Origin of the sequence: Burkholderia sp. 9775_39, from assembly GCF_015712225.1 — a bacterium.
In the GTDB taxonomy this organism is placed as follows: Bacteria; Pseudomonadota; Gammaproteobacteria; order Burkholderiales; family Burkholderiaceae; genus Burkholderia; species Burkholderia cenocepacia.
Window position 1 is genome coordinate 1 of record NZ_JACCQC010000027.1, and the last position, 57671, is coordinate 57671.

General features: G+C 66.6%; 45 protein-coding genes and 1 pseudogene (1 of these 46 running past the window's edge). 27 read left to right on the top strand and 19 right to left on the bottom strand.

From position 1 onward, the window contains the following. The 4 genes from fliH to H0X90_RS28320 all read left to right on the top strand — a co-directional run. The coding region (gene fliH / locus H0X90_RS28305; protein ID WP_196438313.1) for a flagellar assembly protein FliH at window positions 1-592 on the top strand (592 nt) is incomplete at its 5' end. Next, window positions 586-2130: a flagellar protein export ATPase FliI gene (fliI, locus tag H0X90_RS28310; protein ID WP_077188745.1), complete on the top strand. Its 1545-nt coding sequence runs from the start codon at window positions 586-588 to the stop codon at window positions 2128-2130. The genes fliH and fliI, both read left to right, overlap by 7 nt. Before the next feature lie 5 nt (window positions 2131-2135). Next, window positions 2136-2594, top strand: a complete 459-nt coding sequence (gene fliJ, locus H0X90_RS28315) for a flagellar export protein FliJ (RefSeq protein ID WP_006489106.1) — start codon at window positions 2136-2138, stop codon at window positions 2592-2594. 31 nt (window positions 2595-2625) lie between these two features. Continuing rightward, window positions 2626-3993, top strand: a complete 1368-nt coding sequence (locus H0X90_RS28320) for a flagellar hook-length control protein FliK (protein ID WP_077188746.1) — start codon at window positions 2626-2628, stop codon at window positions 3991-3993. Between the two features lie 29 nt (window positions 3994-4022). On the opposite strand, the gene H0X90_RS28325 is transcribed toward H0X90_RS28320, so the two are convergent. Then, window positions 4023-5663, bottom strand: coding sequence for a GMC family oxidoreductase (locus H0X90_RS28325; protein WP_006485445.1), 1641 nt, complete (start codon window positions 5661-5663; stop codon window positions 4023-4025). A 223-nt stretch (window positions 5664-5886) separates the two neighbouring features. Here H0X90_RS28325 and H0X90_RS28330 point away from each other — a divergent pair, with 223 nt between their 5' ends. Together H0X90_RS28330 and H0X90_RS28335 are read left to right on the top strand one after the other, a co-directional pair. Beyond that, window positions 5887-6393: a hypothetical protein gene (locus tag H0X90_RS28330; RefSeq protein WP_153260054.1), complete on the top strand. Its 507-nt coding sequence runs from the start codon at window positions 5887-5889 to the stop codon at window positions 6391-6393. Beyond that, window positions 6390-7832: a coniferyl aldehyde dehydrogenase gene (locus tag H0X90_RS28335; RefSeq protein WP_058901898.1), complete on the top strand. Its 1443-nt coding sequence runs from the start codon at window positions 6390-6392 to the stop codon at window positions 7830-7832. The genes H0X90_RS28330 and H0X90_RS28335 overlap by 4 nt, the downstream gene beginning before the upstream one ends. A 66-nt stretch (window positions 7833-7898) precedes the next feature. Here the strand turns inward: H0X90_RS28335 and H0X90_RS28340 are convergent, their stop codons facing one another. Together H0X90_RS28340 and H0X90_RS28345 are read right to left on the bottom strand one after the other, a co-directional pair. Next, window positions 7899-8921, bottom strand: coding sequence for a serine/threonine protein kinase (locus H0X90_RS28340; protein ID WP_006485443.1), 1023 nt, complete (start codon window positions 8919-8921; stop codon window positions 7899-7901). A gap of 56 nt (window positions 8922-8977) precedes the next feature. Continuing rightward, window positions 8978-9190 (bottom strand): hypothetical protein, encoded by a 213-nt coding sequence (locus H0X90_RS28345; RefSeq protein ID WP_006477514.1) that lies wholly within the window; start codon window positions 9188-9190, stop codon window positions 8978-8980. Window positions 9191-9998: 808 nt separating this feature from the next. On the opposite strand from H0X90_RS28345, the gene H0X90_RS28350 reads away from it, so the two are divergent. Both H0X90_RS28350 and H0X90_RS28355 read left to right on the top strand, forming a co-directional pair. Beyond that, window positions 9999-10886: a DMT family transporter gene (locus tag H0X90_RS28350; protein ID WP_077188754.1), complete on the top strand. Its 888-nt coding sequence runs from the start codon at window positions 9999-10001 to the stop codon at window positions 10884-10886. A 353-nt stretch (window positions 10887-11239) separates the two neighbouring features. Further along, a complete protein-coding gene (locus tag H0X90_RS28355) occupies window positions 11240-11425 on the top strand; it encodes a hypothetical protein (RefSeq protein WP_006482800.1) in 186 nt (61 codons plus the stop codon). A gap of 106 nt (window positions 11426-11531) precedes the next feature. On the opposite strand, the gene mgrA is transcribed toward H0X90_RS28355, so the two are convergent. Further along, on the bottom strand, window positions 11532-12575 hold the full coding sequence (gene mgrA / locus H0X90_RS28360; protein ID WP_006495538.1) for an L-glyceraldehyde 3-phosphate reductase: 1044 nt from the start codon (window positions 12573-12575) through the stop codon (window positions 11532-11534). Window positions 12576-12768: 193 nt separating this feature from the next. Between mgrA and H0X90_RS28365 the strand changes: the two genes are divergently transcribed. Continuing rightward, window positions 12769-12975, top strand: coding sequence for a DUF3185 family protein (locus H0X90_RS28365; RefSeq protein WP_006482797.1), 207 nt, complete (start codon window positions 12769-12771; stop codon window positions 12973-12975). A 151-nt stretch (window positions 12976-13126) separates the two neighbouring features. Here the strand turns inward: H0X90_RS28365 and H0X90_RS28370 are convergent, their stop codons facing one another. Continuing rightward, window positions 13127-13900 (bottom strand): phytanoyl-CoA dioxygenase family protein, encoded by a 774-nt coding sequence (locus tag H0X90_RS28370; protein WP_006482801.1) that lies wholly within the window; start codon window positions 13898-13900, stop codon window positions 13127-13129. A gap of 352 nt (window positions 13901-14252) precedes the next feature. Here H0X90_RS28370 and H0X90_RS28375 point away from each other — a divergent pair, with 352 nt between their 5' ends. Then, window positions 14253-14594 (top strand): hypothetical protein, encoded by a 342-nt coding sequence (locus H0X90_RS28375; RefSeq protein ID WP_006492161.1) that lies wholly within the window; start codon window positions 14253-14255, stop codon window positions 14592-14594. A gap of 111 nt (window positions 14595-14705) precedes the next feature. On the opposite strand, the gene metK is transcribed toward H0X90_RS28375, so the two are convergent. Continuing rightward, window positions 14706-15893 carry a methionine adenosyltransferase gene (gene metK / locus H0X90_RS28380; protein WP_006482984.1) on the bottom strand — a complete coding sequence of 396 codons (1188 nt, stop codon included), beginning with the start codon at window positions 15891-15893 and terminating at the stop codon, window positions 14706-14708. Window positions 15894-16158: 265 nt separating this feature from the next. Here metK and lpxL point away from each other — a divergent pair, with 265 nt between their 5' ends. The 9 genes from lpxL (at window position 16159) to hslU (ending at window position 25532) form a co-directional block, all read left to right on the top strand. Further along, the gene (gene lpxL / locus H0X90_RS28385; RefSeq protein ID WP_069353597.1) at window positions 16159-17043 is read left to right on the top strand and encodes a lauroyl acyltransferase LpxL; all 885 of its coding nucleotides are present in this window, start codon (window positions 16159-16161) and stop codon (window positions 17041-17043) included. Between the two features lie 322 nt (window positions 17044-17365). Beyond that, complete coding sequence (gene dapF, locus H0X90_RS28390) at window positions 17366-18235, top strand: diaminopimelate epimerase (RefSeq protein WP_006482985.1); 870 nt, start codon at window positions 17366-17368, stop codon at window positions 18233-18235. A 37-nt stretch (window positions 18236-18272) separates the two neighbouring features. After that, entirely contained in the window at window positions 18273-18998 is a 726-nt protein-coding gene (locus H0X90_RS28395; protein ID WP_006495540.1) for a DUF484 family protein, read from the top strand. A 13-nt stretch (window positions 18999-19011) separates the two neighbouring features. Beyond that, a complete protein-coding gene (gene xerC, locus H0X90_RS28400) occupies window positions 19012-19932 on the top strand; it encodes a tyrosine recombinase XerC (protein WP_062884257.1) in 921 nt (306 codons plus the stop codon). A 76-nt stretch (window positions 19933-20008) separates the two neighbouring features. Beyond that, window positions 20009-21223: a class I SAM-dependent rRNA methyltransferase gene (locus H0X90_RS28405; RefSeq protein ID WP_058901899.1), complete on the top strand. Its 1215-nt coding sequence runs from the start codon at window positions 20009-20011 to the stop codon at window positions 21221-21223. A 96-nt stretch (window positions 21224-21319) separates the two neighbouring features. Continuing rightward, window positions 21320-22495 carry a GTP-binding protein gene (locus H0X90_RS28410; RefSeq protein ID WP_171984119.1) on the top strand — a complete coding sequence of 392 codons (1176 nt, stop codon included), beginning with the start codon at window positions 21320-21322 and terminating at the stop codon, window positions 22493-22495. 494 nt (window positions 22496-22989) lie between these two features. After that, window positions 22990-23406: an RNA polymerase-binding protein DksA gene (dksA, locus tag H0X90_RS28415; RefSeq protein WP_006477498.1), complete on the top strand. Its 417-nt coding sequence runs from the start codon at window positions 22990-22992 to the stop codon at window positions 23404-23406. A gap of 236 nt (window positions 23407-23642) precedes the next feature. After that, window positions 23643-24179, top strand: a complete 537-nt coding sequence (gene hslV, locus H0X90_RS28420) for an ATP-dependent protease subunit HslV (RefSeq protein ID WP_006483683.1) — start codon at window positions 23643-23645, stop codon at window positions 24177-24179. 9 nt (window positions 24180-24188) lie between these two features. After that, window positions 24189-25532 (top strand): ATP-dependent protease ATPase subunit HslU, encoded by a 1344-nt coding sequence (hslU, locus tag H0X90_RS28425; RefSeq protein WP_006495542.1) that lies wholly within the window; start codon window positions 24189-24191, stop codon window positions 25530-25532. Between the two features lie 67 nt (window positions 25533-25599). On the opposite strand, the gene H0X90_RS28430 is transcribed toward hslU, so the two are convergent. From H0X90_RS28430 to H0X90_RS28440, 3 genes are all read right to left on the bottom strand, one after another. After that, entirely contained in the window at window positions 25600-26142 is a 543-nt protein-coding gene (locus H0X90_RS28430; protein WP_006483687.1) for a response regulator transcription factor, read from the bottom strand. A gap of 13 nt (window positions 26143-26155) precedes the next feature. Continuing rightward, the gene (locus tag H0X90_RS28435) at window positions 26156-27586 is read right to left on the bottom strand and encodes an ATP-binding protein (protein WP_006495543.1); all 1431 of its coding nucleotides are present in this window, start codon (window positions 27584-27586) and stop codon (window positions 26156-26158) included. 91 nt (window positions 27587-27677) lie between these two features. Then, window positions 27678-27902 carry a cysteine-rich CWC family protein gene (locus H0X90_RS28440; RefSeq protein ID WP_006495544.1) on the bottom strand — a complete coding sequence of 75 codons (225 nt, stop codon included), beginning with the start codon at window positions 27900-27902 and terminating at the stop codon, window positions 27678-27680. A 293-nt stretch (window positions 27903-28195) separates the two neighbouring features. Here H0X90_RS28440 and argB point away from each other — a divergent pair, with 293 nt between their 5' ends. Genes argB through slmA form a run of 3 tightly spaced genes read left to right on the top strand, consistent with a single transcriptional unit; the run spans window position 28196 to window position 30515 of the window. Next, window positions 28196-29095 (top strand): acetylglutamate kinase, encoded by a 900-nt coding sequence (gene argB, locus H0X90_RS28445; protein ID WP_006490510.1) that lies wholly within the window; start codon window positions 28196-28198, stop codon window positions 29093-29095. Beyond that, window positions 29092-29883 carry a pyrimidine 5'-nucleotidase gene (locus H0X90_RS28450; protein ID WP_077188749.1) on the top strand — a complete coding sequence of 264 codons (792 nt, stop codon included), beginning with the start codon at window positions 29092-29094 and terminating at the stop codon, window positions 29881-29883. The genes argB and H0X90_RS28450 overlap by 4 nt, the downstream gene beginning before the upstream one ends. Further along, entirely contained in the window at window positions 29850-30515 is a 666-nt protein-coding gene (gene slmA, locus H0X90_RS28455) for a nucleoid occlusion factor SlmA (RefSeq protein ID WP_012492337.1), read from the top strand. The genes H0X90_RS28450 and slmA overlap by 34 nt, the downstream gene beginning before the upstream one ends. A 66-nt stretch (window positions 30516-30581) precedes the next feature. On the opposite strand, the gene H0X90_RS28460 is transcribed toward slmA, so the two are convergent. The 8 genes and pseudogenes from H0X90_RS28460 to H0X90_RS36335 all read right to left on the bottom strand — a co-directional run. After that, window positions 30582-31418 carry a hypothetical protein gene (locus H0X90_RS28460; protein ID WP_125345960.1) on the bottom strand — a complete coding sequence of 279 codons (837 nt, stop codon included), beginning with the start codon at window positions 31416-31418 and terminating at the stop codon, window positions 30582-30584. A gap of 44 nt (window positions 31419-31462) precedes the next feature. After that, window positions 31463-32944 carry a TolC family protein gene (locus tag H0X90_RS28465; protein WP_077188750.1) on the bottom strand — a complete coding sequence of 494 codons (1482 nt, stop codon included), beginning with the start codon at window positions 32942-32944 and terminating at the stop codon, window positions 31463-31465. A gap of 2 nt (window positions 32945-32946) precedes the next feature. After that, the gene (locus tag H0X90_RS28470) at window positions 32947-34197 is read right to left on the bottom strand and encodes an HlyD family type I secretion periplasmic adaptor subunit (protein ID WP_077188751.1); all 1251 of its coding nucleotides are present in this window, start codon (window positions 34195-34197) and stop codon (window positions 32947-32949) included. Next, the gene (locus H0X90_RS28475; protein ID WP_077188752.1) at window positions 34194-36521 is read right to left on the bottom strand and encodes a type I secretion system permease/ATPase; all 2328 of its coding nucleotides are present in this window, start codon (window positions 36519-36521) and stop codon (window positions 34194-34196) included. Before H0X90_RS28475 ends, H0X90_RS28470 begins: the two co-directional genes overlap by 4 nt. Before the next feature lie 399 nt (window positions 36522-36920). After that, window positions 36921-39107 carry an Ig-like domain-containing protein gene (locus H0X90_RS28480; protein WP_171984117.1) on the bottom strand — a complete coding sequence of 729 codons (2187 nt, stop codon included), beginning with the start codon at window positions 39105-39107 and terminating at the stop codon, window positions 36921-36923. A gap of 104 nt (window positions 39108-39211) precedes the next feature. Next, entirely contained in the window at window positions 39212-39943 is a 732-nt protein-coding gene (locus tag H0X90_RS28485; RefSeq protein ID WP_077188753.1) for an OmpA family protein, read from the bottom strand. Between the two features lie 151 nt (window positions 39944-40094). Then, a complete protein-coding gene (locus H0X90_RS28490) occupies window positions 40095-49802 on the bottom strand; it encodes a YadA-like family protein (RefSeq protein ID WP_230463876.1) in 9708 nt (3235 codons plus the stop codon). A gap of 60 nt (window positions 49803-49862) precedes the next feature. Then, window positions 49863-50000 (bottom strand): annotated as a pseudogene (locus H0X90_RS36335) (ESPR-type extended signal peptide-containing protein); the annotation flags it as partial. Between the two features lie 652 nt (window positions 50001-50652). Here H0X90_RS36335 and H0X90_RS28495 point away from each other — a divergent pair. From H0X90_RS28495 to H0X90_RS28510, 4 genes are all read left to right on the top strand, one after another. Beyond that, entirely contained in the window at window positions 50653-51798 is a 1146-nt protein-coding gene (locus H0X90_RS28495) for a homoserine O-acetyltransferase (protein WP_006484643.1), read from the top strand. Next, window positions 51795-52403, top strand: coding sequence for a methionine biosynthesis protein MetW (gene metW, locus H0X90_RS28500; RefSeq protein WP_006484645.1), 609 nt, complete (start codon window positions 51795-51797; stop codon window positions 52401-52403). Before H0X90_RS28495 ends, metW begins: the two co-directional genes overlap by 4 nt. 116 nt (window positions 52404-52519) lie before the next feature. Next, entirely contained in the window at window positions 52520-53941 is a 1422-nt protein-coding gene (locus tag H0X90_RS28505) for an AmpG family muropeptide MFS transporter (protein WP_006484646.1), read from the top strand. Beyond that, entirely contained in the window at window positions 53931-54971 is a 1041-nt protein-coding gene (locus H0X90_RS28510; protein WP_034201229.1) for a M48 family metallopeptidase, read from the top strand. The genes H0X90_RS28505 and H0X90_RS28510 overlap by 11 nt, the downstream gene beginning before the upstream one ends. Window positions 54972-54993: 22 nt before the next feature. On the opposite strand, the gene H0X90_RS28515 is transcribed toward H0X90_RS28510, so the two are convergent. Then, a complete protein-coding gene (locus tag H0X90_RS28515; protein ID WP_077190234.1) occupies window positions 54994-55938 on the bottom strand; it encodes an AraC family transcriptional regulator in 945 nt (314 codons plus the stop codon). Between the two features lie 226 nt (window positions 55939-56164). On the opposite strand from H0X90_RS28515, the gene H0X90_RS28520 reads away from it, so the two are divergent. Further along, the gene (locus H0X90_RS28520) at window positions 56165-57217 is read left to right on the top strand and encodes an NAD(P)-dependent alcohol dehydrogenase (RefSeq protein WP_077055851.1); all 1053 of its coding nucleotides are present in this window, start codon (window positions 56165-56167) and stop codon (window positions 57215-57217) included. A 108-nt stretch (window positions 57218-57325) separates the two neighbouring features. Here H0X90_RS28520 and H0X90_RS28525 read toward each other — a convergent pair whose 3' ends face one another. Beyond that, window positions 57326-57671, bottom strand: partial view of an exodeoxyribonuclease III gene (locus H0X90_RS28525; protein ID WP_006494378.1) — the final stretch only. The gene runs 428 nt beyond the window's last position; the window shows 346 of its 774 coding nt (coding positions 429-774); the start codon falls outside the window, past its right edge — the gene reads right to left on this strand; it ends in the stop codon at window positions 57326-57328.

Consider the following 57671-nt stretch of genomic DNA (forward strand, 5'->3'; position numbering starts at 1 on the left):
GCCCACGCGCTGGCAGCGCGTCGCCGCCGCGCTCGCCGAGGAACTGCAGCGCGTGCGCGACGCCGCGCACGCCGAAGGCCATGCGGCCGGCCATGTCGAAGGCCAGGCGCTCGGCTACCAGGCCGGTTTCGAGCAGGGCCGCGAACAGGGTTTCGAGGCCGGCCAGGCCGACGCCCGCGAACAGGCCGCGCAGCTCGCGGCGCTCGCCGCGTCGTTCCGCGAAGCCGTGTCCGCCGTCGAACACGATCTCGCATCCGAGCTCGCGCAGCTCGCGCTCGACATCGCGCAGCAGGTCGTGCGCCAGCACGTGAAGCACGACCCGGCCGCGCTGGTCGCCGCCGTGCGCGACGTGCTCGCGGCCGAACCCGCGCTGTCCGGCGCGCCGCATCTCGCGGTGAATCCGGCCGACCTGCCCGTCGTCGAAGCGTATCTGCAGGACGATCTCGACACGCTCGGCTGGAACGTGCGCACCGACGCGTCGATCGAGCGCGGCGGCTGCCGCGCGCACGCCGCGACCGGCGAGGTCGACGCGACGCTGCCCACGCGCTGGCAGCGCGTCGCCGCCGCGATCGGCAAGGTGAGCACGTGGTGACGCGCTCGCCCAACGCGTTCGCGCACGACGGCATGACGCCGCTCGAACGCGAGCTCGCGCTCGCGTCGTTCGGGCCGGCGGCCGCGCACGATCCCGCGGACGACGCCACGCCGCACGCCGCATCCGCGGCTGCCGACGCCGCCCCGCGCGCGCCGCACAATCCGCATCTCGCGCACTGGCGCACGCACCTGAACGGGCTCGCCGCGCGCAGCCACCGCGCGCTGCCGCTGCGGCCGTGCGGACGCCTCACGCGCGCGGCCGGCCTCGTGCTCGAGGCGATCGGGCTGCGCCTGTCGGTCGGCGCCGAATGCACGATCGAACTGCCGCCCGGCAGCACGCTGCCGCACGCGGAAGCCGAAGTCGTCGGCTTCGCCGGCGACCGCCTGTTCCTGATGCCGACCACCGACGTCGCCGGCGTCCTGCCCGGCGCCCGCGTGTGGCCGCGCGAAAGCGCGCCCGTCGCCGATCCGCTCGCGGGCGCGAAGCGGCTGCCGGTCGGCTGGGAGATGCTCGGGCGCGTCGTCGACGCGTCGGGCCGCCCGCTCGACGGCCTCGGCCCGCTCGCGTCGAAAGTCGATGCGCCGCTGTCGGCGCCGTCGATCAACCCGCTCGATCGCGAGCCGATCCACCACGTACTCGACGTCGGCGTGCGCGCGATCAACGCGCTGCTCACCGTCGGCCGCGGCCAGCGAATGGGCCTGTTCGCCGGCTCCGGCGTCGGCAAGTCGGTGCTGCTCGGCACGATGGCGCGCTATACGAGCGCGGAAGTGATCGTGATCGGCCTGATCGGCGAACGCGGCCGCGAAGTGAAGGAATTCATCGAACAGATCCTCGGCGAGGACGGGCTCGCGCGCTCGGTCGTCGTCGCGGCGCCGGCCGACGTGTCGCCGCTGTTGCGGATGCAGGGCGCCGCGTACGCGACGTCGCTCGCCGAGTATTTCCGCGACCAGGGCAAGCACGTGCTGCTGCTGATGGATTCGCTGACGCGCTATGCGATGGCGCAGCGCGAGATCGCGCTGGCGATCGGCGAGCCGCCCGCGACGAAAGGCTATCCGCCGTCGGTGTTCGCGAAGCTGCCCGCGCTCGTCGAGCGCACCGGCAACGGCCCCGAAGGCGGCGGCTCGATCACCGCGTTCTACACGGTGCTGACCGAGGGCGACGACCAGCAGGACCCGATCGCCGATTCGGCGCGCGCGATCCTCGACGGCCACATCGTGCTGTCGCGTGCGCTCGCCGAGGCCGGCCACTATCCCGCGATCGACATCGAGGCGTCGATCAGCCGCGCGATGACCGCGCTGATCGACGAAACGCATCTCGACCACGTGCGGCAGTTCAAGCAGATGCTGTCGCGCTACCAGCGCAATCGCGACCTGATCGCGGTCGGCGCCTACGCGCCCGGCCGCGACGCGCAGCTCGACCGCGCGATCGCGCTCTACCCGCGCATCGAAGCGTTCCTGCAGCAGGGCTTTCGCGAATGCGCGCCGTTCGCATCGAGCCTCACTGCGCTCGATGCGCTGTTCGACGCTTACGGAGGCTGATCCCGATGGCCCACGGCTTTCCCCTTCAGCTGCTGCTCGACCGCGCGCAGGAAGACCTCGACTCGGCCGCGAAGCAGCTCGGCGCCGCGCAGCGCGACCGCACCGCGGCGGCCGAACAGCTCGACGCGCTGCTGCGCTATCGCGACGAATACCACGCACGCTTCGCGCAATCCGCGCAAAGCGGGATGCCGGCCGGCAACTGGCGCAATTTCCAGGCGTTCATCGACACGCTCGATGCCGCGATCGCGCAGCAGCGCAGCGTGCTCGCCGCGGCCGAAGTCCGCATCGACGAGGCGCGCCCGAACTGGCAGCAGAAGAAGCGTACCGTCGGCTCGTATGAAATCCTGCAGGCGCGCGGCGTCGCGCAGGAAGCGCAGCGCGACGCCCGGCGCGAACAGCGCGACGCCGACGAACACGCCGCGAAGATCCTGCGCATGCGGGCCGACGCGGCCCGCTCGTCGTAACCGACCACCGCCTTCGAACGAGAGAACCGTCATGCCTCCCCTGCCCCTGCTCGGCGCGCTGCTCGACACCGCCGGCGCCGCACTCAAGGTCGCCCGTGGCTCGGGTGCGTCCGCCGCCGGCGCCGATGCGGCCGCTGCCACGAGCGCCGTGCCGTTCGCGCAGACGCTCAAGCAAAGCGTCGCCACGCGCGGCGATACGGCCAACGCCGGTACGCCGGACGCGTCGACCAGACCGGCTTCGTCGAAGCCGGCCGCCGGCGCGAAACCGTCCGGCACCGACGACGACACGGCGACCGACGACACGCCCGCGAACGCCGCCACCGCGAACCCCGACGCCGCCGCCCTCGCGGCCGCCGCGGCCGTGCAGGCGCAACTGCAGGCGCGCCCGGACACCGCGACGCCGGCCGACGCGGCGACCGCCGCCGCGGCCGCCACCACGCAAAAGACGGCCGTGTCCGGCCAGCCGGACGCCACGGCGACGCTCGCCGATCATGCGGCCAAGGACGCGACCGCGCAGCCGACCGACCCGGCATCGAGCCGCGACGCGCTGCAAGCGGCGCTCGCCAAGCTGACGGGTGGCGCGGGCGCGATCACGATGCCGGCGACCGGCACGAGCGCCGCCGCCACGCCGACGACGCCGGCAGCGACCGCGTCGAACGCCGCCGCCCCGCTGACACCGAAAGTGCCGACGTTCGACCGCACGCTCGCCGACGCGAAAGGCGCGCTCGCCACCCAGCCCGCGCCGACCCAGGTCACGCCGCAAACGCTGCAGGCCGACGCGAACGCGCAGTCCGGCGCCCAGCACGCGCTCACGGCAGCCAGCAACGCGACGGACCCGGCCGCCAGCGCGACGCTCGCGGCGGGCGCCACGGCTGCCGCCGCCGCGCAGGCGAACCTGCAACTGTCGCCGGCCGCCGGCGCGATCGCCGCCGCCAACGCACACGCGCTCGCGCCGCACGTCGGCACGGCCGACTGGACGGATGCACTGAGCCAGAAAGTGGTGTTCCTGTCGAACGCGCACCAGCAGAGCGCCGAGCTGACGCTCAACCCGCCCGATCTCGGGCCGCTGCAGGTCGTGCTGCGCGTCGCGGACAACCATGCGCACGCGCTGTTCGTGTCGCAGCACGCGCAGGTGCGCGACGCGGTCGAAGCCGCGCTGCCGAAGCTGCGCGAAGCGATGGAAGCAGGCGGACTCGGGCTCGGCAGCGCAACCGTCAGCGACGGCGGCCTCGCGTCGCAGCAACAGCAGCCCAACCCGCAGCAGACTTTCGCCGGCGGCCAGTCGTCGCGACGCGGGAACGGCGGACCGTCAGCCGTCGATGCACCTGTCGACGCCGCGCAATCCGCACCGGTCGCCGCGCGCGCGAGCCGCGCCGGCCTCGTCGATACGTTTGCCTGAGCATGGCCGCTGCCGTGCGCGCGCCGCGCCTAGCGGCCGTGCACCGCGGTAGCCGCCTCGCCGCGCGGCACACCGCCGCGGCGCGCCGCGACGATGAAGTCCGCCGCGCGTTCGCCGATCATCACCGACGGCGCATTCGTATTCCCGCCCACCAGCGTCGGCATCACCGACGCATCCACCACGCGCAATCCGTCGACGCCGCGCACGCGCAGTTGCGGATCGACGACCGCGCGCGCATCGGAGCCCATCCGGCAGGTGCCGACCGGGTGATAGATCGTGTCCGCATGCGCGACGATCGTCGCGCGCAGCTCCGCTTCGCTCTGGTCCGGCCGCGTGTACAGCTCGCGCCCGCCCTGCGACGCGAGCGGCGCCTGCGACAGGATGCGGCGCATCGCCTGCGCGCCGCGCACCAGCAGGTCGAGATCGCGTGAATCGCTGAAGAAGCGCGGATCGATCAGCGGCGCGTCGCGCGCATCGCCGCTCGCGAGCGCGACCGTGCCGCGGCTGAACGGCCGCAGCGCGCACACGTGCAGCGAATAGCCGAAGCCCCAGTGCATCTTGCGGTTGTGGTCGTCGACGAGCGCCGTGCAGAAATGCAGTTGCAGGTCGGGACGCGCGAGCGACGGATCGCTCTTGATGAAACCGCCGGCCTCCGCGACGTTGCTCGTCATCATCCCGGTGCGGCTCGAGAAATAGCGCGCGAGCGCCGGCGTCATCTTCGCGATGCCGCGCACGCACACGCCGACCAGCTCCGACGAATTCACGCGCGTGTTGATGATGAAATCGATGTGGTCGATCAGGTTCGTGCCGACGTCCGGCGCATCCTGCACGACCGCGATCCCGTGGCGGCGCAGTTGCTCCGCCGGGCCGATTCCCGAACACATCAGCAGTTGCGGCGAATTGAACGCGCCGGCCGACAGGATCACTTCCGCGCGTGCGCCGAGCGTCTCGACCCGCCCGTTGCGCGACACCACGACGCCGACCGCGCGCTTGCCGTCGAAGCCGACGCGCAGCACCGTCGCATCCGTGAGCACGTGCAGGTTCGGCCGGTTGCGGCCGTAGATATACGCGCGCGCCACGCTGCAGCGCGAACCGTCGCGATGCGTGACCTGATAGAAGCCGACGCCTTCCTGCGTCGCGCCGTTGAAGTCGTCGTTCAGCGGATAGCCGGCGGCATGCGCGGCCTGAATGAATCGTTCGGAGAACGGATTGCGAAAGCGCAGATCGGAAACGGTCAACGGGCCGTCCGCGCCGTGCCACGCGTCGGCGCCGCGTTCGTTGCCTTCCGCGCGGCGGAAATACGGCAGCACGTCCTGCCAGCCCCAGCCCGTCGCGCCGAGCTGCGCCCACTCGTCGTAATCGCCTGGGTGGCCGCGCGTATAGATCATCGCGTTGATCGCGCTCGAGCCGCCCATCCCGCGCCCGCGCGGCTGGTAACCGCGCCGCCCGCCGAGGCCCGGCTGCGGCACCGTCTCGTAGCCGTAGTTGGTGCCGAGCTTGAACGGCACCAGCGCCGCGATGCCGACCGGCATGTTGACCAGCAGGTTGCGCTCCGTATGCGAGCCGGCCTCGATCAGTGCGATCGTCGCATCGGGGCAGGCATCGGCGAGACGGCCGGCCAGGCTCGAGCCACCCGAACCGCCGCCGACGATGATGTAGTCGTATTGCATGTCACGTCTCCGTCGTGTCATGGAAGGCGCGCCGGCACCGCCGCGCGACCGCGTCCCCTCTTGTGTTCGGGCATTGTAGGAATGGCCGTCCCGTGCGCGGCACGCGGATTCAAGAGCGATTCCTCTAAACGCCCGCGTGAACTAAATTTAAGATGTATCGAATCGCTTCGCGCGATGCACCGGCCACGAGAAGCCGACTCGTCGCGAAACGGGAGGAACGACGATGCAGCGCCAGATCCTGCAGGCCGCGTGTCGACCGGATGATCCGGAGGTCACGCGCGCGGCCCGCATTTCATTTCAAACGGCGGCCTGCGCGACGACGTACGGCGTCATGCGCGCAGTCGGTGGAAATCGAACGGCACGCGCCATCGCCGACCGTTTGGACGGTGTGTCGACGTCGCTGCACGATGAGCGGCGACGGGTCGTCGCGTACCCGTCGCGCGGCCCTGCTGCGGTGCACCGGCAGGCGTGCGCGCAACGGCATCGCGCACCCGCTCGTCACCGTATCGGATCGTGCGCGCCTGCCGTGCGGCGCACTTTTCGGACGGGGACACCGTCGCGCGGATACGACGCTTGCCGCATACCGCAACCGGTTTTCGAACACCCGTCGCATCCGGCCCCGTGCCGCGCGACCCGCATCACCCGATCCGCGTCGCCGCGCTCGCCGAGCGTGCGCGTGCGGCGTGACGGCCGGCCGATCAGCCAGGCCCAACTGGAGGAGACGACATGAAGAACGACCTGCCCGAACTGGCCCCGCAAGCACTGCCGTCGGTCGATGCGCTGACGTCGCTGCTGCACGACCAGCGCGCGGCGTACCTGCGCGCACCGTACCCGGCATGGGACACGCGTGCGCAGCACCTGCGCGCGCTGCGCACGATGCTGATCGATCACGCGGATGCGCTCGCCGACGCGATCAGCGCCGATTTCGGCCATCGCGCGAAGCAGGAAGTGCTGCTGTCGGAAATCTGGATGGCGAAGGAAGAGATCGACGACGCGCTGAAGCACGGCAAGCGCTGGATGAAGCCGATCCGCAAGCCGATGAACAAGTGGCTGCGCCCGGCGCGCGCGAAGGTGATTCCGCAGCCGCTCGGCGTGGTCGGCATCGTCGTGCCGTGGAACTATCCCGTGCTGCTCGCGGCGGGCCCGCTGATCTGCGCGCTCGCCGCCGGCAACCGCGCGATCATCAAGATGTCCGAACTGACGCCGCGCACGTCGGCGCTGTTCGAGCAGCTCATCGGCAAGACCTTCACGCGCGACCACGTCGCGGTCGTGAATGGCGACGCGGAGATCGGCGCCGCGTTCAGCGCGCTGCCGTTCGATCACCTGTTGTTCACCGGCTCGACGCAGGTCGGCCGCCACGTGATGCGCGCGGCCGCGGACAACCTCACGCCCGTCACGCTCGAGCTCGGCGGCAAGTCGCCGGCGATCGTCGGCCCGAATGCGCGCTTCGACGCGGCCGTCGATGCGATCGTCGCCGGCAAGACGCTGAACGCCGGCCAGACCTGCATCGCGCCCGACTACGTGCTGCTGCCGCGCGGGATGGAAGGCGCGTTCATCGAACGCGCGCGGACCCGCTTCGCGAAGCTGTATCCGGACCTGTCGGCCAACGGCGACTACACGACGATCGTGTCGCCGCGCCACTACGCCCGCCTGCAGCAACTCGCGAGCGGCGCGCAGGCGGCCGGCGCGCAGTTGCATCCGCTGTCCGATGCGCAGTCCGATCCCGCATCGCGCCGCTTCGTGCCGTGCGCGCTCACGCAGGTGCCCGCCACGTCGCAACTGATGCAGGAGGAAATCTTCGGGCCGCTGCTGCCGCTCGTGCCGTACGAGCGGCTCGACGAAGCGATCGCGTACGTCAATGCGCGCCCGCGTCCGCTCGCGCTGTACCTGTTCGACGAGGATGGCGGCACGATCGACCGCGTGATGCGCGAAACGATCTCGGGCGGCGTCTCGATCAACGAAACGCTGATGCACATCGCATGCGGCAGTTTGCCGTTCGGCGGGGTCGGGGCGAGCGGCATGGGTGCGTACCACGGCTACGATGGCTTCGTGACGTTCTCGAAGATGAAGCCGGTGCTCACGCAGGCGCGCCTGAACGCGCGCAACCTGCTCGCGCCGCCGTACGGCAAGCGCTTCGCCGCGCTGATCAAGCTGATGCTGAAGTTCTGAGCCGGACGGGCCGCGTCGCGGCCCTGTCCAACCTGCCGCGCGGCAGGGATGCCGCGCGCGCAACGGTCACACGGGCCAGAGCGGCCCTTCCTGCATCGCGCCGATCTGCTCGCGCAGTTCGAGCACGCGCGCTTCCCAGTAACGATGCGTGTTGAACCACGGGAACGCGGCCGGAAACGCCGGATCGTCCCAACGCCGCGCGAGCCACGCCGCGTAGTGGATCAGCCGCAGCGTGCGCAGCGCTTCGACGAGATACAGCTCGCGCGGCTCGAATTCGCAGAAATCCTCGTAGCCGGCGAGCAGGTCCGCCAGCGCGCGCGACGCGCCTTCGCGATCGCCCGGCAGCAGCAACCACAGATCCTGCACGGCCGGCGCCATCCGGCTATCGTCGAAGTCGACGAAATGCGGGCCGGCATCGGTCCACAGCACGTTGCTCGGATGACAGTCGCCATGCGTGCGCAGCAGGCGAATCTCGCCCGCGCGCTCGAACGCCGCCTCGACGCCTTCGAGCGCCAGCGCGACCGCGGTCTCGTACGCCGGTCTTACGTCATCCGGAATGAAATCGTGCGCGAGCAGGTAGTCGCGCGGCTCGTAGCCGAACGTGCCGATGTCGAGCACGGGACGCGCGACATACGGCTGCGTCGCACCGACCGCATGAATACGGCCGATGAAGCGGCCGAGCCATTCGAGCGTGTCGCTGCGGTCGAGATCGGGTGCGCGCCCGCCGCGCCGCTCGAAGATCGAGAAGCGGAAACCGTCGAACGCGTGCAGCGTGCGGCCGTCGAACGATCGCGCGGGCACCGCCGGAATCTCGCGCGCGGCGAGTTCGGCGACGAACGCATGCTCTTCGAGAATCGCGTCGTCCGACCAGCGCGCCGGGCGATAGAACTTCGCGACGACGGGCGGGCCGTCTTCGATACCGACCTGGTAGACGCGGTTTTCGTAGCTGTTCAGGGCAAGCAAGCGCCCGTCGGTGCGCAGGCCGGCCGGCATCAGCACGCTGTCGAGCGCGTCGAGCACGCATTCGGGCGTGAGGCCGGCGAACGGCGGGCTGGCGGGAGAAGCGGGAGCGGAGGTGGCGTCTGTCATGCCCCGCATTGTGCCGCCTGCCGGACCGAAAGACGAGCGTCCGGTGCGATGGGTGCTTAGTGAAGCGCCGCGCCGGCCGGCAGAACGGATTCGCCGGTGTCGATCAGGTCCTCGAGAAAGAACGGCTCGGTGTTGAGTTCTTTCGACTCACCCGGCACGCCCGCGTACCAGGTCACCATGGCCATGTCGCCCAGGATGCGCTGGACGATGCCGCGCGCGCCTTTCGGCACCGCGATATGGGTAGTGCAGACGATCGACCCGATATGCATGATGGTTCCCCACTCTTGAATCTTGAAACCCGGCCCGCTGGCGAGCCGGCAAATGCACGATCCGCGCCGCTCTCGGCGGAGCGTTGCGCGTGATCCCATTGTTCACGGTTTATCGAAGCGCGAAAAGAAGAAGAAGCAGGCGAAGTGCCGCGAATTCGTCGAATGTCTCCAATCAACCACTGCGTCGGGCACGTACTTGCCCGCCCGGTTACCCCCATCATACCCTGTCGAATGTGACTGACCACCGAAACCGCCCGGCGCCGCCGTACGCACATGATTGACGCAACGCGCGTGCCGCTTCGCTTCGCCGCTGCCGAATCATCGGAACACTGCACGCGACCGACCGGAATCACGTCGCGTGCGTCGCATGTCGATCGCTTTCCACCGTTCGTCGAACGCTTGCGTGCGTACCGGCATCGGCCTGCATCGACGCACGACGCCGCTCGCGATATGCAGCCGCCGACAAGAGTTGCGCTCGATGGCTGCGTTGCGGTACCTTAGGCTTTCATTCGCGTTCAACCGCACTCCGACACGATGTATCCGCTCACGTCCGCCCTCGCAAAATCCCGGCCGCAGTTCGACTCGCGGCCGCAGGCGTGCGTGCATCCGTCGGTCCTTCCTCCTCCTGTCGCACCGCCGCTCGTCTGCGCTGCGCCGCCCCCTCCGGCGGCACGCGCCGGCTGACTCGCCGGCTTTTCGTTTTCGTCTTCCCTTCGCGCCGTGGGCTGCAGGTGCGTGCGTCATGACGCACGGCACGTTGCCGCGCGCGCGGATGGAACGTTTCGATCCGTTCGACAGGTGGATTCACATGGTTTCGTTCAAACGCGCGCTGGCCGCGCATGGCGCGACGTCGCTCTTCGTACTGCTGTGGAGCAGCGGCGCGATCTTCGCTGAACTCGGTCTGCGTCACGCGTCCGCGTTCGCCTTTCTCACCGCCCGTTTCGCGCTCGCATCGCTCGTGCTGCTCGCGCTGGCGTTCATGCGCAAACGCTGGCTGCCGCCGCGCGGCGAGCGGCGCATGGCCGCGCTGACCGGCTTGCTGATGATGGGCGGCTATTCGATCTTCTATCTTCTCGCACTCGAGCGCGGCATCGCGCCCGGGGTGCTCGCGACGATCCTCGGCGTGCAGCCGATCCTCACGCTCGCGATCGTCGAGCGTCGCTGGCAACCGGTGCGCATCGCGGGGCTCGCGCTGTCGCTCACCGGCCTCGCGCTCGTCGTGGGCCGCGGCGTGAGCGGCGGGACGGGCGGCCTGTCGGCGGGCGGCATCGCGTGCGCGCTAACGGCGCTCGTCGCGCTGACCGTCGGCTCGCTGCTGCAAAAGCGCGTGCGCGCGGCGCCCGCCGACGTGCTGCCGCTGCAGAACGCGATCGGCCTCGCGCTGTGCGTCGCGATCGTGCCGTTCCGGCCGGTGTCGTTCGACATGAGCTGGGCGTTCGTCGTGCCGCTGCTGTGGCTCGGCATCGTGATTTCGGTGATCGCGCAACTGCTGTTCTACCGCTTGATGCAGCGCGGCGATCTCGTCAACGTGACGAGCCTGTTCTATCTCGTACCGGTCGTCACCACGCTGATGGACGCCGTGTGGCTCGGCAACCGGCCCGAGCCGCTCGCGCTCGCCGGCATGGGCGCGATCATCGCCGGGCTCGCGCTCGTGTTCCGCGCACCGGCCGCCCGCCCGCACCCCGACCGCGCCTGAGCGGCGGGCCGCCGCGCCCACGGGTGCGGCGGCCCGTATCGGACACATACGACGATTCCGCGAAAATCGAAAGGAACGGGAAAGATACGCGCAAGGCGTTCGTCTTGTTCGCACGAAAAACGCGTGATTCGCGGGGCTTTCTACTGATTTTTAATGGTTCGGATAGCGAAAAACGCCGCCGGTTGCCTATACTCGAATTGACCGGCCTGCTCGTAACGGGCCGGACCAACTAGAAACACCCGGCATGGGGCCGGGGTGAGCGCACGCGTGCCGTTTCAGGCCGATATCCCGCAGGGATGGAGCCGCCCAGGCAAGCACCGAAGCGCCCACTTCGGCCGACACTGGAGACACGCATGACGACCTATTTCACGATCGGCGACTTCATCCTGTTGATTCCGATGGCGCTGGCCGGAGCGCTATTTCTCGGCGCGGTACCGTGCGCCACCCAGTTCCGTCACAACCTGCTGCGCGTACTCGGCGTCATTCTCGGTGTCGGCGTCGCGGTATTGCTCGTTGAAGGCCTGCCTGCGCTGATCTAGCGCCTCGCCGTGCGCGACGCCCATCGCTGCACCGCAGCGATGGGCCGCATGGCGTGTGCGGCGGCGATACGGCACACGATATTTCGCATCCCGTATCGACTTCCGATCAGATCGCCTGATCGGTGGACGGCTTTTCCCACAGATTGATGCCGCCTTCCGTCGCGTAACGATCGATCTCCGCGAGTTCCTCCGCCGAGAATTCGAGGTTCTGCAACGCACCGACGTTCTCGCGCACCTGCTCGGCCCGGCTCGCGCCGATCAGCGCGGAGGTCACGCGGCCGTTACGCAGCACCCACGCCAGCGCCATCTGCGCAAGGCTCTGCCCGCGCCGTTCGGCGATCGTATTGAGCTTGCGCACGTGCTCGAGGTTGTCCGCACTCAGGTGCTCCTGCTTCAGCGAGCCGCCGCCCGGCTTGTTCACGCGCGCGTCGGCCGGCACGCCGTTCAGGTACTTCGACGTGAGCAAGCCCTGCGCGAGCGGCGTGAACGCGATGCTGCCCGCGCCGACGTCGTCGAGCGTGCCGAGCAGGTCGTTCTCGATCCAGCGGTTCAGCATGTTGTACGACGGCTGGTGAATCAGTAGCGGCACCTTGTATTGCGCGAGCAGCGCGGCCATCTCGCGCGTCTTCGCGGCCGAATACGACGAAATGCCGATGTAGAGCGCCTTGCCCTGCTGCACGGCCGACGCCAGCGCGCCCGCCGTTTCCTCGAGCGGCGTGTGCGCGTCGAAACGGTGCGAATAGAAGATGTCGACGTAGTCGAGCCCCATCCGCTGCAGGCTCTGGTCGAGGCTCGCGAGCACGTACTTGCGCGACCCGCCGCCGCTGCCGTACGGCCCCGGCCACATGTCCCAGCCGGCCTTCGTCGAAATCAGCAGCTCGTCGCGATACGGCCGGAAATCCTCCTTCAGCAGCCGGCCGAAGTTGGTTTCGGCGCTGCCGTACGGCGGCCCGTAGTTGTTCGCGAGGTCGAAGTGGTTGATGCCGAGGTCGAACGCGGTGCGCAGGATCTCGCGCTGCGTCGAGATCGGCGTCGAATCGCCGAAGTTGTGCCACAGGCCGAGCGACAGGGCGGGCAGTTTGAGCCCGGACTTGCCGCAGGTGCGGTATTGCATGCCGGCATAACGTTCGGAAGCTGCTTCGTAGGCCATGAGTCTGTTCCGTCAGGACATCGGGGAAAGGGACGCGCGCCGGCCACGCCAATGACGCGACGGCGGCGAAGGAGTCATACGACGACTATGGTAGCGAAAGCGGCCGGATCACGCACGGCGGCGCGACGATGGACGCGACCGCGGTCGTCGCCTACACTGCGGCGTCTCGAATCACCGTTTCAGCGAGGTTGGTATGTCCCGAGTCATCTCGGTTGCACTGCTCGTCGGCGGCGTCGTGCTGCTGTATTTCGGCGGCCAGTCGTTCCATTCGATCAACGACAACGTGTCGCGCTTCTTCACCGGCTCACCCGCGACGAAGACGATCCTGCTGATCGCCGGCGGCGCCGTGGCGTCGTTCGTCGGCCTGATCGGCCTCGCGATGCCGGGCGGCAAGCGCTGATCGCGCCGCAGCGCGACGCACGTACGACTCGCGTCACGCGCGCGGGCCGCATCAAACGAAACGGGCGGCCTGGCCGCCCGTTGCTTCATTCTCGTTCGCCCGCGATGCACCGCATCGCCTGCGCATCGCGACGGCGCCGCCGGAGCGGCGCCTAGAACTGCACTTCCGGCTTCGACGCCGAGCGCGTGCCGGGCACCGGCCGGTTGCTTGCGCCGTGGTACGTGTACACGAGCGAGAACTTCACCTGGTCGGAACGGTTCTGCCCGGCCGAATGCAGCGTGTTGCAGTGGAAGAACACGACGTCGCCCGTCTGCAGCGGCGGACAGGTGGCCGCTTCGATCATCCTGCGGTTCTCCGGCACATCACTGCGGAAGAATTTCGCGTCATCGAACGCTTCCGGCCCGAATTCGGCCGTATGCGAACCCGGCACGAGCCACAGCGCACCGTTCTCGTTGGTTTCGGGCCCGAGCGCGAGCCACACCGACACCATGTCCGGGCGCTCGAACGCCCAGTAGCGGAAATCGCGATGCCAGCCGGTCAGGCTGCCGTACGCCGGATGCTTCGTCATCATGCAGTTGTGATGCGCACGCGACAGCACCGGCTCCTCGCCGAAATACGCGCGCATCCACGCGCCGATTTCGGGCGCGATCGCGCGCTCGGCAAACGCCGGATCGCGCGAATACGCATCGAGCAGCCGCCGCACCGTATGCCCGCCCGGCGCGTGCTTCGATTCGGGCGCGCCCGGGTAGCGCAGGTCGGCCTCGAACTCGATCGGCTCGGCGGCCTCCCGCAACTGGCGCTCCGCGATCTGCCGGAGCGCCGCGCACTGCGCTTCGCCGACGAGGCCGCGCGCGACGACGAAGCCGCGCTCGCGCAATTCCGCGACTTGCGCGCGGATCGATTCCGACTGCAATGGAGACGACATGGGATGCCAGACGTTTATTGTGTGAATGTGACGATTGTAAATCGGCGCCGGATACCGCGAACAGCACCATTGTCGTGCGCAGGGGCATGCCAATCGCGGATTTGACCCAGCTCAAGGGAACTGTGCGGCGCGGCACCTGCCTGAGCGACAGGCGGTATGCGGCACACGCCTTGCGGCACAAGGGTTTATCGCGACTTTTGCCCGTCATGAATCCCCTGTAGCCTGACGCGGCCTGTCAATTCTGGCGGGCGCGGCGCGCAACGGGTTTCGGTAAGATCCGTTGTGCCATCCGAGGCCGTTCATACCAGTGCGCTCTCCAGGGCGCCACCCATACAAGCGAAGCATCGTTCACATGCCATTCCGTCTGACTTCCCGTTTCAACCGCGCTGCGAAGCGCGTCGTGCCGTCCGCTCCTGCCCGCTCGCTGCGCCATCACCGCGCACGCACGCAGGCGCTGGCCGAGCGTACGCACACGCACAGCCGGCTGGACGGCATCCGTGCGTGGTTCCACGCGTTTTTCTCGATGATGAGCGCGCAGGCGTTCGCCCGCCGCGCCGGCCTGCGCTCGCTGCTGCAGAAGCCGTCGTCGCTGCGCGCGCTCGCGCTGCGCCGCACGCTCGGCCCGCAGCGCCGCGTCAACCGCCCGCGCCGCCTTGCCGCGAGCAACGGCTGGTTCGGGTTCGGCGCGCGCTGAGCAAGTGTCTGGCGGGCACGGCCCGCCCCGATCGCCGCCATTGCTTCGACGATCGAAACCCATAAAAAAACCCCGGCTTGGCCGGGGTTTTTCATTTCGGGCGAACGACGCTTACGCGACGCGTGCCGTCGGCTCCACGCCGGCCGCTTCGGCCAGTGCGAGCGCCTTGTCGGTCGCTTCCCACGAGAATTCCGGCTCTTCGCGACCGAAGTGGCCGTAAGCTGCCGTCTTCTCGTAGATCGGACGCAGCAGGTCGAGCATCTTGATGATGCCCTTCGGACGCAGGTCGAAATGCTCGCGCACGAGCTTCGTGATCACCGCATCCGACACGCGGCCCGTGCCGAACGTGTTGACCATCACCGAGGTCGGCTCGGCCACGCCGATCGCGTACGACACCTGGATCAGCGCGCGCGACGCGAGGCCGGCGGCGACGATGTTCTTCGCGACGTAACGGCCGGCATACGCTGCCGAACGGTCGACCTTCGACGGATCCTTGCCCGAGAACGCGCCGCCGCCGTGCGGTGCGGCGCCGCCGTACGTGTCGACGATGATCTTGCGGCCGGTCAGGCCGCAATCGCCCTGCGGGCCGCCGATCACGAACCGGCCGGTCGGGTTCACGAGGAACTTGATGTCGCCCTTGATCAGGTCGGCCGGCAGCGTCGGCTTGATGATTTCCTCGATCACGGCTTCGCGCAGCGCGGGCAGCTCGATGTCCGGTGCGTGCTGCGTCGACAGCACGACGGTGTCGATCGAATCGGGCTTGCCGTCGACGTAGCGCACGGTGACCTGCGACTTCGCGTCCGGACGCAGCCATTGCAGGCGGCCGTCGCGGCGCAGGCTGGCCTGGCGCTCGACGAGGCGGTGCGACAGGTAGATCGGCAGCGGCATCAGTTCCGGCGTTTCGTCGCACGCATAGCCGAACATCAGGCCCTGGTCGCCCGCGCCTTGATCGAGGTTGTCGTCGTGTGCACGATCGACGCCCTGCGCGATGTCCGGCGATTGCTTGTCGTACGCGACGAGCACCGCGCAACCCTTGTAGTCGATGCCGTAGTCGGTGTTGTCGTAGCCGATGCGCTTGATCGTATCGCGCGCGATCTGGATGTAGTCGATGTTGGCCGTCGTGGTGATTTCACCGGCCAGCACGACGAGACCCGTGTTGCACAGCGTTTCCGCCGCAACGCGGGAATATTTGTCCTGCTCGAGGATGGCGTCGAGAATCGCGTCCGAGATTTGGTCCGCGACCTTGTCCGGATGGCCTTCGGAGACGGATTCGGACGTGAAGAGATAATCGTTTGCCACTTTTTCAGGCTCCTGTGTGGTTACGGTTGGTTTCACGTAGCCAGCTTCGTTGGGCCTGAAGCGGCGACGCTTTAGCGGATTACCAGGACCGGGCAGCGCGTGTCGCGCCAACCGGCTTCGCCCCGCAAGTTGTCAGTTAACTCGGCGAAGCCCGTATTATAGCGGCTTTCCTGAATTGTCACAGAGCGCCGCCCGTGCTGCATCTTCCGCTGTCTTACCACCCTGTTCGCAACGTGCCGGCCAGCCGGCCCTACGGAGATTCCGCATGCTAGGCCGCCTCGGCACGCACCTCGCCATCGGCTTGCTGAAGCTGCTCGCCCTGCTGCCGTACGGTCTGACCGCACGGTTCGGCGATGGCCTCGGCTGGCTGCTGTATCAGATCCCCAGCCGGCGAAAGCGCATCGTACATACGAATCTGAAACTCTGCTTCCCAGACTGGAGCGACGAGCGGCGCGAGGAAGTGGCGGGCCAGCATTTCCGTCATGCGATCCGCAGCTACGTCGAGCGCAGCGTGCAGTGGTTCGGCTCGGAGAAGAAGCTCGCGAAGCTGATCCAGGTGGACAGCGCGGTCGATCTCACCGATCCCGACCTGCCGCCGACGCTGTTCCTCGGCCTGCACTTCGTCGGCATCGAGGCCGGTTCGATCTGGCTCAACCGTTCGCTGCACCGCCGCTGCGGATCGCTGTACCAGCCGTTCTCGAACGCGGTGCTGGAGGAAGAGGCGAAGAAGGCGCGCGGGCGCTTCGACGCCGAGATGGTCGGCCGCGCGGACAGCGCGCGCGTCGTGCTGCGCTGGCTGCGCGACCGCAAGCCGGTGATGCTCGGCGCGGACATGGATTACGGGCTGCGCAACTCGACGTTCGTCCCGTTCTTCGGCGTGCCGGCCTGCACGCTGACGGCCGTCGGCCGGCTCGCGAAGACGGGCCGCGCGCAGGTCGTGCCGTTCATCGGCGAGGTGCTGCCGAACTACAAGGGCTATCGTCTGAAGGTATTCAAGCCGTGGGATCACTACCCGACCGGCGACGACGATCTCGACGCGCGGCGGATGAACGAATTCCTCGAAGAGCAGATTCCGCTGATGCCCGAGCAGTATTACTGGGTGCACAAGCGCTTCAAGACGCGCCCGCCCGGCGAGCCGAGCCTGTACTGACCCTGCCGCGAGACATGCGCGGGTGCGCCGTCATGTGCGTGCCTGCGCTCTCGCCGCCTTCGGCGCCCTTTGCGCGCGCCTGCCGCACCGCCCTCCTGCCGATCCGGCCGCTCGTCGTTCGCGCGGCCAGTCGGCCAATCGGCAGATTGCGCCCCTTCCATCTGCACGACGGACGCGCGGCCCCGCCCGCGCAGGACGCCCCTGTCGGCTGCATGTATCATTTGCGGTTGAGATCAGCACGACGAACGAGGCTGCCCCGGCATGGCCGCCGGCCGTCCGTGTCGTGCCGAACCGCCTCGTTCGCCATGGAATTCCGGACCCAGTGAAACTCTCGTTCACCAAGATGCACGGCGCGGGCAACGACTTCGTCGTGCTCGACGGCTATTCGCGCGCGCTGCCGCCGCTCACCGACGCGCAGGTGCGCGCACTCGCCAACCGCCATTTCGGCATCGGCGCCGACCAGTTGCTGCTGGTCGAGAAACCGACCGTCGACGGCGCGGATTTCAAGTACCGGATCTTCAATTGCGACGGCGGCGAGGTCGAGCACTGCGGCAACGGCGCGCGCTGTTTCGTGAAGTTCGTCAGCGACCGCGGCCTGACCGACAAGCGCAGCGTGCGCGTGCAGGTCATGAAGGGCCTGATCACGCTGACGCTGCAGGACAACGGCGAAGTCGTCGTCGACATGGGCGCGCCCGTGTTCGCGCCGGCGCAGGTGCCGTTCGACGCAGCGGGGCTCGACGGCCGCCAGGAAGGCCGCGACACGCTGTGGCCGCTCGACGTCGGCGGCGCGACGCGCTGGATCTCGACGGTGTCGATGGGCAATCCGCACGCCGTGCAGGTCGTCGACGATGCCGAAGCGTATCCGGTGCTGGAAGAAGGCCCGCTGATCGAGCGTCATGCGCGCTTCCCGCAGCGCGTGAACGCCGGCTTCATGCAGATCGTGTCGCGCCGCGAAGTGAAGCTGCGCGTGTACGAACGCGGCGCGGGCGAGACGCTCGCGTGCGGCACCGGCGCATGCGCGGCGGTCGCGGCCGGCATCCGGCGCGGCCTGCTCGATTCGCCCGTGACCGTGCACACGCACGGCGGCACGCTGACGATCGGCTGGGACGGCGCGCGCGACGAAGCCGCCGCGCTGATGATGGCCGGCCCCGCCACGACCGTGTTCGAAGGCGAGATCGACCTGAACGCCTGACCCTGCAACGTCCTTGATAACTGAACGCTCCAGCCACATGAACGATCGCGAAGTCGCCGACTACCTGCTCGCCAATCCCGAATTCTTCGCGCAGCACGCCGAGCTGCTCGCGACGATCCGTCTCGCGAACCCGCACGGCAAGGCCGCGATCTCGCTGCAGGAGCGGCAGATGGAGATGCTGCGCGACAAGAACAAGCACCTCGAGCGCCGGCTCGCCGAACTCGTGCGCTACGGCCACGAGAACGACAGCCTGTCCGCGAAATTCAGCCGCTGGACCGCGCGCGTGATCGCGGAGCGCGATCCGTACGCGCTGCCGCGCACGATCGCCGACGGCATCGCCGACGTGTTCGACGTGCCGCAGACGGCGCTGCGCGTGTGGGACGTCGCCGACACCTACGCGCAAGCCGACTTCGCGCGCCAGGTCGGCGAGGAAGTGCGCCTGTTCACGAACGGCCTGTCGACGCCGTACTGCGGTGCGAACACGGGCTTCGAAGCCGCCCAGTGGCTCGCGCCCGCGCTCGCCGCCCCGGCCGCGAGCGCCGCGGAAGGCACCGAAGCCGCGCCGGCCGGCGACGGCTCGGCCGCGTCGGTCGCACTGCTCGCGCTGCGCGCGCCGCTCGCCGGCAACGATGCGCCCGCGTTCGGCCTGCTGGTCCTCGGTTCGCCCGATCCGCGCCGCTTCCACGACGGGATGGCCACCGACTTCCTCGCACAGATCGCGACGCTCGCGAGCGCCGCGCTCACGCGCCTGCTGCCGCACTGATCCGCCGCACGCGATGACCGACGATCCGATCGCCGCCTACCTGTCGAACCTGAAGCACGTCAGGCAGCTGTCGGAACACACGCTGCGCGCGTACACGCACGAACTCGACGAACTGAAGAAGCTCGCGGCCGGCCGGCCGCTCGACGCGCTAACCGCCGCCGACATGCGCGGCGCGGTCGCCCGCGCGCATGCGGGCGGGCTGTCCGCGCGCTCGATCTCGCACCGGCTCTCCGCGTGGCGCGCGTTCTACCGCTGGCTCGCGCAACGCATCGAGATGCCCGCGAACCCGGTGGCCACGGTGCGCGCGCCGAAGCGCCCGAAAACGCTGCCGAAGGCGCTGTCGGTCGACGACGCATCCGCGCTGATGGACGCGCCGCTGGCCGGCACGACCGAAGGCATCCGCGATCACGCGATCCTCGAGCTGTTCTATTCGTCGGGGCTGCGCCTCGCCGAGCTGATCGGGCTGGACGTGACGTACACGCAGGCCGACGGCTACCGCTCGGCCGGCTGGCTCGATCTCGCCGAAGCCGAAGTCACCGTGCGCGGCAAGGGCAACAAGGAGCGCAAGGTGCCGGTCGGCCGCAAGGCGATCGACGCGCTGAACGCGTGGCTCGCGGTGCGCGGCGAATTCGTGAAGCACGATCCGCATCCGCTGTTCGTGTCGGTGCGCGGCAACCGGATGTCGCCGGGCGTCGTGCGCGAGCGCGTGAAGCGCGCGGCGCTCGCCGCCGGCATCCCCGCCAACGTCCACCCGCACGTGTTGCGCCACTCGTTCGCGACGCACGTGCTGCAGTCGAGCGGCGACCTGCGCGCGGTGCAGGAACTGCTCGGCCACGCGAGCGTCGCCGCGACGCAGGTCTATACGTCGCTCGACTTCCAGCATCTCGCGAAGATTTACGACAGCGCGCATCCGCGCGCGAAGAAGCGCGACTGACGCGCGTCCCGTGTTACCCGCCACGCGCGGCGGCCGGCATCGGCCGGCGCCGCGCCCGGCCCATTTCGATCTCATCATGCAAACCGTCACCCTCAAGCCGTCCAAGGAAAAATCGCTGCTGCGCCGCCATCCGTGGATCTACGCCAATGCGATCGACCGCGTCGACGGCAAGCCCGCGCCCGGCGCGACCGTGCTCGTGCGCGCGCACGACGGCCGCTTCCTCGCGCGCGGCGCGTACAGCCCGCAGTCGCAGATCCGCGTGCGGGTGTGGAGCTTCGACGAGCACGAGCCGATCGATCACGCGTTCTTCAAGCGCCGCGTGCAGCGCGCGGTCGCGCACCGCACGACGATGGTGTCGGGCACGGGCGCGGTGCGGCTCGTGTTCGGCGAAGCCGACGGGCTGCCGGGGCTGATCGTCGACTACTACGTCGCGGACACCGCCGAGGCCGGCGCCGCGCCGCGCGGCCAGCTCGTCTGCCAGTTCATGGCCGCGGGCGTCGAAGCGTGGAAGGACGCGATCGTCGCGGCGCTCACCGGCGCGACCGGCTGCCCGAACGTGTACGAGCGCTCGGACGTGTCGATCCGCGACAAGGAAGGGCTCGAACAGACGACCGGCGTGCTGGCCGGCGACGCGCCGCCCGCGACGCTGATCTCGAACGAAAACGGCGTGCGCTATCACGTCGACGTGCCGAACGGCCACAAGACGGGCTTCTACGTCGACCAGCGCGACAACCGCGCGCTCGTCGCGCAGTACGCGGCCGACCGCGACGTGCTGAACTGCTTCTGCTACACCGGCGGCTTCTCGCTCGCGGCGCTCAAGGGCGGCGCGAAACGCGTCGTGTCGATCGACTCGTCGGGCGATGCGCTCGCGCTCGCGCAGCAAAACGTCGTCGCCAACGGCTTCGACGCCGAACGCGCGACCTGGCTCGACGCCGATGCGTTCAAGACGCTGCGCCGCCTCGTCGACGAAGGCGAACGATTCGACCTGATCGTGCTCGATCCGCCGAAGTTCGCGCCGACCCGCGACAGCGTCGATCGCGCGGCGCGCGCGTACAAGGACATCAACCTGAGCGGTTTCAGGCTGCTGCGTCCGGGCGGCCTGCTGTTCACGTACTCGTGCTCGGGCGCGATCGACATGGACCTGTTCCAGAAGATCGTCGCGAGCGCGGCCGCCGACGCGAAGGTCGACGCACGGATCCTGAAGCGGCTCGGCGCGGGCGTCGATCATCCGCTGCTCGCCGCGTTCCCGGAAGGTGAATATCTGAAGGGCCTGCTGTTGCAAATCGTCTGATCGCCCCGATCTTGGCGGACACCCGGTCCGCCAGCTCCGCCTGTCGGGCCGCGCCTCGCCCCTGTCGTCCGGACGATGGGCGGGGGCTTGACAGGTATGTTTCAATGGATGGTTGTGCGCCCCGGCTCGCAGCGCGAGGGCGCGACGCACATCCTGGTTTTGACCCCGATTCACGAACCACAGGCGACCGACATGGCCACTCCCGTCACCATCCTTACCGGCTTCCTCGGCAGCGGCAAGACGACGCTGCTCAAGCGCATCCTGAACGAACAGCACGGCATGAAGATCGCCGTGATCGAGAACGAGTTCGGCGAAGAGAACATCGACAACGAAATCCTCGTGCAGGATTCGAACGAGCAGATCATCCAGATGAGCAACGGCTGCATCTGCTGCACGATCCGCGGCGACCTCGCCCGCGCGCTCGGCGATCTGGCCGCGAAGAAGCGCGAAGGCAAGCTCGACTTCGACCGCATCGTGATCGAGACGACCGGCCTCGCGAACCCGGGCCCCGTCGCACAAACGTTCTTCATCGACAGCGAAATCGCCGACGATTTCCTGCTCGACGCGGTCATCACGCTGGTCGACGCGAAGCACGCGAACGCGCAGCTCGACGAACACGAAGTGGTGCAGCGCCAGGTCGGTTTCGCCGACCGCCTGTTCATCACGAAGTCGGACCTCGTCGACGACCAGACCGTCGCGGGCCTCAAGCACCGCCTGATGCACATGAACCCGAAGGCCGCGATCAAGGTCGTGAATTTTGGCGAAGCGGACATCAAGGAAATCTTCGACCTGCGCGGCTTCAACCTGAACGCGAAGCTCGAGATCGATCCCGATTTCCTCGCCGAGGACGATCACGCGCACCACCACCACGATCACGACCATGATCACGATCACGCGAATTGCGACCACGATCACGGCCAATGCGCGCACGATCACGACCACGACCACCACAACCATCACCACGCGCACCACGACGACAAGATCAAGTCGTTCGTGTACCGCAACGACCGCCCGTTCGATCCGAACAAGCTGGAAGACTTCCTCGGCGGCATCCTGCAGATCTACGGCGAGCGCATGCTGCGCTACAAGGGCGTGCTGTACATGAAGGGCGTCGACCGCAAGGTCGTGTTCCAGGGCGTGCACCAGATGATGGGCAGCGACCTCGCGGCGAAGTGGCTGCCGGTCGAGAAGAAAACCAACAAGATGGTGTTCATCGGCGTCGACCTGCCGCAGGACCTGATCACCGACGGCCTCGACGCCTGCCTCGCCTGACCCGCGCGGGCGCCTGCCGCACCCCGCTGCCGGCCGCCTTCGCAGGCGGCTGCGGCAGCCGCGCGACGCCTTTTCCGGGCAGGGTTTCGCCGTCATCGCTTTTTCGCGATTTGCGCGTTATATTTTCTAGATATTGGCGCGGCCGACGGGGATCGACCCGATACGGCGGCCGCTTGCGATTCAGTTACAATACGTGCCCGCTGGAGTACGGCAACAAACAGGCCCGGTTCTTGCTGAACCAGTTTTCCGGGCATCGCAACCGCGCCGGATCGCCCATCCGCCTCCCGGCCGCGGCCGATGCGATCTGCCGCGCAGCACACCGGTTCGCAGCGCGCGCAAATCCGCGCCAGGCCTATCCTGGTATTTGAGAACCGGTTTTCCAGAGGCTTTCGGCCCCGCGGCGGCAAATCGCAAATGATTGCAAGCGCGGTTGCGGGTAATCCCAAAGTGCAGGCAATATCTCTTGATTTGCCGCACATTGAAGAAGCAAGCAGATGACGAAGAAACTCTTGACCGAAGCCGAAATCCTGAAGATGAGCGACAAGGATTACATGAATGAGGATCAGCTCGCCTTCTTCAAAAATCGGCTCGAACAGTTGCAGGCGGACATCCTCAAGAATGCAGGCCAGACGACCGAGAACCTGCGCGAGACGGTGATCGTTCCCGATCCCGCCGACCGCGCGACGATCGAGGAAGAGCACGCGCTCGAGCTGCGTACGCGCGATCGCGAACGCAAGCTCCTCAAGAAGGTTCAGCAGTCGCTCGCCCGCATCGATTCCGGCGATTACGGCTGGTGTGAGGAAACCGGCGAGCCGATCGGCATTCCGCGCCTGCTCGCGCGTCCGACCGCCACGCTGTCGCTCGAGGCGCAGGAGCGCCGCGAGCTGCGCCAGAAGCTGTTCGGCGACTGATCGAGCGGTATTCCGCTCAGACACGCTGCTTCCCGAAAGCGCGCGGCCTGCCGCGCGCTTTTTGTTTTCCGGCACCGGTTCCCGGCTGCCGGCCGATTTGCCTCCCCCTCTTGATATCCCGGCGCCCGCCCTAAAATGAAACGGACGCGCGCCGGGCCGCTCCCCGGCGCACTGCGGATTCACGCGGCGGCGCGTCGCGCCGCCCGACTCTTCCCCGTTTTTCTCAAGGAACGCAGATGGAGCAATTTCACGGCACGACCATCGTTTCGGTCCGGCGCGGCGACAAGGTCGCGCTCGGCGGCGACGGCCAGGTAACCCTCGGCAACATCGTCATGAAGGGTGGCGCGCGGAAAGTGCGGCGAATCTACAACAACCAGGTGCTGGTCGGATTCGCGGGCGGCACCGCCGATGCGTTCTCGCTGCTCGACCGCTTCGAGGCGAAGCTCGAGAAGCACCAGGGCAACCTGACCCGCGCGGCCGTCGAGCTCGCGAAGGACTGGCGCACCGACCGGATGCTGCGCCGCCTCGAGGCGATGCTGATCACGGCCGATGCCACCACCACGCTCGTGATCACCGGCAACGGCGACGTGCTCGACCCCGAAGGCGGCATCTGCGCGATCGGCTCGGGCGGCGCGTACGCGCAGGCCGCGGCCCGCGCGCTCGTCGAGAACACCGACCTGTCGCCGCGCGAAATCGTCGAGAAGTCGCTCGGGATCGCCGGCGACATGTGCATCTACACGAACCACAACCGCATCATCGAAACGATCGAGTAAGGACACCCCATGAGCACCATGACCCCTGCCGAGATCGTCTCGGAACTCGACAAGCACATCATCGGCCAGGCGAAGGCGAAGAAGGCCGTCGCCGTCGCGCTGCGCAATCGCTGGCGCCGCCAGCAGGTCGCCGAGCCGCTGCGCCAGGAAATCACGCCGAAGAACATCCTGATGATCGGGCCGACGGGCGTCGGCAAGACCGAAATCGCGCGCCGCCTCGCGAAGCTCGCCGACGCGCCGTTCATCAAGATCGAAGCGACCAAGTTCACCGAAGTCGGCTACGTCGGCCGCGACGTCGACAGCATCGTGCGCGACCTGATCGAGATCTCGGTCAAGCAGACGCGCGAAGCCGAAATGCGCAAGGTGCGCAGCAAGGCGACCGACCAGGCGGAAGACCGCATCCTCGACATCCTGCTGCCGCAACCGCGCGCGGTGGGCTTCGGCGGCAACGCCGAGCACGCGAACGACGACAACAACGCGACGCGCCAGACCTTCCGCAAGCGCCTGCGCGAAGGTCAGCTCGACGACAAGGAAGTCGAGCTCGACCTCGAGCAGCCGTCGGTCGGCATGGACATCATGGCGCCGCCGGGGATGGAAGAGATGACCGAGCAGATCCGCTCGATGTTCTCGAACCTCGGCAGCGGCAAGAAGCAGCGCCGCAAGGTGAAGATCAAGGAAGCGCTGAAGCTGCTGACCGACGAGGAAGCGGCGAAGATGCTGAACGAAGAGGAAGTGAAGACGAAGGCCGTGCAGAACGTCGAGCAGAACGGCATCGTGTTCCTCGACGAGATCGACAAGATCACGTCACGCAACAACGAAGGCAGCGGCGGCGAAGTGTCGCGCCAGGGCGTGCAGCGCGACCTGCTGCCGCTCGTCGAAGGCACGACGGTCAACACGAAGTACGGGATGGTGAAGACCGATCACATCCTGTTCATCGCCAGCGGCGCGTTCCACCTCGCGAAACCGAGCGACCTGATTCCCGAACTGCAGGGCCGCTTCCCGATCCGCGTCGAGCTCGATTCGCTGTCGGTGAACGACTTCGAGGCAATCCTCGTCGCGACCGACGCGAGCCTCGTCAAGCAGTACCAGGCGCTGCTCGCGACCGAAGACGTGCAGCTCGAATTCGCCGACGACGGCATCCGGCGCCTCGCCGAGATCGCGTTCGCGGTCAACGAGAAAACCGAGAACATCGGCGCGCGCCGGCTGTACACGGTGATCGAGAAGCTGCTCGAGGAAGTGTCGTTCTCGGCGGGCAACCACGCCGGCGAGCGCGTGACGATCGACGCGAAGTATGTCGACCGCGCGCTCGGCGAAGTGTCGCAGGACGAAGACCTGTCGCGCTACGTGCTGTAACGCGCGCGGCGCCGGATGAGAAGCGGGCGGCCCCGTCGGGGGTCGCCCGTTTTCGTTGGTGCGCCGCTTACTGCCGCACCGGCTTCTTCGCGAGCTTGCGCTGCAGCGTGCGGCGGTGCATGTTCAGCGCGCGCGCGGTCGCCGAGATGTTGTTGTTGTTCTCGGCCAGCACGCGCTGGATGTGCTCCCATTCGAGCCGGTCCACCGACAGCACGACCGGATTCTCGAGCGCTTCTTCGGCCTGCACTTCGGTCGCGTTGGTCTGCAGCGCGGCCAGGATCGACTCGACGTTCGCCGGCTTCGCGAGATAGTTGTCGGCGCCTTCCTTCACGGCCTGCACGGCGGTCGCGATGCTCGCGTAGCCGGTCAGCACGAGAATGCGCGCATCGGGCTGCAGGTCGCACAACGGCGCGATCAGGCTCAGCCCCGAATCCTCGCCGAGATGCAGGTCGACGGTGATGAACTGGAACTTGCCGCCCGCGGCGAGCCGGAGCGCCGCCTCCTTGTCGTGCGCCTGCTGGACCGCGTAACCGCGGCGCTCGAGGCCGCGCGCGAGCGTGCCCGCGAACACCTCGTTGTCGTCGATCACCAGGAAATTGTTCTCGCTCATGGGGTTTCTCCGTCTACGTGTTGGTTGAAGCCGCCGGCATCGCGACGCGCACGACCGGCAGGCGCAGCACGGCCCGCGTGCCGCGCCCGGCCGCGGCGCCGGCCGGGCGGCTGTCCGGCGTGCCGGCTGGCCGTTCGGCTGCCGGTGCACCCGTGCGTGATCCCGCGCGTTGTCCCGAGGCCGCCGCCGCGTGGCCATTTGCCGCACCGCCGGCCCGCCCGTTGCCGCCCGCCGCGCGCGGCGTGACATCGGACAGTTCGATCTCGCCGCCGAGCCGCGCGGCCGCACTGAACGCGAGATACAGGCCGACGCCGTGCCCGCCCTGCGTGCTGTCGACCGGCATCGCGCCGAGCGATTCGCGCAGCGCGGCCGGAATGCCCGGCCCATCGTCGCATACCTCGAATTCGATTTCGTCGGCCGCGCGATCGTGCGCGACCTTCGCGGCGAGCGTCACGCGCTGCGGGCTCGCGCGCGCGGCGTTGTCGAGCAGGATCGTCAGGATCTGGCCGGCCGCGACCGTATCGTCGAGCGCGACGCCGGCCGGGCGCGCGCCGAGCAGTTCGAACTGCACGTGCGGATGCCGCAGGCGCCAGTGCTCGACGAACGTGTCGAGCCAGTCGTCCACCGGCTGGCGGCTCGCCGGCGCGCTCGCGCGGCTGCGCAGGCGCGCGAGCGCCGACGTGCACAGCGTCATCTGTTCCTCGAGCACCTTCAGGTCGGCCTCGTAGCGCGCCAGCCCAGGATCGGCGCGCGCCGCGTCGCGCAACTCCTCGGCGAGCATCGCGATGGTCGACAGCGGCGTGCCCATTTCATGCGCGACGGTGGCGGCCTGCACGCCGAGCGCGACCGCCCGCTCGTCGCGCAGCAGATGCGCCTGCGCCTCGCCGAGCGCCGCGTCGCGCTGGCGCAGCGCATTCGACATGCGCGCGACGAACCACGCGATCAGCCCGACGCTGACCATGAAGTTCGCCCACATGCCGGTACGGTAGTAATCGAACAGGTTCGCCGGGTTGTCCATGTTGAGCGGCACCGAGTCGAAGCCGAGCGCCGCGTAGCAGGCGACCGCAAACGCCGCGAGCCAGATCATCAGGTGCCACGGCAGCACGGCCGCCGCGATCGCGAGCGACGGCAGGTACAGCGACACGAACGGGTTGGTCGTCCCGCCCGACAGGAACAGCAGCGCGGACAGCGCGCCGAGGTCGACCCACAGCTGGCCGAGCAGCTCGAAATTGGTCTCGGGCCGCGCACGCAGCACGCGCACCCAGGTCAGCGCGTTGAAAACGATTTCGAGCGCGATGACCATCAGCATCGCCGGCAACGGCAGATGCACGCCGAAATAGGTCTGCACGACGCCGATCGTCACGAGCTGGCCGATGATCGCGAGATTACGGAGCCAGAACAGGTGACTGAGGTTGACGCGCCCGGTGGTGGTGATTCGTTGCATCCGAGCAGTTTACCCGTTTAGCGCCCGGCGCCTCTAGCGGGGCCGGATCGGCGCACGCGAACGGGCGAGGCGCGTGCGTGGCGCGGCACCGTCAACCGGCCGCGCCGGCCATGCGCTGCGCGATCTCGTCGGCCAGGCACTCGGGGCACCGGCACCGCGCGCCGGCCGCGGGCGGCGTACCGCCGGGCGGCACCGGCATCGACGCGCACCAGCAGTCGAACGGCTGCGTGTGCGCGCCGCAGTCGAAGCCGCGCCCGCAGCGCGGGCAGCGCGCACGGCGCGGAGCGGAACGGGCGTCGGCGGCGGAATCGGTCATGGCGCAATCGCGGAAGCGGGCGGGACATCGCCCCACGCGACAAGCATAGCGCGGCGGCCGGATTTTGCACGTCGGCCGCCTGGCCAGGCTCCACCGCAAACACGCGCGCGCCAGCCCGCCGGTGCCGCCCGCGCGGCGCCGTCCGAATCGCGCCGCGCCATAGCCGGCGGGCCGCCGCGTGCGATGCCGCGGCGCGCCGCCGGTGTTCCGATCGGCCCAAAAACCCGATGCTGCGCTGCGCCACTCCTGTACAATTCGGCCTGTTTCAACCGTTCCCAGCCAGAGCCGCCGCCATGTCCGAGCCCATCGACCTCTCGCAGATCGCCCCCACGCTGAAAGCAGAAATCCTCGCGGAGGCGCTGCCGTACATCCGTCGTTACCACGGCAAGACCGTGGTCATCAAATACGGCGGCAACGCGATGACGGAAGAGCGGCTCAAGCAGGGCTTCGCGCGCGACGTGATCCTGCTGAAACTGGTCGGCATCAATCCGGTGATCGTCCACGGCGGCGGTCCGCAGATCGATCACGCGCTGAAGAAGATCGGCAAGGCCGGCACCTTCATCCAGGGCATGCGCGTCACCGACGAAGAGACGATGGAAGTCGTCGAATGGGTGCTGGGCGGCGAAGTGCAGCAGGACATCGTGATGCTGATCAACCACTTCGGCGGCCACGCGGTGGGCCTGACGGGCAAGGACGGCGGCCTGATCCACGCGCGCAAGCTGCTGATGCCGGACCGCGACAACCCGGGCCAGTACATCGACATCGGCCAGGTCGGCGAAGTCGAGGCGATCAACCCGGCGGTCGTGAAGGCGCTGCAGGACGACGCGTTCATCCCGGTGATCTCGCCGATCGGCTTCGGTGAAGACGGCCTGTCGTACAACATCAACGCGGATCTGGTCGCGGGCAAGCTCGCCACGGTGCTGAACGCCGAGAAACTGCTGATGATGACCAACATCCCGGGCGTGATGGACAAGGACGGCAACCTGCTGACCGATCTGTCCGCCCGCGAGATCGACGCGCTGTTCGAGGACGGCACGATCTCCGGCGGCATGCTGCCGAAGATCTCGTCGGCGCTCGACGCCGCGAAGAGCGGCGTGAAGTCGGTGCACATCGTCGACGGCCGGATCGAGCATTCGGTGCTGCTGGAAATCCTGACCGAGCAGCCGTTCGGCACGATGATCCGCTCGCATTGAGCGCGCGCCGCCCGCCTGCCCGCCCCGACCTGCCGGCCCCGCTGCGGCGCCGGCGCATCTCGCGCAGCCGGCCGCGCGCCGGCGCGCCGGTCTGGTTGTTCGATCTGGACAACACGCTGCACCACGCATCGCATGCGATCTTTCCCGAGATCAACCGTGCGATGACGCAATACATCATCGACGCGCTGCAGGTCGGGCGCGCCGAAGCCGACCGCCTGCGCACCGGCTACACCGAGCGCTACGGCGCCGCGCTGCTCGGTCTCACGCGCCATCACCCGATCGACCCGCACGATTTCCTGCGCGTGGTCCACACGTTTTCCGACCTGCCCGCGATGGTGCGGGCCGAGCGTGGCCTCGCGCGGATCGTCGCCGCGCTGCCGGGCCGCAAGCTGATCCTGACCAACGCGCCGGAAAACTATGCGCGCGCGGTGCTGCGCGAGCTGGGCATCGAGCGGCTGTTCGAGCGCGTGATCGCGATCGAGCACATGCGCGACCGCCGCACGTGGCGCGCGAAGCCCGATCACACGATGCTGCGCCGGACGCTGCGCGCCGCGCACGCACAGCTCGCCGACGCGATCCTCGTCGAGGATACGCGCGGCCACCTGAAGCGCTACAAGCGTCTGGGCATCGGCACGATATGGATCACCGGCCACTTGCCCGGCCATCTGCCGGCGACCGGACGTCCGCATTATGTCGACCAGCGCATTCGTTCGTTAAAATCGCTGCGACTGGGCACACGATCGGGGCGACAAAAATGCAGCCGACTTACCCGCAGGACCAAGCCGTAACGGAAGGCCAGGCCACACCCTCGCGCCCGCGCCCGAAGCCGGGCGAGCGCCGCGTCATGATCCTGCAGACGCTCGCGGCGATGCTCGAGGCCCCGAAACCCGAGAAAATCACGACCGCCGCGCTCGCGGCCCGGCTCGACGTGTCGGAGGCCGCGCTGTATCGGCACTTCACCAGCAAGGCGAAGATGTACGAAGGGTTGATCGAGTTCATCGAACAGGCGCTGTTCGGGCTCGTCAACCAGATCGTCGCGAAAGAGCCGAACGGCGTGCTGCAGGCCCGCACGATCGCGTTGACGATGCTCAATTTCGCCGCGAAGAACCCCGGCATGACGCGCGTGCTGACCGGCGAGGCGCTGGTCGGCGAGGACGAGCGGCTCACCGAGCGCGTGAACCAGCTGCTCGACCGGATCGAGGCGACCGTCAAGCAATGCCTGCGCGTCGCGCGTACCGAGGCGAATGCGCCGCAGGACGGCGCGACGCCGTTCGTGCTGCCCGCCGACTACGATCCCGGCGCCCGCGCGAGCCTGCTCGTCAGCTACGTGATCGGCCGGTGGCATCGGTTCGCGAAAGGCGGGTTCCAGAAGCCGCCGGGCGAGCAGGCCGATGCGCACCTGCGGCTGATCCTGCAGTGACCGCGTGACACGAATGCCGGCGCGGCACTGGCGACCGGGTAAGCAGCGGCCGTCAGCGCCCTCGAGTCACCACTCCGTTACGCGCCGGTGGTCAATCAAACGAACCGACGTCTGCATGGCGTGCTTTTCGACCACCGCCGGAAGCTGCTGACGCGCTTCCCAGCGCTTCAGCTCGGCCTGCAACGCGCGCAGGTCGTTGCCGCATGGCCAGTCGGCACCGCACCGGTCCGGCGGTCGCGTGACGGGAGGAGGTGCCGCCCCAGTTGGCCGAGGCTTCGCCGGCGCATGACGCAACGTGGCGGTCACGGATACGGGGCGCACGTCCCAAGGTTCGCGGGCACGCATCCGCTCCCCGGTGGACCGCCGGCGTGGCGCCTGTCGCAATGCCGGCACGGGGTGCTCGCTCGCTCCGCTTACCGGACGAGGCAACACCTCCGCATGGCTGGTCACCAACGCGGCGGACGGCGAAGCCGGCGTTGAATCCCAAAGGGGCGTTGGAGGCGGCGCGAGGACCGCCTCCGGGGCCGTCGCAACAACCACCTCAGACGCGCCATTCCCCGCCGGCGGGCTTCGCCGAGCCACATGACCGCGCTGCTCCGTCATCGCGCCGAACAACGCCATCAACACCACACCGAGCAGTGTGCCGCCGATCGCAGCCGATGTGAGACGACCGCGGCCGCGCACCGATGGCTTGCGGCTCCACGCCAGATTGTCGTGCCCGAAATCGGCCGCGCACGCGTGGGCAGTGACAGTCGAACGGCAGTTCGTCAAGTAGACCGCCCCCGGCGAAGGACGCGCGAAGCGATCGGTGACACCGCGCCGGACCCCATAGGGGGCCGGCAGGTACGAGGCCGCCCTTGGTGGCGGCAATGCAAACCAGTTCTCGATCGATCCAGGATTCATGATTGTCCTCGTTGCACGGTCGGCGCCGGATGCCGTGCGATACGTCATCCCTCACGAAGCCATTGCACGAGCATGCCCGCCGATGCATAGCCTCGCAGTGTCGCGGCGTAGCCGTCGAATCGGTATACCACCTCGTTGACGCGATTGTTGTAGTCGTCGTTCTCCGCGATCAACACGTCCAGCAGCGAGCGGCGCCCGAGGTGATACCACTGGTCGAAAAACGCGCTACGCACGCGCGCCGACTCGACTGACAGGTCGTGATACTGATCCGCCCGCTCACCGAACGCATGCGCGTCTTCCTCCGCGCTGCGCACCTGATACTCGAGATCCAGACGCAACTGTTCGGCCTGACTCCAGCTCGCCGACGCACGGAATGTCGCCGCGTCCGTAGCCGCAGTCGCGGCGCCCCCGGTAAACGCATTCCAGGTCAGCGTGAGCATCGTCTGCCACGGCATGCGGCGCCCGACGGCATCCTGGCCGGTATTCGTGCTGACGACCCAGTTCAGTTGCGGCCTGGACGCAGCCCGTACCGCATCGCGATTCAGTTCGGCCGCGCTCGCCTCGGCGCGTGCCTGCAGAAGACGCGGATTTTCATCGAGCGCGGACATCAGTCGGTCGAGGTTGCCGGGATGCAGCGGCCAACGAGCGTCCAGCGGCATCGGCACCGGCCGCTCGCCCACCAGCTTGCGAAGATTCAGCTCGACCGTTCGGCATTTCGCCAGCGCCGCATCGCGGCTCGCTTCTGCCTGGAGCAGACGCGCCTTCGCCTGGGTGAGTTCGCTGCCGCGGCCGCGATCGACCGCGACGATTTCCTCGAGCATCTTCACGAGGCGCGTCATCCGGTCAACGAAGCGCTGGCTCAACGTGGCGATGTTCCGCTGTTTCCCCAGCTCGACGAGGGTGGCCGTGACCTGATAGGCAGAATCCTCCATCTGCGCAACGTAGCGCTCCTGACCCGCGCTGGCGAGATCCTGCCGACTGGCGATCGTTTTCGCGGTGCGCCCCCAGTCGAACAGCGTCGTCGTCAGATTCACGTTCAGTGCGTTGCCGGGATCGTATGCGCTGCCCGCGTTTGAACCGAACTGCGCGGTGCGCGTCTGGCCGTTCAACTGCAATTGCGGCCAGCGCGCACCTTTTGCTTGATCGACGTCCGCCTGCGCTGCTTGGTACTCCGAGTAAAAACGCCGCACCTGTGGACTGACATCGACGGCGGCTTGCGCCGCGGCATACAGCATTTGCCGCAATTCGCGCTCCGTCAGCGCACGTGCGCGGGCGGGCGTCGGCGCGCGATCATCGGGCTTCGACGCGAATTCCGACGTGCTTACATCGAGGCCGGCGGATGTCGCGTGCTGTTCGGCCGATGCCAGGTCTGCCGCAATACGCGGCGACCCGGTATTGGCAGCGTGCGCGACCGCCACCGGCTGCCACATCGAAACAAACAGCAGTACAGCCGATGCAGCGACACGAAGCGTCGTGCGAGACTCGCGCGCATCGACGCATGTGCCGACCATTCGAAACTCGCTCATGCTCAACGCTCCCTGAAGGCCTCGCGGGCCTTGAAGATCGGTTTGAGCAGATAATCGAGCACCGTCTTCTCCCCCGTGCGGATATCGACCGTTGCCTGCATGCCCGGCAATACCGGCAAACGCTTACCGGCGGCGACGAGCGCGTCCGAATCCGTCTCGACCATGAGCCGGTAATAGTTTGCGTCGGCGCGCCCCATCGCGGCCTTCTGATCGTCCTTCAACGTATCCGGACCGAGGCTGACAACGTGTCCGTGCAGTCCGCCGTAGATCGCGAAGTCGTACGCGCTCAGCTTCACGAGCACCGGCAACCCGGGCCGCAGGAACGCGACGTCGGAGGGCTTGATCCGCGCCTCGACCAGCACCCGTCCGTCCAATGGCGCGATTTCCATGATGTGCTCGCCCGACTGCACGACACCGCCCGCCGTGCGGATACGGATGTTCTTCACCACACCGCGCATCGGCGCGACGACATCGGTGCGCGCCAGCACGTCCGCGCGCCCGGCCAGCACCTCGTTGGTCTGCGCGAGCTCCTGTTCGAGCCTCGACAACTCGGTACTGGCGTCCGCGGTGAAGCGGCTCCGGCGCTCGGCGATCTGAGCGGCGATGTCCGTCGACTGGCGCCGCATGCGCAGGATCTCGACTTCGGAGACCAACCCCTTCGCCGCGAGCGGCTCCGACATCGCGATCTCGCGCCGTACCAGCGCCTGGCTCTTTTCCAGCGCGGCGACCTGCTCGTCGAGCGCGCGGCGGCGGGCGCGATAAGTTGCGGTAGCCTGCGCGACAAGGTCGGATTCGCGCTTCACGTCTTGCGGAAAATCCAGCGGCACCCCATAAGCTTCGGCACGCGCGCGTGACACACCGGCCTTCAGTTCCAGCGCCTTGGCCAATACTTCGCGATAGCTCGACTGCGCACGCGCCGGATCGATCTTCGCGAGCAGCTGCCCCTTTTCGACCACGTCGCCTTCGCTCACCGCCACACTCTGGACGATGCCGCCCTCGAGGCTCTGGATCGATTGTTCGCGGCTCGGCGATACGACCGTCGCATCGCTGCGAGTGACCTCCTCGACACGTGCGAAGTGCGCCCACACCAGCCCTGTACCGAGTACGACGGCGATCAGATAGAGAATCAGCTGCGCTCCGGCGGACGAGCGCACGAGCAACGCCTCGCGAATGTCGTTCATGTAGGCGGCATCGCATGCTCGCAGGCGCGGCACAGTCTTGCGGCCCGAAATCGATCGAGTGTGCCGCATCATGGTGCCTCCGCGGCCGACGACGCCACGATCTCCACCTGTTCCGCTGGCGCACCGGATTCTGCCCCGCGCTCGACCACGCGATGTTTCGGCACCCCGTTTCGCTTCGACTCGGGTGGCGCATGATGCTCGCCCGTCTCGGGCCGACCCGACAACGCCGCCAGCACGCGAGCCTTCTCTCCATCCATCACGACCTTGCCCTGATCGACGATCACGATCCGGTCGACCAACGGCAGCAACGACGTGCGGTGCGTCACCACGACGAGCGTCTGGTCCACGCTCGCCTGCGCCAAATGCTGGATGAAGAGCGATTCCGTCTGCGTGTCCATCGCGCTCGTCGGCTCATCGAGCAGCAATGTACGTGGATGCGCGATCAGACTGCGGGCAAGCGCGACGAGCTGGCGCTGCCCCCCCGACAGGTCGCGGCCGTTCTCGCCCACCTGCAGATTCACGCCCATCGGATGCCGGGCGACCAGCGCATCGAGCCCCGTCAGCTTCAGCACGCGCAGCAGTTCAGCGGCCGGCACATCGGGACGGCCGATCGTGATGTTCTCGCGCAGCGAACCGTAAAACAGCCGGCTATCTTGACCGACATAGCCGAACGCACGGCGCCAGTCGGCCGGCGCGATCTGCGCGGCATCGAGCCCGTCGGCGAGCAGCTTGCCCTCGGTCGGTTGATAAAGCCGCGCGATCAGGCGCAGCAGCGTCGATTTCCCGCTGCCGACCCGCCCGAGTATCGCGACGCGCTCGCCCGGCCGAATCTCCACCGACACCTTGTCCAGCGCAGGCGCGTTTTCCTGCAGCCCGACCGACGGATACGCGAACGACACGCCATCGAGCTTCACATGGCCGCTGAGTGGCGGCTGCGCCAGATAGTCCTGCCCCGGCTCATGCTCGACTGGCATCGCCATCAGTTCGTTAAGCGAATGCAGCGCGGTCTTCGCCTGCTGGAAACGCAGCGCGAGCCCCATCACCTGGCCGAGCGGCGCCGTTACACGGCCTGCGAGCATTACCGAGCCGATCAGCGCGCCCTGGGTCAGCTTGCCTTCGCCGATCAGGTACACGCCGGCGATCACGATTACCACGGTCTGCATCTGCTGCAGAAACGCGACGCAACTGGTCGCCATGCTGGACAGCTGACGCGACTGCATCGATGAGGCCGCCGTCTTCGCGCTGAACGCATCCCAGCGGTGGCGCATCGCGCCTTCGCCGCCGACCGCCTTCAGCGTCTCGAGCCCATCGATCGATTCGATCAGCACACCTTGCTTGAGCGACGCCTCGCGCAGGTTTTCGCGCATCGCGCGAGCAAGCGGCCACTGCACGATCGCGCCGAGACCGACGATCAGCGGAATCATCAGCAGCGGAATCCAGCCGAGCGGACCGCCGACCGCGAACACCACCGCGACGAACAAAAGCACGAACGGCAGATCGGAGACTGCCGACAGCGTCGCCGACGTCGCGAAATCCCGTACCGACTCGAACTCGCGCAACCGGTGCGCGAACGACCCGGCCGATGCCGGTCGGCGTTCCATCCGGATCGCCAGCGCCTGTCGGAACAGCAGGCTGCCGAGCACCAGATCGGCCTTCTTGCCTGCGGTATCGAGCACGTGCGCGCGCACATGCCGCGACACCGCTTCCATCAGCATCGCGATCGCGACCCCGATCGCAAGCGACCAGAGCGTCACGTACGCCTGGTTCGGCACGACGCGATCGTAGACATTCATCGTGAAGAACACGCTGGCGAGGCCCAGCACGTTGATGAGGAAGGCGCCCAGCGCCGCGCTCGCGTAATAGCTGCGATAGCGCCACAGCGTGCGCAGCAGCCAGTGGCCGGCGGGTTCGGTCGGCAGGTCGTCCGGACGCGCGTCGACCTTCGCTGCGGGCTTCACGAGCACCGCGTAGCCGGAGTAGGTCTCGCTCAGCTCCGCTTCCGTACATTCGACCGGCACCTCGCCGAATTCGGGCAGCACGACGCGAAAGCGGATCTGCGCGTCCGGCTCCGCTGAATCGTCGATGCGCCGGCCAAGCAGTACACATGCGCTGCCATTGCGGCGCAACAGCACGACCGGCAGCAGATGCTCGGGTAACTGCGCAGGCGCACGCGCGACCAGTTTCGCGGCCAGCCCGGCGTGAGCGAGCGCCTCGATCGCGAGCAACGGCGTCAGTGCGCCGTATTTGGCAAGACCGGAAGTCAGGACCGCATGGCTTCTGCCGAGACCGTAATGCGTGCAAAGCCATGCGATCGAATCGAGCAGGCTGTCGCGGGCAAGGGAATCAGGCAGGATCGGCTCGTTACCGCTACCCGTATCGGAAGATTGAGCGTTCATATCGAAACAGGCTGCACTGCCATTGCGTAGCCGAGGGAATTCAAAGGGAACCGAGGCCGCGCACGCTAGGACCCGGTGACGGCGCTACTTGACAGGATGAATGGGCCGTACAGACCGGCCCTACCAGATCAGCAATCGCTGCTCCAGCCAACTACGAAGACGATGGTCATCGGCGGGGACCGCGTTTAAGAAGAAACAACTTTACGGAATGTTTCCGCGAGCCCAAATGGGACAAGACCGAAAGAAAATACCGATCAATAAGGACCAGTCCGAATTCCGATCCTCAGGGAGGCACTTCAGCAGACAATGCAGGGAAAGACTTGGTGCGATGCGTCAGCGCTGACGGGCAGCGAAGCCCCGACACGCATCGGCGTGCTGCATGTCGGGGAGCCAGACACATCAGCTCAATTGAGTCGTGACGGCCGCTTGCACCAGTAGTTCGACGTTCATCGCGGCGTTCTCGTAAAGCACGAACGCCAAACCGTCGACTGCCACCATCCCCCCGTTGCTCCACCCCCCGTTGTCGAGCCCGGACATCGCTGAAAGTTCGAGCCGATCACCCGCATCACCCTTCACCATCATTTGCGTATGACCATCAGCTCTAAAAATGTCCTCGTGTCCCAGGTTAAGGACATCCTTGACTGACAGCTTCAATGTGTTGTTGCCGGTTCCCGTGATATCGATAACTTCAATTCCAGTAATTTTTTCCGAAATTCCACTATTGAGCGAAGCAACGTCGAGATATTGGTTCGCCCCCTTCAGTTTCAGCGTATCCGTCCCCGCTCCACCGTGTGCACCGCTGTCAGCGCTGGAAAAATACGAGACATCGCCAACATTAAATATCGTGCCGCCCTTGCCGCCGTAATAGGCGCTCTCGCCAGTAAGCTCATAGTGCGTCGGCGCATCGAACAATTTACTCGTCTCCGCTCCTGAAAACTCGAAGTTATCTACCCATATCAAATTCAAGTTAGGCGCTATCTTTGCCGCCGCGAATTCGATCGAAGTAAAGGCCTGCCCGTCTGGCATGTCGATATCGAAATGCTGGTGAATACCAGAGCGGTAATTAATCTCATTGCTCGTGTAGATCACTTTGCCGGCACTATCGCGGAAGATCACGTGCATACTCTCATAGACAGTGACATCACCGACATCGAAAGAGAAGTGCGTTGCGCTCAAACCGTCCTTCAAATCGAGCCGGACCTTTCCCGTGATACCCAGGGCGGTCGTCGAAGGCTCTTCGTTCAGCTGAAAGGTTGGATCGATATTGAAACCTTTATTGCCATAGATTCCTTGTCTCCAGAACTTTTGGCCACTATCTTCGATCCCGGTCAAAGTGAAATACGGCAATGATATTGTTTGCCCTTTGAACAGAGACACTGGCGTCTCTCCATCGAAGTTTTCGCTAAACGAAATCGATGACGATTGCCGATACTGAGAAATGTTGCCCGCCGCATCGACAATGGCGACGGCGGGAATAGCCGAAGCACCGCTCGGCAGGGCAAGCGTCGCCGTACCGGATGCGATTTCCGACCCAGACAAGGAATGCAGGAAGATCTCGTTACCGACCATCACTGACAGCTTCGCTCCTGCCTGAACTTGGGCACCTGCAAATTTCACCACGACAGCGCCGCTCATCATTTCGACGCTCGTCGGCGGTAACGCAAACGTCTTCAGCACGACGTCCGTCGAATGGACTGCGCCAGCCTCTCCAGTTGCGTTGACCACCCGTGTCTGGATCGTCCAGTTGCCGGCATGCGCGTTCGAATCCGTCGCCACCCACGTACCATCGTTCTTCATGAGCGCGTCCATCCAGGTCCGGCCGCCATCGGTCGACACCTGCACCTTTTCGCCCGCCGCCAACGCCGCCGTCAGGTGACCGCTCAACAGGCGGCCCGCCGTTCCGTCGTTCGTCAATCGGTCGAAATTGAAATTCCCGCTGTCACGCCCCATCTCGTCGAGGATTGCCTTCGTGGTCGGCACGGGCGGCGCCACTGGCCCGATGGTCACGTCGAAACCTTCCGATCGAGCACTCGTGTTCCCCGCCGGATCCTGCGCCGTCACCGTCAGTGCATGACTGCCGTTCGACAACCCGGACGGCAACTGGAACACCCACGCGCCATCGATGCCCGTCTTCACCGTGCCCAGCGCCGTCATGCCATCGTAGATCGTCACCGTCGAGTACGCTTCGGCCCGCCCCGACAGCATCGGCTGCGCACTCTCCGTCGCCGCATCGATCTTCGGCTGCGACGGCGGCGTCACGTCCACCTGAATACCGTAAGACATCGACGGTATGCTCATGCCGACGTCGTTGCTGGCCCGCGCGGTCAGACGATACTCGCCATCGCGCAGCGGTTGCGTGAGCGCGAAACTCCATGCGCCGTTTGCGCCGACCACCGCTGCCCCGACCTCGATGCCGTCCACCAGAAGATGGATCGTCGCGCCAGGGTCGCCGCGACCGCTCACCGTCGGGCGCGGGTCATTGGTCAACCCGCCTTTTTCGATCACGCCAGTGTGCGGCGGTACGTTGTCGGTCACTGCGTCAATCGTCGGACGCGACGGACGCGTCGTTGCCTTCTGCTCTGCCATTTCTACTTTCCTTAGCAGTCCAAGATGTCCCGGAGCCATCCGGACATGTCAATACCGGAACCGTGGCCCCTCACCGGTGGCCACGGCGCTATCAATCCCGTTCGTTATGCGGTTTCGAGTTCGATTTCGACTCGCCGGTTCTGCGCGCGCCCTTCAGCCGTCGAATTGGTCGCGACGGGCTCTCCCTCGCCCTTGCCGACGATCGTGAAATCTTCCGCATGCAGTCCGCCCGTACGCAGGTACGTGGCAACTGCCCGGGCACGCGCCTCGGACAGTCGAACGTTATGGGCGTGCGCGCCCTGCGAATCCGTATAGCCCGTGACCGTCACGCGGCGAAACCGGGCATCGCGATTCACGTCCAGAAAGCGGTTGAGCGCCTGGCGGGCGCTCGGCGTCAGCGCCGCGCTGTCGAACGCGAAGTTCGCACTGCCTTGCAGCAGCACCTGGCGCTGCGCAACCGGCGCGACAGCCGGCTGCGGCTGCTCGACCGGCTGCGGTTGCGCGACGACCGGTTGCTCGACGCGCGCCTGAGGCGGTACGCCGCACATGAAAGTCAGTTCGCGGGGATCGCCCATTGCGGCGCCACGACGCACACGGTCGACCGCCTGCAGCGGCCTGACCGGCTTGCCGGCGCAGAACTTCTGTGCGGCTGCCTCGCACGATTGCGTGCTGGACACGAGCCCCTCGCATGTCACGCGAAAGACCGGCGCCGTCTGATCAGGCGCCTTGATCGCCCGCACCGTATAGGTCGGCCCCGATTGCGTCGTGCATGCGCTCAGCAGAACGACGAATGCGCCGAGCAAGCCCCGACGGACAAAGTATTGCGGTTTGTTCATGATGATTCGGCCCGCTCGAGGCGGACTCCTGGAAATTGACGGATGGAAATGAAGTCGGTCGTGTGGCTGATGCATGGCACGGCGGGCGACGAGCGCCCGCTCGACCACGCATCAGGGTCACGACGCGGGCCGATCGGCCCGCGTTAGCGCCTTACCACTGATACGACGCACCTGCACCGAAGGTATTACCGCCGCTGCTGAGGCTGACGCCAGCACGCATCTTCAGGTTTTCCGTGATGCGTGCTTCACCGCCCATCGCGACAGCCTGGTAGCCCTTGTACGACGCACCAGCCACACCGAATGACAAGGTCTTGCCCGGATCGACGCCCGGAATCATCGTCAACGCCGTCGCCGCCGCGATACCCGAATAGGCATTGCGCGACATGTCGTTGATCTGACCTTGCATCCCGCCGATCGCCCGGTCGAGCTGCCCCCTGTTGACGGCATCCGTTTTATTGATGCCGTCCGCGACATTGACGAGCCGACGCTCGTGGCCGTCCGAGCCAAACGACACGGTATTGGCTTCGGTTGCCTTCGACCCGCTGCCCAGCGCAACCGAATTGGTCGCACCGGATGACACGGTGGCGCCATGACCCAACGCCGTACCGTCGTCGGCCTGAACCTTCGAACCGGCACCGATTGCCGTGCCGTTGTTCTTGGCATCGGCGACTTGCGCGCCGGAGCCAACCGCGATGTTGCCGTTGCCAGTGCCCGGTTTCGCGGCGACGATCTCGGCACTGTCCTTGCCGCTGCCGCCCGTGCCCTGAATCAGGTCGTTGCCGTTGGTACCCGGCTTGCCGCCGTTGCCGTCGCCAGGCGTGGTCATCGTGGTCAGACGGTCATCGATCTTGTCGACACGTCCTTGCAGGTCCGAGAACTGCCCGTAGTTCACGGCGTCGTACCGGCTCTTGCCGTTCTCGACATTGGTCAGCACCACCGGTCCCGACGACGGACCGTTGCCAAGCGTCACCTTGCCCCAGTTCACGGTACCGTCGCCGTTCTTGTCGTACGCGACCGCGCCGACCAGCTTCGTGGTTTCACCGAGATTGTTCTGGATCTGCGAGACCCGGTTGTCGATGTTCGTCAGCGCGTCGCCTGCATTGTGGAAGGTTTTGTCACCCACGTTGTAGGTCGGCGCAACGATCTCGCCGGTTGTCTCGTCAACCTTCGCACCGCCGCCCAACGCGTCGGTCACGCCACTCAACTGGCTGACGTTCACCGCATCCGTCTTGGCCGTACCCGCTGCCACGTTGTGCAGCGCGACTGGCGCTGAGGCGCCCTTGCCGCCGAGCGTCACCGAACCGTAGTTCGTCGTGCCGTCCGCATTCTTGTCGTACACGACCGCCGACTGCAGCTTGCCGTCTTCACCGACCAGGCCTGCCGAGCGCAATTGCCGCACGTTGACCGCATCGGTTTCGTCGACACCATCCGCGACGTTCTTCAGCATGACGGGCGCCACGCCCACGCCACCGAGCGTGACGGAGGCATGCGTTGCGTCGTCGTACTGAACCGCATTCGCGACACCCTGCTGCAGCGTCTCGATCTGCGCCGTGTGCGTCGTTACGCGCTCGTCGACGTGCTTGAATGCGTCGCCGACGTTGTCGTACGTGTTCTTCAAGCCATCTGCCGCCGTCAGTTCATAGGTCGGTGCCTCGATGTCGCCGGTCGTCGGATCGAACTTGGCACCGCCACCGAGGCTATCCGCGATGCTAGACGCGGCGAAGTTCAGCTGACCACCGTTGACGGCCTCGGTGCTGTCGAGCGCAAGCGAACCGTCCGCGACGTTACGGATCACCGTGCCATTCGTACCTGCCAACGTCACCGCTGCCTTGGTCGCGTTGTCATAGACGACTGCGTTCGGGTTCGTACCGTTCCCGCCTTCACGCTGCTCCAGCGCCTTGATGGCGTCGCCAACGGACGCGTAATCCTTGCCGTCGACGTTATAAACCGGCGCTGTAACCTTGCCGTTTGCATCGACGCCTGCACCACCGCCGATGATGTCGGTTACGCCCGTCAACTGCGACACGTTGACCGCGTCCGTCGACGCCTTGCCGGCAGCAACGTTATGCAGGGCAACCGGCATACCCGCGTTCGCGCCCCCAAACGTCACCGAAGCGAAGTTCGTGGTGCCGTCGGCATGCGTGTCGTAGGTCACGGCCGCGAGCGCCTTGCCGTTCTCGCCGATCAGGCCAGACGACTTCAGTTGCGATACGTTCACCGCGTCCGTGTCGAGCGTACCGGCTGCCACGTTCGACAGCTTGGTACCCCCTTCGCCCGCCAGCGTGGCCGACTTGTAGTTCGGCGTGCCGTCCGCGTTCTTGTCGTACGTCATCGCGGCCACCGCGTTGCCGTCCTTGTCGATCAGGCCCGACGACTTCAGCTGCGATACGTTCACCGCGTCCGTGTCGACCTTGCCGGCCGCCACGTTCGACAACGTCGTGCCGTTCTGGCCGGCCAGTGTCACCTTGTCCTTCTGGTCGCCGTCATAGGCCACCGCATTCGGATCCGTGCCGCTGCTGCCGTCACCGCCACTCTTCGCTGCGGCCTGAAGTGCATCGTTGACGTTGTGGTACTCCTTGCCGTCGATTGTGTACGTCGGTGCCGTCACATCGCCGTTTGTGTCGAAGCCCGTACCGCCACCGACCACATTCGCGAGGCCCTTGAGCTGCGCGAGACTGACGGCATCGGTGTCCTGCGTGCCCTTCGCGACGTGGACGATCTGACGCTCGGCGCCTGCCGTGCCGATCGACAGCGCATTCGCACGATTCGCGATCGAGTTGGCACCCAATGCGATGCTGTTCGAACTCTGCGCCTGCGAATTCGCCCCGAGCGCGATGGCGTCGACGACGTTCTGCTGCACGTTCGCGTTCGTACCGATGGCAATGCTGTTCACGGCGCCTGACTTCGTCAGCGCCTTGTCACCGATCGCGATCGAGCTCTTGCCCACGGCTGTCACGCCGTTGTTGCCGACCGCGACGGCGTTTTCGGCGTTGGCCTTCGCGCGGGAACCGATGGCCAATGCGCCTGCGCCGTTCGTCGTGACCATGCTGCCCATCGCCACCGCATATGGCTGCTCGACCCCGGTCTGCGCAATACTACCGATCGCCACCGAGTTGTCCGAGTTCGCAACCGCCTGCAGACCGACCGAGATCGAATTGATCCCGCTGGCGCCGCTGCCTACGCCAATGGCGGCGGCCGTGCCCGCCCTCGGATCGCGACCATTCATCGAGGCGATGTTCGGCATGCTGCCGTCCGAACCCAACCCTTCGATTGCAACGAAGCCGCCCGGCTTCGATTCGACGTCACGCGTCATCCGCGTCATCTTCGCGTCGAGCTTCGTATTGGCGGTGTGCATCGCATCGGTCAACTGCTTCATGTTGACGGCATCGGTATCGTCAACACCGTTGGCGACGTGAACGATACGGCGCTCTTCCCCGACGTTACCCACCGCAACGGTGTTGTCGTCGTCGGCGACCGAATTGAAGCCGATTGCCACGGAGTTGGCACCGTTCGCACGCGAGCCGGACCCCAATGCCATTGCTTGCGGTCGGGTTGCCCAGGCGTTCGCACCGATCGCGACACTTTCGGGACCTCTCGCAATTGCGTCTCGGCCCTCCGAGTTGACCTTGATGTACTTCAGCTTGATCGCGCCATTGACCAACGAGTCTTCCAGATCGTTGAGTTGATCGACGTTCACCGCGTCCGTGCCGGCCGTACCCTTTGCCACGTTCGACAGCATCACCGGCCCCGTCGACTTGCCATCGCCCAGCGTCACCGAGCCGTAGTTCGGCGTGCCGTCCGCTTTCTTGTCGTACGTCACTGCGGCAATCGACTTGCCGTCCACACCGATCAGCCCCGACGCCTTCAGCTGCGATACGTTCACCGCGTCCAGGTCCGCCGTACCAGCCTTCACGTTCGACAACGTCGTGCCCGTCTTGCCTGCCAGCGTCACCTTGTCCTTCGACGTGCCGTCATACACCACCGCCAGCGATTCACCGGTCGTCTCGTCGACGACACCGCCGTCCTTCAGTGCGTCCTTCAGGTTGCCCAGGCTCTCGTTCGTCGCGAACAACTGCGAGCCGTTCACTGCATCCGTGCTCGTCGCCGACAGCGCGCCAGCCTTCACGTTCGTCAGCGTCGTGCCGCCTTCGCCTGCCAGCGTCGCCGTCTTGTAGTTCGCCGTGCCGTCCGCGTTCTTGTCGTACGTCACCGCAGCGCGCGACTTGCCGTCTTCGCCGATCAGCCCCGACGACTTCAACTGCGACACGTTCACGGCGTCCATGTCCGCCGTACCGGCCTTCACGTTCGCCAGCTTCGTACCGGCTTCGCCTGCCAGCGTCGCCGACTTGTAGTTCGCCGTGCCGTCCGCATTCTTGTCGTACGTCACCGCGGCGCGCGACTTGCCGTCTTCGCCGATCAGGCCCGACGACTTCAGTTGCGACACGTTCACGGCGTCCCGGTCAGCCTTGCCCGCTGCGACGTTCGCCAGCGTCGTGCCGCCTTCGCCTGCCAGCGTCGCCGACTTGTAGTTCGCCGTGCCGTCCGCGTTCTTGTCGTAGGTCACCGCAGCGCGCGACTTGCCGTCTTCGCCGATCAACCCCGACGACTTCAGTTGCGACACGTTCACGGCGTCCCGGTCAGCCTTGCCCGCCGCGACGTTCGCCAGCGTCGTGCCGCCTTCGCCCGCCAGCGTCACCGACTTGTAGTTCGCCGTGCCGTCCGCGTTCTTGTCGTACGTCACCGCAACGCGCGACTTGCCGTCTTCGCCGATCAGGCCCGACGACTTCAGTTGCGACACGTTCACGGCGTCCATGTCCGCCGTACCGGCCTTCACGTTCGCCAGCGTCGTACCGCCTTCACCCGCCAGCGTCGCCGACTTGTAGTTCGGCGTGCCGTCGGCATTCTTGTCGTACGTCACCGCAGCGCGCGACTTGCCGTCTTCGCCGATCAACCCCGACGACTTCAACTGCGACACGTTCACTGCGTCCCGGTCAGCCTTGCCCGCTGCGACGTTCGCCAGCGTCGTACCGCCTTCGCCTGCCAGCGTCGCCGACTTGTAGTTCGCCGTGCCGTCCGCGTTCTTGTCGTACGTCACCGCGGCGCGCGACTTGCCGTCTTCGCCGACCAGCCCCGACGACTTCAGTTGCGACACGTTCACGGCGTCCATGTCCGCCGTACCGGCCTTCACGTTCGACAGCTTCGTACCGCCTTCACCCGCCAGCGTCGCCGACTTGTAGTTCGGCGTACCGTCCGCGTTCTTGTCGTACGTCACTGCAGCGCGCGCCTTGCCGTCTTCACCGACCAGCCCCGACGACTTCAGTTGCGACACGTTCACGGCGTCCATGTCCGCCGTACCGGCCTTCACGTTCGACAGCTTCGTACCGCCTTCACCCGCCAGCGTCGCCGACTTGTAGTTCGCCGTGCCGTCCGCGTTCTTGTCGTACGTCACCGCAGCGCGCGACTTGCCATCGTCGCCGATCAGGCCCGACGACTTCAGTTGCGATACGTTAACCGCATCCAGGTCGGCCGTACCGGCCTTCACGTTCGACAACGTCGTACCCGTCTTGCCTGCCAGCGTCACCTTGTCCTTCGTCACGCTGTCGTAAGCCACGGCCAACGGGTTCAGGCCACCTTCCACTTCGCTGATCGCTTTCGTCAGTTGATCGACGTTCACCGCGTCCGTACCGGCCGTACCCTTTGCCACGTTCGACAGCGTCACCGGCCCCGTCGACTTGCCATCGCCCAGCGTCACCGAGCCATAGTTCGGCGTACCGTCCGCCTTCTTGTCGTACGTCACCGCGGCAATCGACTTGCCGTCCACGCCGATCAGCCCCGACGCCTTCAGTTGCGATACGTTCACCGCGTCCAGGTCCGCCGTACCAGCCCTCACGTTCGACAACGTCGTGCCCGTCTTGCCTGCCAGCGTCACCTTGTCCTTCGACGTGCCGTCGTACACCACCGCCAGCGACTCACCGGTCGTCTCGTCGACGACACCGCCGTCCTTCAGCGCATCCTTCAGGTTGCCCAGGCTCTCGTTCGTCGCGAACAACTGCGAGCCGTTCACCGCGTCCGTACTCGTCGCCGACAGCGCGCCAGCCTTCACGTTCGTCAGCGTCGTGCCGCCTTCACCCGCCAGCGTCGCCGACTTGTAGTTCGCCGTGCCGTCCGCGTTCTTGTCGTACGTCACCGCAGCGCGCGTGTCGCCATCGCCATCCACCAGACCCGTGTTCGTAAACTGGTTCTTGATGTGCGTGATGTCACCCGTGTTGCCCGCCACACGATCGTCCAGGTTCTCCAGGGCGGAGCCAACATTGTGATAGTCGACCTGCTTCGAGCTGTCCGCCGGATCGGTCAGGCTGTACGTCGGTGCCTTCACCTTGCCATTTGCGTCCACCGTCGAGCCGCCGCCCAGCGTATCCGCCACACTCTGCGCCGTGTCGTACAGTTGCGAACCATTGACCGCGTCCTTGCTGTCCGCGCTTACCTTGCCCGCACTCAGGTTCGTCAGCGTCGTGCCCGTCTTGCCTGCCAGCGTCACCTTGTCCTTCGTCACGCTGTCGTAAGCCACGGCCAACGGGTTCAGGCCACCTTCCACTTCGCTGATCGCTTTCGTCAGTTGATCGACGTTCACCGCGTCCGTACCGGCCGTACCCTTTGCCACGTTCGACAGCGTCACCGGACCCGTCGACTTGCCATCGCCCAGCGTCACCGAGCCATAGTTCGGCGTGCCGTCCGCCTTCTTGTCATACGTCACCGCGGCAATCGACTTGCCGTCCACGCCGATCAGCCCCGACGCCTTCAGCTGCGAAACGTTCACCGCGTCAAGGTCCGCCGTACCAGCCTTCACGTTCGACAACGTCGTGCCCGTCTTGCCTGCCAGCGTCACCTTGTCCTTCGACGTGCCGTCGTACACCACCGCCAGCGATTCACCGGTCGTCTCGTCGACGACACCGCCGTCCTTCAGTGCGTCCTTCAGGTTGCCCAGGCTCTCGTTCGTCGCGAACAACTGCGAGCCGTTCACCGCGTCCGTGCTCGTCGCCGACAGCGCGCCAGCCTTCACGTTCGTCAGCGTCGTACCCGTCTTGCCTGCCAGCGTCACCTTGTCCTTCACGTCGCTGTCGTACGCGACCGCGTTCGGGTCAGAGCCACCGTTCTTCGCCATCGCGTCCAGCGCGTCACCAACATTGTTGTACGTCGTATCGCCAACCTTGTACGTCGGCGCCTTGACGGTGCCATCGGCATCAATGCCCGCGCCACCTCCGAGCGCAGTTGTTACACCCGTCAGTTGACTCACGTTCACCGCGTCGTTGTTTTTCGTACCTTTTGCGACATTGACGATCTGACGCTGGAGCGAATTCGAACCCACGGAGAGGGCATTGCCGCGATCGGCGACCGAATTGGCGCCCAGTGCGATGCCGCCGTTATTGCCCGACGCCACATTCGCGTTGGCACCCAGTGCAATGGCATCCGTTACGTTTTGCGCGACGTTGGCGGACTTGCCCATCGCAACGCTGTTCACTGTACCTGCCGCCGTCATCGCCTTGTCGCCGATGGCGATCGAGCTCTTGCCCACGGCTACCACACCGTTGTTACCGACCGCCACTGCGTTGTCGGCATTGGCTTTCGCGCGAGAGCCAATGGCCAGCGCGCCTGCACCATTCGTGGTCACCATGCTGCCCATCGCGACCGAATACGGTTGCTCGACTCCGGTCTGCGCGACGCTGCCGATCGCCACCGCGTAGTCGGAACTGGAGACTGCCTGCAGACCGACCGCAACCGAATTGATCCCGCCAGCGCCACTCGCCACACCGATAGCAGCGGCCGTACCCAATTTCGGATCACGGCCGTTCATCGACGCAATGTTCGGTAAGCTGCCGTCTGCACCCAGCCCTTCGATCGCGACGAAACTGCCCGGCTTCGATTCGACGTCTCGCGTCATCCGCATCATCTTCGCGTCGAGCTTCGTATTGGCGGAATGCATTGCGTCGGTCAACTGCTTCATGTTGACGGCATCGGTGTCATCGACGCCATCGCTGACATTGACAATCCGGCGCGTCGCACCCACGTCACCGATCGACACGGTATCGGCGCTCGCCGCGACCGAGTTGACGCCGATTGCGATCGAATTCATGCCCGACGCCCGGGAACCCGAACCGATCGCCAGCGTATCGACGTTCGTCGCATTCGCTTGCGAGCCGATCGCCACGCTGTTCTTGCCCAGCGCATTGGCCTGCATGCCCGTGGCCCGCACTTTGATGTACTTCATGTCGAGCGTGCCGTCGCCGAGGTTCTGCTTGATCTCGTCCTTGACGTCGCTCAGGCCGCTCTGGAGCTGGGCCACGTTGACGGCGTCGGTGGCAGCTTGCCCCGTCGCGACGTTCTTCAGCGAGACCGGACTCGACGCCCCCGTGCCGCCCAGCGTCACGCTCGACTTGTTCGCGCCGTCGTAATGCACAGCGTTCACGTCCTCGCCGCCTGCGCCGCCCGACGTGGCCGCCGCCTGAAGCGCGTCGCCGACATTGTTGTAGGTCTTGTCGCCGACCTTATAGGTCGGCTTCGAAAGGGTGCCGTCCGCATTGACGGCCGATTCGCCGCCGAGTGCGGATGCGACGCTCGCCGATACGTCGTACAACTGGCTGCCGTTCACGGCGTCCTTGCTGGCCGGCGCGACCTTGCCGGCCTTCACGTTCGTGACAACCGTACCGCCCGTGCCGCCCAGTGCAACGGTGCTCTTCGTCGCATCCTTGTATACGACCGCGAGCGACTCGCCAGTCGACGGATCGATCAGGCCACTATCGGTCAGCGATTGCTCGACTTTGGTCACACGGTTGTTGGTCCCAAACAATTGGGCACCGTTGACGGCATCGGTGCTGTTCGACGACAGCGTCCCGGCACGCACATTGGTAAGCTTGGCCGCAGCCGCACCGGTACCGCCGAGGGTGACCGAATCCTTCGCAGTGGAATCATATTCCACGGCATTTTCCGCGCCGCCCGACGCGGACACCGCCAGCAGCGCATCGCCGACGTTGTCGTAGGTCTTGCTGCCAATCGTATAAGCCGGTTTCTTGATGTTGCCGTCCGCGCCGACGGCAGCGTTGCCGCCCAGCGCATCTGTCACGCCCTTCAGCTGTGCAACGTTGACGGCGTCGGTCGCCTGCGTGCCACGGCCGACGTTGACGATCTGGCGCTCGAAACCGGCTGTACCGACCGATACGGTCTGGTCCCGGTTGGCTTCCGAGTATGAACCGAGTGCCAGCGAGTCAGTGCCGCGCGCGGCCGAGCTCTGACCGATCGCGATCGCATTCTCTGCAGCCGCCGCAGCTTGCGAGCCGATCGCCATCGTGCCAGTCCGCGTCGCCATCGACGAATCACCGATCGCCAACGCGGATTCCGCCGTCGCCTTCGCCTTCCGGCCCAGCGCATAGGCGCCCCAACCGGTCGCCTGTGCTTCGTTGCCCAGCGCGATCGACGACTTGCCGGCCGCATTGGCCCCGGCCCCCAGCGCCACCGCGCCTTCGTCACCGAGTGCCGATGCATTGGCACCGAACGCGACGTTGTTGCCGGCCGCCGTCGCTGCGGTACCAACCGCCACCGCACCACCGAGGCCCGACGTGGATGGACGCGTCTTCGCGCTGCTACCGATCGCGATCGAATTGTCCCCCAACGCCAACGCGTTGTCCGTGCCGTCGCCCTTCGCGTTGATCTTCACGTATGCGCTGTTGTCGGGCACGACCGCCCGGGTATCGGGACCACTCCGCTTGACCGTCACCGGGCCATCCTGCTTGGCGTCGGCCAGATGAATCGGATCGTCGAACGTCGGGTCCGGCGCGTCGACTTCGTCGGCGTACGCGGATCCCATGGAAGCGACGAGCAGCGCAGTGGCCGCGGCAATTTTCGATTTCGCGGAGCGCGATGATTTCGAGCGCCCACGCGCCATTTCCGATGCCGCGCACCAGGTGCTGGTCGAGGCATTCCACACGACACGATACGACTTGTTCATACGAACCTTTTCCTTTGGTAAATCTCTCTGCGACGCGCGCCGGCTTTGCGTGGCCATATCGATGCGCCGACTCGGCGAGAGCAGTGACAAGTAGCTCAACGCTTACCGCTATCCGGAAAGAAGTGCGAAACGTGCCCGCCGAGAAATCGCATGAACAAGGACGGAAGATCATGTCAACAGCGCTGCTAAATCACGCGTTTCAACCGGATACCGATAGCTGGCTAAAACTGTATTGACATGCCTTCATCCCAAAAATGGGACGAATACTAATTATTTTGATATTTGATTAATACTTGTACTAGGCAGAATTTATTTGTGACGTATTTTTCATAATTTAAAAGATTTACTCAGCCACCCCGTCAATAAAATAATTTGATATTTACTGTATTAAAAAACTACTGCGGCACCGCGTTTCGCTCAATGGCGGCACCGGGCGGCAAATGTCGCCATCCTGTTTTGAGCGGGTTCCCTCGGATTGCTCGCTTGCAGGGGAAAATCCGCTATACTTTGCCGACTGTCGCCCTCGGGCGGCAGGTCGGAAGCGCGCCGATTTGCTGACTCGATTGCGGGCGCGCGAACCGGCCGGGGCGTGGCTGTGTGTTCGCCCTGGCGGTTCACTACAAATGCGGCTAAAGAGGTCGTCAGCCGCGCACCTTCGCCTCCGCGCCTCGCCGACACCATTTAGCCGCCCAGTCATAAGGCGGAACGAATGGAATCGATCGGCATCGTCGCTCCACAGACCATGCACTTCGCCGAACCGCTGCGCTTGCAAAGCGGCAGCGTGATCGGCAACTATCAGCTCGTCGTCGAGACGTACGGCGAGCTCAACGCCGCACGCTCGAACGCGGTGCTCGTCTGCCACGCGCTCAACGCGTCGCACCACGTCGCCGGTGTCTACGCGGACGATCCGCGCAGCACCGGCTGGTGGGACAACATGGTCGGCCCGGGCAAGCCGCTCGACACCAACCGCTTCTTCGTGATCGGCGTGAACAACCTCGGCTCGTGTTTCGGCTCGACCGGCCCGATGAGCATCGATCCGTCGACCGGCAAGCCGTACGGCGCGAAGTTCCCGGTGGTCACCGTCGAGGACTGGGTGCATGCGCAGGCGCGCGTCGCCGACGCGTTCGGCATCGAGCGCTTCGCCGCGGTGATGGGCGGCAGCCTCGGCGGCATGCAGGCGCTCGCGTGGAGCCTGATGTATCCGGAACGCGTCGCGCACTGCATCGACATCGCGTCGACGCCGAAGCTGTCCGCGCAGAACATCGCATTCAACGAGGTCGCGCGCTCGGCGATCCTGTCCGATCCCGATTTCCACGGCGGCGACTACTACGCGCATGGCGTGAAGCCGAAGCGCGGCCTGCGCGTCGCGCGGATGATCGGCCACATCACGTACCTGTCCGACGACGACATGGCCGAGAAATTCGGCCGGGCGCTGCGCCGCGCCGACGGCGCGCTCGACGCGTACAACTTCAGCTTCGACGTCGAGTTCGAGGTCGAGTCGTACCTGCGCTACCAGGGCGACAAGTTCGCCGACTACTTCGACGCGAACACCTACCTGCTGATCACGCGCGCGCTCGACTACTTCGATCCGGCGAAGGCGTTCGACGGCAACCTGACGGCCGCGCTCGCGCACACGCAGGCGAAGTACCTGATCGCGAGCTTCTCGACCGACTGGCGCTTCGCGCCCGCGCGCTCGCGCGAGATCGTGAAGGCGCTGCTCGACAACAAGCGCACGGTCAGCTACGCGGAAATCGATGCGCCGCACGGCCACGATGCGTTCCTGCTCGACGATGCGCGTTATCACAACCTGATCCGCGCGTATTACGAACGAATCGCCAACGAGGTAGGAGCATGAACCAGCAAGCGCTGAATTCCCTGTCCGCGCGCGCGGACTTCCGCGCGATCGCGCGCTGGGTCGAGCCGCGTGCGACCGTGCTCGACCTCGGCTGCGGCGACGGCTCGCTGCTGTCGCTGCTGATGGAAGAGCTGGACGTCACCGGCTACGGGATCGAGCTGAACGACGCGGGCGTGCTCGCGAGCACGAAGAACGGCATCAACGTGATCCAGCAGAACCTCGAGGACGGCCTGCGCCTGTTCGAGGACCACAGCTTCGACATCGCGATCCTGTCGCAGACGCTGCAGACGATTCACCAGACCGCCGCGATCCTGCGCGAAACCGCGCGGGTCGGGCGCGAATGCATCGTGTCGTTCCCGAACTTCGGCTACTGGGCGCACCGGCTGTCGGTGCTGCGCGGCCGCATGCCGGTGTCGAAGTCGCTGCCTTACCAGTGGCACAACACGCCGAACGTGCGGGTGCTGACGATCAAGGATTTCGAGGCGCTCGCGCCCGAGGTCGGCGTCACGATTCTCGACCGCATCGTGCTGCACGAAGGCCAGCCGATTCGATGGGGAGCGAACTGGCGTGGTAGTCTTGCTGTCTACCGCGTCAAGCGCAGCTGAGCCGGGGGGCCGTTGACGGAAGCTCCGGTCTGCACGCGCGAGCGGTCGCCCCTCGTGCGCCGCTCGCGCCGCCTGCGCTGCCGCCGCCATCAGTCAACGCTACCCAGTTCCAGTCCATGTCGAAAACGCCACACGAGGCGCCCGCACTCACCGCTCACGAGGATCACCCCGGCTGGCGAGCCTATCTGAACACGCACATGCTGATCTGCGTGTTCCTGGGCTTCACGTCGGGTCTGCCCCTCTTCACGCTCGTCTACCTCGTGCAGGCATGGCTGCGCTCCGAAGGCGTGAACCTGAAGGAAATCGGCCTGTTCGCGCTGATCCAGTTCCCGTATACGTGGAAGTTCCTGTGGGCGCCGCTGATGGACCGCTACATCCCGCGCCTGCCCGGCTGGCGGCCGGGCCGCCGGCGCGGCTGGCTGCTGCTCACGCAGCTGCTGGTCGCGGGCGCGATCGCCGCGCTCGGCTTCGTGTCGCCGCGCGACTCGATCTGGACGGTCGCCGCGCTCACCACGCTCGTCGCGTTCTTCGGCGCGAGCGCCGACATCGTGATCGACGCGTACCGCCGCGAGCTGCTGCGCGACACCGAGCAGGGCCTCGGCAACGCGGTGCACGTGAACGCGTACAAGCTCGCCGCGCTGATCCCCGGCTCGCTGGCGCTGATCCTGTCCGACCACATGCCGTGGGACGCCGTGTTCGCGATCACCGGCGCGTTCATGCTGCCGGGCATCCTGATGACGCTCGTCGTGCGCGAGCCGGAAGTGGTCGGCGCGCCGCCGCGCAACCTGCGCGACGCGATCGTGCTGCCGTTCCGCGAATTCATCCAGCGCGACGGCTGGGCCGGCGCGCTGCTCGTCATCGCGTTCATCTTCCTGTACAAGATCGGCGACACGATGGCCACCACGCTGTCGACGTCGTTCTTCCTCGACATCGGCTTCACGCGCACCGAGATCGGCATCGTCGCGAAAACCACCGCGCTCGTCGCGAGCGTGCTGGGCGGCATCATCGGCGGCATCTGGCTCGTGAAGATCGGCATCGGCCGCGGGCTGTGGATCTTCGGCGCGCTGCAGCTGGTGTCGACGCTCGGCTTCGCGTGGCTCGCGCAGCTCGGCCCCGGCTCGCCGGTGCTCGCGATGCTGTACGACTTCACCGTGTCGACGAGTCACGCGATCGCGTCCGCGCTGTCGGTGTTCGGCATCGCCGTCACGCCGCAATTCAGCCCGATGACGGTCGCGCTCGCGATCGTCTACGGCTTCGAGACCTTCACGACCGGCCTGACGATGGCCGCGTTCGTCGCCTATATCGCGAGCACGACCGACCCGCGCTATACGGCCACGCAGTTCGCGCTCTTCACGAGCCTCGCGTCGGTGCCGCGCACGCTCGCGTCGGCCGCGAGCGGCTTCATCGTCGCGAAGATCGGCTGGTTCGACTACTTCATCGTGTGTACCGCGCTCGCGATTCCCGGCATGCTGCTGCTGTTCAGGATCGCGCCGTGGAACGGTACCGCACGCGACGGCGAGGCGAGCCGTGCGCAGTAACCGCCTGCATCGTCTCGCCCGCGTCGCGGCTGCGTTGAGCATCGGCGCCGCGGCACTGGCCGCGATGGACGCCTGCGCGAGCGACACCGGCGCGACCGCGGCGGGCTCCGCGCCGGCGACGCCGCCCGCGCCTGCGACGGCGGCCGCGCCCGCCGCGCCGTCCATCGCGGAAGGCGCGCAGCCGACCGGCGCCGCGGCGCCCGCGAAGGCCTATACGCCGACGCCGCAGCAGGTCCGCTACGGCAACGCGATCGCATTCCGCACGCTGATCCCGTCGCCGCTGCTCGAACAGCTCACCGCGAACGAATACGCACAGATCGTCCAGGCGGCCGCCGACAGCAACCGGCTGCTGAGCGCGAACCAGCCGCGCGTGAAGCGGCTGCGCGCGATCGTCGCGAAGCTCGCGCCGTATTCGGTGAAGTGGAACGACCGCGTGAAAAGCTGGGCCTGGGACGTGAACGCGATCCGCTCGCGCGACATCCGCCTGACCTGCCTGCCGGGCGGCAAGGTGCTCGTGTACGGCGGCATGCTCGATCGGGTGCGCCTGAACGACGACGAGCTCGGCGTGCTGCTCGCGCACGGCATCGCCCATGCGCTGCGCGAACACGCGCGCAGCAACTTCAGCGTGACCTCGCAGACGTCGCTGCGCGCGGCCGCGCTGCCGCCGCTGTTCGGCGTCGGCGATCCGCTGCCGCAGGCGCTGAACCTCGGCGAGCGCCTGCAATCGCTCCACTACGACCCGACCGACGAAACCGAGGCCGACGTGATCGGCGGCGACATCGCCGCCCGCGCGGGCTTCGATCCGCGCGCGGCGATCACGCTGTGGGACAAGCTCGCGGTCGCGACCCGCGCGAACAAGGCGTCGGGCTTCATCTACACGCATCCGTACAGCAGCGCGCGCCGCCAGGACCTGCTGAACCGGCTGCCGGACCTGATGCCGCTGTACGCGAAGGCAACGGGCAAGCGCGTCGAATCGCTGCCCGACTACGCGGGCATCAGCGCGCAGCGGCGCAAGATCGTGCGGCGCTGAACCGCCGCGCGGCGCCGGGACGCTACGCGTCCGCGTCGGCCATGGCCGGGCGCACCCCGCTGTCGCGCATCCAGCGCACTTCGTCTCCCGGGCTGCGGCCGAACAGCCGCTTGAACTCGCGGCTGAACTGCGACGCGCTCGCATAGCCGACCCGCGCGGCCGCCGCGCCGGCGCCCAGCCCGTCGCGCACCATCATCAGCCGCGCCTGGTGCAGCCGCGCGGTCTTCACGTACTGCATCGGCGACGTCGCCGTCACGTGCTTGAACTGCGCGTGAAACACCGCGAGGCTCATCCCGGCTTCGCGGGCGAGCGTCTCGACGTCGAGATCGGCCTTCAGCTCCGCATGGATGCGCCGCAACGCCTTCGCGATGCGACCGAAATGATGCTGCTGCACGAGCGCCGCGCGCATCGCGTCGCCCTGCTCGCCAGTCAGCACGCGATACGCGATCTCGCGCATGATCGCCGGCCCCAGCACCCGTGTGTCGTGCGGCGACGCGAGCGCTTCGAGCAGGCGCACGACGGCATCGGCCAACGGCGCGTCGAGCGGCGTCGAATAGACGCCGAGCGGCTCGCTGACCGCCGCGCCGAGCGTCTCGTCGAGCAGGATCGCGAGTTCGGCGATCACCGCGAGATCGACGCGGATCGAGATCGCGAGAAACGGCTCGTCCATGCTCGCGAAGGTCTCGCATTCGAACGGCAGCGGCACCGACAGCACCAGATACTGCTGCGGGTCGTACACGAACGAGCGGTCGCCGAGATAGCCGAGCTTGCGCCCCTGGCACACGACGATGATGCTCGGCTCGTACAGCACCGGCATGCGCGGCGCCGGATGGGTCACACGGATGAAGCGCACGCCGTCGAGCGCCGCGAGCGTGTCGCCCTCGTTCGGCGCGAGGCGCGTGTGCAGCTCGATCATGCGGCGCTGCAGGCGCTCGCCCGCGTCGGCCAAAAGGGGTTGGAAGCTCATCGGTACGGCCCTATCCGGCAAGAGAATCTGGCTCGCAATGTAGCACCTTGGACGCATTTTGACGGCTGTTCGCGGGCAATTCGAGAGGAATAGGCAAATCTTCCAGACCTTCGTGTATTTCGCCGCGGCGCCGCGCTCCTTACGATGACGTCCTGTCTCGCCGCATCGCCACATGATGCGACGGCAGTCTGTTTCGCCGGATGTTTTCCGGACAAGGAGCCCTTGCATGAGTACGACCTATGCCTACGCGGCGACCGATGCGCAGTCGCCGCTCGCCCCGTTCGAATTCCAGCGTCGCGCGCTGCGCGACCTCGACGTCCAGATCGACGTCCTCTACTGCGGCGTCTGCCACTCGGACCTTCACCAGGCGCGCAACGAATGGCGCAACACGATCTACCCGGTCGTGCCCGGCCATGAAATCGTCGGCCGCGTGACCGCGACCGGCCCGCAGGTGTCGCGCTTCAAGGTCGGCGAGCTGGTCGGCGTCGGCTGCCTCGTCGATTCGTGCCGCACCTGCGCGAGCTGCGAAGAAGGCCTCGAGCAGTATTGCGAGAACGGCTTCGTCGGCACCTACAACGGCCAGGACCGCGTGACGGGCGACATCACGTACGGCGGCTATTCGACGCAGCTCGTCGTCGACGAGGCGTTCGTGCTGCGCGTGCCGGACACGCTCGACCCGGCCGGCGCCGCGCCGCTGCTGTGCGCGGGGATCACGACCTACTCGCCGCTGCGGCAGTGGAACGTCGGCCCCGGCAAGAAGGTCGGCATCGTCGGTCTCGGCGGCCTCGGCCACATGGGTGTGAAGCTGGCGCGCGCGATGGGTGCGCACGTCGTGCTGTTCACGACGTCGCCATCGAAGATCGAGGACGGCAAGCGGCTCGGCGCGCACGAAGTCGTGATCTCGAAGGACGAAGCGCAGATGAACGCGCACCTGAACAGCTTCGACTTCATCCTGAACACGGTCGCCGCGCAGCACGACCTGAATCCGTTCTTGAACCTGCTCAAGCGCGACGGCACGATGACGCTCGTCGGCGCGCCGGAGCACGACCATCCGTCGCCGCAGGTGTTCAACCTGATCTTCAAGCGCCGCCGCCTCGCGGGTTCGCTGATCGGCGGGATCGCGGAAACGCAGGAAATGCTCGATTTCTGCGCGGAACACGGGATCACGTCCGATATCGAGACGATTCCGATGCAGCAGATCAACACGGCCTACGAGCGGATGCTGAAGAGCGACGTGAAGTACCGGTTCGTGATCGACATGGCGTCGCTCAGGCAGTAAGCGCCGCCCCAAGCGAAACGGGCCGCCTGTCGGAACAGGCGGCCCGTTTTGCATCCGGCGACCGGGATGAATGGCCCGGCGGCTGCGCGCGCGGCGCAGCGCCGGCCATCACTTCTGGTAGTCGTAGTCGACCGTCAGCGGCGCATGGTCGCTGAACTTGATGTCCTTGAAGATCGACGTGCTTTTCGCGGTCCCGGCCACGCCCGGGGTCGCGATCTGGTAATCGATCCGCCACCCGACGTTCTTCGCGTACGCCTGGCCGCGGTTGCTCCACCACGTGTACTGCTCGGGACGCGGGTCGAGCGTGCGGAACACGTCGACGTAGCCGACGTCGTCGAACAGCTTCGTGAGCCACTCGCGCTCTTCCGGCAGGCAGCCCGAGTTCTTCTGGTTGCTCTTCCAGTTCTTGATGTCGATTTCCTTGTGGACGATGTTCACGTCGCCGCACAGGATC

Bases quoted from the DNA above. Each gene is read 5' to 3' on its own strand.
- dksA (WP_006477498.1), top strand. From the start codon at position 22,990: ATGACGAAGAAACTCTTGACCGAAGCCGAAATCCTGAAGATGAGCGAC.
- H0X90_RS28465 (WP_077188750.1), bottom strand. From the start codon at position 32,944: ATGAGCGAGTTTCGAATGGTCGGCACATGCGTCGATGCGCGCGAGTCT.
- hslV (WP_006483683.1), top strand. From the start codon at position 23,643: ATGGAGCAATTTCACGGCACGACCATCGTTTCGGTCCGGCGCGGCGAC.
- H0X90_RS28505 (WP_006484646.1), top strand. From the start codon at position 52,520: ATGTCGAAAACGCCACACGAGGCGCCCGCACTCACCGCTCACGAGGAT.
- H0X90_RS28490 (WP_230463876.1), bottom strand. From the start codon at position 49,802: ATGGGATCCGCGTACGCCGACGAAGTCGACGCGCCGGACCCGACGTTC.
- hslU (WP_006495542.1), top strand. From the start codon at position 24,189: ATGAGCACCATGACCCCTGCCGAGATCGTCTCGGAACTCGACAAGCAC.
- H0X90_RS28515 (WP_077190234.1), bottom strand. From the start codon at position 55,938: ATGAGCTTCCAACCCCTTTTGGCCGACGCGGGCGAGCGCCTGCAGCGC.
- H0X90_RS28485 (WP_077188753.1), bottom strand. From the start codon at position 39,943: ATGAACAAACCGCAATACTTTGTCCGTCGGGGCTTGCTCGGCGCATTC.
- mgrA (WP_006495538.1), bottom strand. From the start codon at position 12,575: ATGGCCTACGAAGCAGCTTCCGAACGTTATGCCGGCATGCAATACCGC.
- H0X90_RS28460 (WP_125345960.1), bottom strand. From the start codon at position 31,418: ATGAATCCTGGATCGATCGAGAACTGGTTTGCATTGCCGCCACCAAGG.
- H0X90_RS28330 (WP_153260054.1), top strand. From the start codon at position 5,887: ATGCAGCGCCAGATCCTGCAGGCCGCGTGTCGACCGGATGATCCGGAG.
- H0X90_RS28325 (WP_006485445.1), bottom strand. From the start codon at position 5,663: ATGCAATACGACTACATCATCGTCGGCGGCGGTTCGGGTGGCTCGAGC.
- H0X90_RS28470 (WP_077188751.1), bottom strand. From the start codon at position 34,197: ATGATGCGGCACACTCGATCGATTTCGGGCCGCAAGACTGTGCCGCGC.
- H0X90_RS28345 (WP_006477514.1), bottom strand. From the start codon at position 9,190: ATGCATATCGGGTCGATCGTCTGCACTACCCATATCGCGGTGCCGAAA.
- xerC (WP_062884257.1), top strand. From the start codon at position 19,012: ATGACCGACGATCCGATCGCCGCCTACCTGTCGAACCTGAAGCACGTC.
- H0X90_RS28480 (WP_171984117.1), bottom strand. From the start codon at position 39,107: ATGGCAGAGCAGAAGGCAACGACGCGTCCGTCGCGTCCGACGATTGAC.
- H0X90_RS28365 (WP_006482797.1), top strand. From the start codon at position 12,769: ATGTCCCGAGTCATCTCGGTTGCACTGCTCGTCGGCGGCGTCGTGCTG.
- metW (WP_006484645.1), top strand. From the start codon at position 51,795: ATGAACCAGCAAGCGCTGAATTCCCTGTCCGCGCGCGCGGACTTCCGC.
- H0X90_RS28370 (WP_006482801.1), bottom strand. From the start codon at position 13,900: ATGTCGTCTCCATTGCAGTCGGAATCGATCCGCGCGCAAGTCGCGGAA.
- H0X90_RS28320 (WP_077188746.1), top strand. From the start codon at position 2,626: ATGCCTCCCCTGCCCCTGCTCGGCGCGCTGCTCGACACCGCCGGCGCC.
- lpxL (WP_069353597.1), top strand. From the start codon at position 16,159: ATGCTAGGCCGCCTCGGCACGCACCTCGCCATCGGCTTGCTGAAGCTG.
- H0X90_RS28395 (WP_006495540.1), top strand. From the start codon at position 18,273: ATGAACGATCGCGAAGTCGCCGACTACCTGCTCGCCAATCCCGAATTC.
- H0X90_RS28375 (WP_006492161.1), top strand. From the start codon at position 14,253: ATGCCATTCCGTCTGACTTCCCGTTTCAACCGCGCTGCGAAGCGCGTC.
- fliJ (WP_006489106.1), top strand. From the start codon at position 2,136: ATGGCCCACGGCTTTCCCCTTCAGCTGCTGCTCGACCGCGCGCAGGAA.
- H0X90_RS28410 (WP_171984119.1), top strand. From the start codon at position 21,320: ATGTTTCAATGGATGGTTGTGCGCCCCGGCTCGCAGCGCGAGGGCGCG.
- slmA (WP_012492337.1), top strand. From the start codon at position 29,850: ATGCAGCCGACTTACCCGCAGGACCAAGCCGTAACGGAAGGCCAGGCC.
- H0X90_RS28520 (WP_077055851.1), top strand. From the start codon at position 56,165: ATGAGTACGACCTATGCCTACGCGGCGACCGATGCGCAGTCGCCGCTC.
- H0X90_RS28430 (WP_006483687.1), bottom strand. From the start codon at position 26,142: ATGAGCGAGAACAATTTCCTGGTGATCGACGACAACGAGGTGTTCGCG.
- H0X90_RS28440 (WP_006495544.1), bottom strand. From the start codon at position 27,902: ATGACCGATTCCGCCGCCGACGCCCGTTCCGCTCCGCGCCGTGCGCGC.
- argB (WP_006490510.1), top strand. From the start codon at position 28,196: ATGTCCGAGCCCATCGACCTCTCGCAGATCGCCCCCACGCTGAAAGCA.
- H0X90_RS28495 (WP_006484643.1), top strand. From the start codon at position 50,653: ATGGAATCGATCGGCATCGTCGCTCCACAGACCATGCACTTCGCCGAA.
- H0X90_RS28350 (WP_077188754.1), top strand. From the start codon at position 9,999: ATGGTTTCGTTCAAACGCGCGCTGGCCGCGCATGGCGCGACGTCGCTC.
- H0X90_RS28435 (WP_006495543.1), bottom strand. From the start codon at position 27,586: ATGCAACGAATCACCACCACCGGGCGCGTCAACCTCAGTCACCTGTTC.
- H0X90_RS28355 (WP_006482800.1), top strand. From the start codon at position 11,240: ATGACGACCTATTTCACGATCGGCGACTTCATCCTGTTGATTCCGATG.
- H0X90_RS28335 (WP_058901898.1), top strand. From the start codon at position 6,390: ATGAAGAACGACCTGCCCGAACTGGCCCCGCAAGCACTGCCGTCGGTC.
- H0X90_RS28340 (WP_006485443.1), bottom strand. From the start codon at position 8,921: ATGACAGACGCCACCTCCGCTCCCGCTTCTCCCGCCAGCCCGCCGTTC.
- H0X90_RS28405 (WP_058901899.1), top strand. From the start codon at position 20,009: ATGCAAACCGTCACCCTCAAGCCGTCCAAGGAAAAATCGCTGCTGCGC.
- H0X90_RS28475 (WP_077188752.1), bottom strand. From the start codon at position 36,521: ATGAACGCTCAATCTTCCGATACGGGTAGCGGTAACGAGCCGATCCTG.